The organism is Methylobacterium phyllostachyos (assembly GCF_900103445.1).
Classification (GTDB): Bacteria; Pseudomonadota; Alphaproteobacteria; order Rhizobiales; family Beijerinckiaceae; genus Methylobacterium; species Methylobacterium phyllostachyos.
Window position 1 is genome coordinate 22,393 of sequence record NZ_FNHS01000012.1, and the last position, 54,766, is coordinate 77,158.

Annotated in this window: 55 protein-coding genes (1 of these 55 cut by a window edge); 23 read left to right on the plus strand and 32 right to left on the minus strand. The window is 69.9% G+C overall.

What is annotated here, in order from left to right:
• Window positions 1–779, plus strand: a 779-nt coding sequence (locus BLQ49_RS30410; RefSeq protein WP_280140989.1) for a DNA translocase FtsK, incomplete at its 5' end; no start/stop codon positions are given.
• Between the two features lie 267 nt (window positions 780–1,046).
• Window positions 1,047–1,937 (plus strand): LolA family protein, encoded by an 891-nt coding sequence (locus BLQ49_RS19115; RefSeq protein ID WP_091718549.1) that lies wholly within the window; start codon window positions 1,047–1,049, stop codon window positions 1,935–1,937.
• Between the two features lie 185 nt (window positions 1,938–2,122).
• On the opposite strand, the gene BLQ49_RS19120 is transcribed toward BLQ49_RS19115, so the two are convergent.
• Window positions 2,123–2,599: a MarR family winged helix-turn-helix transcriptional regulator gene (locus BLQ49_RS19120; RefSeq protein ID WP_091718551.1), complete on the minus strand. Its 477-nt coding sequence runs from the start codon at window positions 2,597–2,599 to the stop codon at window positions 2,123–2,125.
• Window positions 2,600–2,648: 49 nt separating this feature from the next.
• On the opposite strand from BLQ49_RS19120, the gene BLQ49_RS19125 reads away from it, so the two are divergent.
• Entirely contained in the window at window positions 2,649–4,193 is a 1,545-nt protein-coding gene (locus BLQ49_RS19125) for an FAD-dependent oxidoreductase (RefSeq protein ID WP_091718553.1), read from the plus strand.
• Between the two features lie 91 nt (window positions 4,194–4,284).
• On the opposite strand, the gene BLQ49_RS19130 is transcribed toward BLQ49_RS19125, so the two are convergent.
• A complete protein-coding gene (locus BLQ49_RS19130) occupies window positions 4,285–5,019 on the minus strand; it encodes a lysophospholipid acyltransferase family protein (protein ID WP_091718556.1) in 735 nt (244 codons plus the stop codon).
• A gap of 162 nt (window positions 5,020–5,181) precedes the next feature.
• On the opposite strand from BLQ49_RS19130, the gene xth reads away from it, so the two are divergent.
• Entirely contained in the window at window positions 5,182–5,991 is an 810-nt protein-coding gene (xth, locus tag BLQ49_RS19135; RefSeq protein WP_091718558.1) for an exodeoxyribonuclease III, read from the plus strand.
• A gap of 274 nt (window positions 5,992–6,265) precedes the next feature.
• Complete coding sequence (locus tag BLQ49_RS19140; RefSeq protein WP_091718560.1) at window positions 6,266–7,144, plus strand: SDR family oxidoreductase; 879 nt, start codon at window positions 6,266–6,268, stop codon at window positions 7,142–7,144.
• Between the two features lie 11 nt (window positions 7,145–7,155).
• Here the strand turns inward: BLQ49_RS19140 and BLQ49_RS19145 are convergent, their stop codons facing one another.
• Window positions 7,156–9,483 carry an FdhF/YdeP family oxidoreductase gene (locus BLQ49_RS19145; protein WP_091718562.1) on the minus strand — a complete coding sequence of 776 codons (2,328 nt, stop codon included), beginning with the start codon at window positions 9,481–9,483 and terminating at the stop codon, window positions 7,156–7,158.
• A gap of 140 nt (window positions 9,484–9,623) precedes the next feature.
• On the opposite strand from BLQ49_RS19145, the gene BLQ49_RS19150 reads away from it, so the two are divergent.
• A complete protein-coding gene (locus BLQ49_RS19150) occupies window positions 9,624–9,857 on the plus strand; it encodes a hypothetical protein (protein WP_244507680.1) in 234 nt (77 codons plus the stop codon).
• Between the two features lie 86 nt (window positions 9,858–9,943).
• On the opposite strand, the gene ssb is transcribed toward BLQ49_RS19150, so the two are convergent.
• Both ssb and BLQ49_RS19160 read right to left on the minus strand, forming a co-directional pair.
• The gene (gene ssb, locus BLQ49_RS19155; RefSeq protein ID WP_091718566.1) at window positions 9,944–10,507 is read right to left on the minus strand and encodes a single-stranded DNA-binding protein; all 564 of its coding nucleotides are present in this window, start codon (window positions 10,505–10,507) and stop codon (window positions 9,944–9,946) included.
• A 168-nt stretch (window positions 10,508–10,675) separates the two neighbouring features.
• On the minus strand, window positions 10,676–11,692 hold the full coding sequence (locus BLQ49_RS19160; RefSeq protein ID WP_091718568.1) for an NADP-dependent oxidoreductase: 1,017 nt from the start codon (window positions 11,690–11,692) through the stop codon (window positions 10,676–10,678).
• Between the two features lie 135 nt (window positions 11,693–11,827).
• Between BLQ49_RS19160 and BLQ49_RS19165 the strand changes: the two genes are divergently transcribed.
• Window positions 11,828–12,223, plus strand: coding sequence for a DUF4174 domain-containing protein (locus BLQ49_RS19165; protein WP_091718571.1), 396 nt, complete (start codon window positions 11,828–11,830; stop codon window positions 12,221–12,223).
• Here BLQ49_RS19165 and BLQ49_RS30895 read toward each other — a convergent pair whose 3' ends face one another.
• Window positions 12,224–12,373 (minus strand): hypothetical protein, encoded by a 150-nt coding sequence (locus BLQ49_RS30895; protein WP_091718896.1) that lies wholly within the window; start codon window positions 12,371–12,373, stop codon window positions 12,224–12,226.
• Window positions 12,374–12,701: 328 nt separating this feature from the next.
• On the opposite strand from BLQ49_RS30895, the gene BLQ49_RS29785 reads away from it, so the two are divergent.
• Complete coding sequence (locus BLQ49_RS29785; protein ID WP_167627738.1) at window positions 12,702–12,878, plus strand: hypothetical protein; 177 nt, start codon at window positions 12,702–12,704, stop codon at window positions 12,876–12,878.
• A gap of 15 nt (window positions 12,879–12,893) precedes the next feature.
• Here BLQ49_RS29785 and BLQ49_RS19175 read toward each other — a convergent pair whose 3' ends face one another.
• The 3 genes from BLQ49_RS19175 to BLQ49_RS19185 form a co-directional block, all read right to left on the minus strand.
• The gene (locus BLQ49_RS19175) at window positions 12,894–13,286 is read right to left on the minus strand and encodes a hypothetical protein (protein ID WP_143012287.1); all 393 of its coding nucleotides are present in this window, start codon (window positions 13,284–13,286) and stop codon (window positions 12,894–12,896) included.
• A gap of 203 nt (window positions 13,287–13,489) precedes the next feature.
• Window positions 13,490–13,891, minus strand: coding sequence for a hypothetical protein (locus BLQ49_RS19180; protein ID WP_091718576.1), 402 nt, complete (start codon window positions 13,889–13,891; stop codon window positions 13,490–13,492).
• A 67-nt stretch (window positions 13,892–13,958) separates the two neighbouring features.
• A complete protein-coding gene (locus BLQ49_RS19185; RefSeq protein WP_091718578.1) occupies window positions 13,959–14,894 on the minus strand; it encodes a protein-methionine-sulfoxide reductase heme-binding subunit MsrQ in 936 nt (311 codons plus the stop codon).
• 193 nt (window positions 14,895–15,087) lie between these two features.
• Between BLQ49_RS19185 and BLQ49_RS19190 the strand changes: the two genes are divergently transcribed.
• The 10 genes from BLQ49_RS19190 to BLQ49_RS19235 all read left to right on the plus strand — a co-directional run bounded on the left by BLQ49_RS19190 (window position 15,088) and on the right by BLQ49_RS19235 (window position 29,119).
• Window positions 15,088–16,098, plus strand: coding sequence for an aldo/keto reductase (locus BLQ49_RS19190; RefSeq protein ID WP_091718898.1), 1,011 nt, complete (start codon window positions 15,088–15,090; stop codon window positions 16,096–16,098).
• A gap of 353 nt (window positions 16,099–16,451) precedes the next feature.
• Window positions 16,452–17,213: a ribosome maturation factor RimP gene (gene rimP / locus BLQ49_RS19195; protein WP_091718580.1), complete on the plus strand. Its 762-nt coding sequence runs from the start codon at window positions 16,452–16,454 to the stop codon at window positions 17,211–17,213.
• A gap of 66 nt (window positions 17,214–17,279) precedes the next feature.
• On the plus strand, window positions 17,280–18,908 hold the full coding sequence (gene nusA / locus BLQ49_RS19200; RefSeq protein ID WP_091718582.1) for a transcription termination factor NusA: 1,629 nt from the start codon (window positions 17,280–17,282) through the stop codon (window positions 18,906–18,908).
• 24 nt (window positions 18,909–18,932) lie between these two features.
• Window positions 18,933–19,655, plus strand: a complete 723-nt coding sequence (locus BLQ49_RS19205; RefSeq protein ID WP_091718584.1) for an RNA-binding protein — start codon at window positions 18,933–18,935, stop codon at window positions 19,653–19,655.
• A 76-nt stretch (window positions 19,656–19,731) separates the two neighbouring features.
• The gene (gene infB, locus BLQ49_RS19210; RefSeq protein ID WP_091718586.1) at window positions 19,732–22,695 is read left to right on the plus strand and encodes a translation initiation factor IF-2; all 2,964 of its coding nucleotides are present in this window, start codon (window positions 19,732–19,734) and stop codon (window positions 22,693–22,695) included.
• Between the two features lie 105 nt (window positions 22,696–22,800).
• Window positions 22,801–23,229 (plus strand): 30S ribosome-binding factor RbfA, encoded by a 429-nt coding sequence (gene rbfA, locus BLQ49_RS19215; protein WP_091718588.1) that lies wholly within the window; start codon window positions 22,801–22,803, stop codon window positions 23,227–23,229.
• Between the two features lie 65 nt (window positions 23,230–23,294).
• Window positions 23,295–24,311, plus strand: a complete 1,017-nt coding sequence (gene truB, locus BLQ49_RS19220) for a tRNA pseudouridine(55) synthase TruB (RefSeq protein ID WP_244507681.1) — start codon at window positions 23,295–23,297, stop codon at window positions 24,309–24,311.
• Window positions 24,312–24,428: 117 nt separating this feature from the next.
• Window positions 24,429–25,823, plus strand: a complete 1,395-nt coding sequence (locus BLQ49_RS19225) for a dihydrolipoyl dehydrogenase (protein ID WP_091718590.1) — start codon at window positions 24,429–24,431, stop codon at window positions 25,821–25,823.
• Between the two features lie 75 nt (window positions 25,824–25,898).
• The gene (locus BLQ49_RS19230; protein ID WP_091718902.1) at window positions 25,899–28,514 is read left to right on the plus strand and encodes a histidine kinase dimerization/phosphoacceptor domain -containing protein; all 2,616 of its coding nucleotides are present in this window, start codon (window positions 25,899–25,901) and stop codon (window positions 28,512–28,514) included.
• Complete coding sequence (locus BLQ49_RS19235) at window positions 28,511–29,119, plus strand: biliverdin-producing heme oxygenase (RefSeq protein ID WP_425284016.1); 609 nt, start codon at window positions 28,511–28,513, stop codon at window positions 29,117–29,119. Before BLQ49_RS19230 ends, BLQ49_RS19235 begins: the two co-directional genes overlap by 4 nt.
• 10 nt (window positions 29,120–29,129) lie before the next feature.
• Here BLQ49_RS19235 and BLQ49_RS19240 read toward each other — a convergent pair whose 3' ends face one another.
• Window positions 29,130–30,023, minus strand: coding sequence for a LysR family transcriptional regulator (locus BLQ49_RS19240; RefSeq protein ID WP_091718591.1), 894 nt, complete (start codon window positions 30,021–30,023; stop codon window positions 29,130–29,132).
• 97 nt (window positions 30,024–30,120) lie between these two features.
• Here BLQ49_RS19240 and BLQ49_RS19245 point away from each other — a divergent pair, with 97 nt between their 5' ends.
• Window positions 30,121–30,567, plus strand: coding sequence for a DMT family transporter (locus tag BLQ49_RS19245; protein WP_091718593.1), 447 nt, complete (start codon window positions 30,121–30,123; stop codon window positions 30,565–30,567).
• Window positions 30,568–30,770: 203 nt separating this feature from the next.
• Here the strand turns inward: BLQ49_RS19245 and gmk are convergent, their stop codons facing one another.
• From gmk to BLQ49_RS19285, 9 genes are all read right to left on the minus strand, one after another.
• Window positions 30,771–31,433: a guanylate kinase gene (gene gmk, locus BLQ49_RS19250; protein WP_091718595.1), complete on the minus strand. Its 663-nt coding sequence runs from the start codon at window positions 31,431–31,433 to the stop codon at window positions 30,771–30,773.
• A 49-nt stretch (window positions 31,434–31,482) separates the two neighbouring features.
• Entirely contained in the window at window positions 31,483–32,358 is an 876-nt protein-coding gene (locus tag BLQ49_RS19255; protein ID WP_091718906.1) for a YicC/YloC family endoribonuclease, read from the minus strand.
• A 150-nt stretch (window positions 32,359–32,508) separates the two neighbouring features.
• Complete coding sequence (gene mltG, locus BLQ49_RS19260) at window positions 32,509–33,924, minus strand: endolytic transglycosylase MltG (protein ID WP_091718597.1); 1,416 nt, start codon at window positions 33,922–33,924, stop codon at window positions 32,509–32,511.
• 161 nt (window positions 33,925–34,085) lie between these two features.
• Window positions 34,086–34,976, minus strand: a complete 891-nt coding sequence (mutM, locus tag BLQ49_RS19265) for a bifunctional DNA-formamidopyrimidine glycosylase/DNA-(apurinic or apyrimidinic site) lyase (RefSeq protein ID WP_091718908.1) — start codon at window positions 34,974–34,976, stop codon at window positions 34,086–34,088.
• Window positions 34,977–35,222: 246 nt separating this feature from the next.
• Complete coding sequence (locus BLQ49_RS19270; RefSeq protein ID WP_091718599.1) at window positions 35,223–35,900, minus strand: hypothetical protein; 678 nt, start codon at window positions 35,898–35,900, stop codon at window positions 35,223–35,225.
• 156 nt (window positions 35,901–36,056) lie between these two features.
• Window positions 36,057–36,233, minus strand: coding sequence for a hypothetical protein (locus BLQ49_RS29790; protein ID WP_167627739.1), 177 nt, complete (start codon window positions 36,231–36,233; stop codon window positions 36,057–36,059).
• Window positions 36,234–36,327: 94 nt separating this feature from the next.
• A complete protein-coding gene (locus BLQ49_RS19275) occupies window positions 36,328–36,966 on the minus strand; it encodes a Smr/MutS family protein (RefSeq protein WP_091718601.1) in 639 nt (212 codons plus the stop codon).
• Window positions 36,963–38,150, minus strand: coding sequence for a murein transglycosylase A (gene mltA / locus BLQ49_RS19280; RefSeq protein WP_091718910.1), 1,188 nt, complete (start codon window positions 38,148–38,150; stop codon window positions 36,963–36,965). The genes BLQ49_RS19275 and mltA overlap by 4 nt, the downstream gene beginning before the upstream one ends.
• A 24-nt stretch (window positions 38,151–38,174) precedes the next feature.
• Window positions 38,175–38,888 (minus strand): Tim44/TimA family putative adaptor protein, encoded by a 714-nt coding sequence (locus tag BLQ49_RS19285; RefSeq protein ID WP_091718603.1) that lies wholly within the window; start codon window positions 38,886–38,888, stop codon window positions 38,175–38,177.
• Window positions 38,889–39,234: 346 nt separating this feature from the next.
• On the opposite strand from BLQ49_RS19285, the gene secB reads away from it, so the two are divergent.
• A complete protein-coding gene (gene secB, locus BLQ49_RS19290) occupies window positions 39,235–39,735 on the plus strand; it encodes a protein-export chaperone SecB (protein WP_091718911.1) in 501 nt (166 codons plus the stop codon).
• Window positions 39,736–39,757: 22 nt separating this feature from the next.
• Here the strand turns inward: secB and BLQ49_RS19295 are convergent, their stop codons facing one another.
• Window positions 39,758–39,991, minus strand: a complete 234-nt coding sequence (locus BLQ49_RS19295) for a hypothetical protein (RefSeq protein WP_244507683.1) — start codon at window positions 39,989–39,991, stop codon at window positions 39,758–39,760.
• Between the two features lie 207 nt (window positions 39,992–40,198).
• On the opposite strand from BLQ49_RS19295, the gene BLQ49_RS19300 reads away from it, so the two are divergent.
• Window positions 40,199–41,431 (plus strand): MFS transporter, encoded by a 1,233-nt coding sequence (locus BLQ49_RS19300; protein ID WP_091718605.1) that lies wholly within the window; start codon window positions 40,199–40,201, stop codon window positions 41,429–41,431.
• Between the two features lie 215 nt (window positions 41,432–41,646).
• Here the strand turns inward: BLQ49_RS19300 and BLQ49_RS19305 are convergent, their stop codons facing one another.
• The 7 genes from BLQ49_RS19305 to BLQ49_RS19335 all read right to left on the minus strand — a co-directional run bounded on the left by BLQ49_RS19305 (window position 41,647) and on the right by BLQ49_RS19335 (window position 49,129).
• On the minus strand, window positions 41,647–42,522 hold the full coding sequence (locus BLQ49_RS19305) for an RNA polymerase factor sigma-32 (RefSeq protein WP_091718607.1): 876 nt from the start codon (window positions 42,520–42,522) through the stop codon (window positions 41,647–41,649).
• 321 nt (window positions 42,523–42,843) lie between these two features.
• Complete coding sequence (locus tag BLQ49_RS19310; RefSeq protein WP_091718609.1) at window positions 42,844–43,443, minus strand: CarD family transcriptional regulator; 600 nt, start codon at window positions 43,441–43,443, stop codon at window positions 42,844–42,846.
• A 504-nt stretch (window positions 43,444–43,947) separates the two neighbouring features.
• Window positions 43,948–44,286, minus strand: a complete 339-nt coding sequence (gene fdxA / locus BLQ49_RS19315; protein WP_091718611.1) for a ferredoxin FdxA — start codon at window positions 44,284–44,286, stop codon at window positions 43,948–43,950.
• A 217-nt stretch (window positions 44,287–44,503) separates the two neighbouring features.
• Window positions 44,504–44,797, minus strand: a complete 294-nt coding sequence (locus tag BLQ49_RS19320; RefSeq protein ID WP_091718613.1) for an RNA-binding S4 domain-containing protein — start codon at window positions 44,795–44,797, stop codon at window positions 44,504–44,506.
• A 10-nt stretch (window positions 44,798–44,807) separates the two neighbouring features.
• Window positions 44,808–48,131: a helicase-related protein gene (locus tag BLQ49_RS19325; RefSeq protein ID WP_425284018.1), complete on the minus strand. Its 3,324-nt coding sequence runs from the start codon at window positions 48,129–48,131 to the stop codon at window positions 44,808–44,810.
• A gap of 90 nt (window positions 48,132–48,221) precedes the next feature.
• Window positions 48,222–48,539 carry a hypothetical protein gene (locus BLQ49_RS19330; RefSeq protein WP_091718617.1) on the minus strand — a complete coding sequence of 106 codons (318 nt, stop codon included), beginning with the start codon at window positions 48,537–48,539 and terminating at the stop codon, window positions 48,222–48,224.
• A 29-nt stretch (window positions 48,540–48,568) separates the two neighbouring features.
• Entirely contained in the window at window positions 48,569–49,129 is a 561-nt protein-coding gene (locus BLQ49_RS19335) for a TetR/AcrR family transcriptional regulator (protein ID WP_244507684.1), read from the minus strand.
• A 150-nt stretch (window positions 49,130–49,279) separates the two neighbouring features.
• Between BLQ49_RS19335 and BLQ49_RS19340 the strand changes: the two genes are divergently transcribed.
• Window positions 49,280–49,636, plus strand: coding sequence for a darcynin family protein (locus tag BLQ49_RS19340; RefSeq protein WP_091718620.1), 357 nt, complete (start codon window positions 49,280–49,282; stop codon window positions 49,634–49,636).
• 102 nt (window positions 49,637–49,738) lie between these two features.
• Here BLQ49_RS19340 and BLQ49_RS19345 read toward each other — a convergent pair whose 3' ends face one another.
• The gene (locus BLQ49_RS19345; RefSeq protein WP_091718622.1) at window positions 49,739–50,029 is read right to left on the minus strand and encodes a DUF1330 domain-containing protein; all 291 of its coding nucleotides are present in this window, start codon (window positions 50,027–50,029) and stop codon (window positions 49,739–49,741) included.
• A 75-nt stretch (window positions 50,030–50,104) separates the two neighbouring features.
• A complete protein-coding gene (locus BLQ49_RS19350) occupies window positions 50,105–51,055 on the minus strand; it encodes a DUF3108 domain-containing protein (RefSeq protein WP_091718624.1) in 951 nt (316 codons plus the stop codon).
• A gap of 340 nt (window positions 51,056–51,395) precedes the next feature.
• Between BLQ49_RS19350 and rpmB the strand changes: the two genes are divergently transcribed.
• A complete protein-coding gene (gene rpmB, locus BLQ49_RS19355) occupies window positions 51,396–51,698 on the plus strand; it encodes a 50S ribosomal protein L28 (protein WP_091718626.1) in 303 nt (100 codons plus the stop codon).
• Window positions 51,699–52,055: 357 nt separating this feature from the next.
• On the opposite strand, the gene cobT is transcribed toward rpmB, so the two are convergent.
• The 3 genes in view from cobT to cobS are tightly spaced (at most 6 nt apart) and all read right to left on the minus strand, a layout consistent with a single transcriptional unit that may run on beyond the window.
• Window positions 52,056–53,963, minus strand: a complete 1,908-nt coding sequence (gene cobT, locus BLQ49_RS19360; RefSeq protein WP_091718629.1) for a cobaltochelatase subunit CobT — start codon at window positions 53,961–53,963, stop codon at window positions 52,056–52,058.
• Between the two features lie 6 nt (window positions 53,964–53,969).
• A complete protein-coding gene (locus BLQ49_RS19365) occupies window positions 53,970–54,479 on the minus strand; it encodes a DUF29 domain-containing protein (protein WP_091718631.1) in 510 nt (169 codons plus the stop codon).
• A 5-nt stretch (window positions 54,480–54,484) separates the two neighbouring features.
• Window positions 54,485–54,766 carry the end of a cobaltochelatase subunit CobS gene (gene cobS / locus BLQ49_RS19370; RefSeq protein ID WP_091718633.1) on the minus strand. Its footprint extends 702 nt past the window's final position, so 282 of the gene's 984 nt are visible here — the last part of the coding sequence; the start codon falls outside the window, past its right edge; the stop codon is at window positions 54,485–54,487.

Below are 54,766 nucleotides of genomic sequence, written 5' to 3' on the forward strand. Positions count from 1 at the left end.
CGCCGCTGCCCTACATCGTGATCGTGGTCGACGAGATGGCCGACCTGATGATGGTGGCCGGCAAGGACATCGAGGGCGCGATCCAGCGTCTGGCCCAGATGGCGCGGGCAGCGGGCATCCACCTGATCATGGCGACGCAGCGGCCTTCGGTCGACGTGATCACCGGCACGATCAAGGCGAACTTCCCGACCCGGATCAGCTTCCAGGTGACCAGCAAGATCGATAGCCGCACGATCCTGGGCGAGATGGGCGCGGAGCAGCTGCTGGGACAAGGCGACATGCTGTTCATGGCCGGCGGCGGGCGCACGACGCGCGTGCACGGGCCGTTCTGCTCGGACAGCGAGGTCGAGACCGTCGTGGCGCATCTCAAGCGCCAGGGCCGCCCCAGCTACCTCGACGCCGTCACGGCGGACGATTCGCCCGAGGAGCCGGTGAAGGAGAGCGGTCGTGGCCGGGGCAAGGCCGCCGCCGACAAGGCCGAGCGGTCCGACGAGCCAGCCGAGGAGGCTCCGGTGTTCGATATCGGCGCCTTCGCGGCGGCGACGGGGGGCGAGTCCGACGACCTCTACAAGCAGGCCATCGAGGTGGTGCTGCGCGACGAGAAGGCCTCGACCAGCTACATCCAGCGCCGCCTGCAGATCGGCTACAACCGCGCCGCCTCGATCATGGAGCGGATGGAGATCGAGGGCATCGTCGGCCCGGCCAACCATGCCGGCAAGCGCGAGATCCTGGTCGCCGGCGTGCCGCACAGCTCGGCCGGGATGTACGACGACGAGTGAGACGCTGCCCGGGCCGCCGTCCTGCGCGGCGGCCCGGACGTCGCATCTTCGCCACAGGGCGGGGTTCTAACTGGGGGCTGCAAAACCCGCCCCGTCTTTGCGAGCGGAACGAAGCAACCCAGGGCAGCGCGCGGTTCGATATCGTGGCGCACCTGGATCGCTTCGCTCCGCTCGCAAAGACGAGGAGACGGCAAGGCGACCGCAGCCGCCCGCCCACCTCTACCACGCCGCCGGAGCTTGCCCGCGGTGCCCCAGGAGATTCTGCCGATGATCGGCCGCCGCATCCGCACAGCCGGCTCCGTGTTCGCCGCCGGGCTGTGGCTCGCGACCGCCAACCCGGCCGAGGCGCAGGTCGGCGCCTTCATCGACAGCCTGTTCGGCCACAAGGAGGAGCCGGCCCCGCAGCCGGAGGCCGCCCCGGCCGCACCAGCACCCAAGAAGGCCGCGCCCAAGAAGGACGCCGCCAAGGACGCGAAGGTGGGCACCAAATCCGCGAAGGCCGCCGAGAAGGCCGAGCACAAGGCGCCCGAGCCGAAGGTCGCGGCCATGGGCGCGCCGGCGGCGGTCGCCCCCGCCGAGCCGGCGGATGCCGCCACCGTGCTGGCCCAGGCCAACGCCTATTTCAACGGGATCACTACGCTGACCGGCAGCTTCATGCAGATCGGCGCCGACGGGCGCCGGATCGGCGGCAAGCTGACGCTCGCCAAGCCCGGCCGCCTGCGCTTCGATTACGACCAGCCCTCGCCGCTGGAGGTGGTGGCGGACGGCACCTCGGTGGCGGTGCGCGACCGCAAGCTCAACACCCAGGATCTCTACTTCATCGCCCAGACGCCGCTGAAATTCCTGCTGCGCGAGAAGATCGACCTCGCCCGCGACCTCACCGTGACCGATGTGGCCAACGACCCGACCGGCGTGCGCATCAGCCTGGAGGATCGCGCGACCCTGGGCGGCACCTCGAAGATCCAGCTGTTCTTCGATCCCGAGGTGAAGACGCTGTCGCAGTGGCGGATCACCGATCCGCAGGGCTACATCACCACGGTGACGCTCTCGAACCTGCAGAAGGGCAAGAGCGTCGACGGCAGCCTGTTCTTCATCAATTACGGGCGTGCCGAGGACAAGGCGATGCAGCAGCAGATCCAGCAGTCGCAGCAGCAATAGGCAGGATGTTCTAAGGGCCTGAACTCAATCGGTTTGGTCATGGGAATGTCCGCGATGGGTGGTTTTCTGCCAGTCAGCTTCCGGGCGTTTAAACCGCTAGAGCAGACGTTGCTCCGCCTCCGTGCGCGACCTCAGTCCTTATAGAACGACGGTTGATCGCGCTGATCACAGCATCGTTCTTTTCGTCATTCTGGAATGGCGGTCAGGCTGTCAGAGAACTTACTCATCAGCCGCACCAACTCCGCCAGATCGTGCGGCTCCCAGTCCGAGAAGATTGCCGCGCCCATCCGCTCCCGGGCGGCGTCGATCGCATCCGTCATAGCCTTACCTTCTGGCGTTATCACCGCCTCGCGCACCCGCCCGTCCGCTGCGCCTGCTTGTCGGCGCACCAGTCCAATTTCATCGAGTTTGGCGACCTGCCGGCTGACCGTCGTGTAGTCCCGGCCGATCCGGTCTGCGAGGTCCACGACGCCAATGGGACCGCGTCGCTCGATGACGACGAGCAAAGGGAACAGCGCTCGGTCGAGGGGAATGCCCGCCGCGCGCACCATCGCTTCGTCGCGCTGCGGACGGTTCATCACCGCCACGATCTCCAGAAGCGCCGCATGCAACTGGCAGATCTGCGGACCAATATGTGCATTTTGCACCTTTTTTGTTGACATCGCTGCGGCCTCGCTCCTTTATGTGCATCATACACATAAAGGAGCGGTCGTGACAAACGCATCCAGCACCGACGTTCTGATCTGCGGGGCCGGAGCAGCGGGCCTGACGCTTGCCATCGATCTGGCCCGGCGCGGCATCAGCTTCCACCTCGTGGAGAAGGCGCAAACCCCGTTCGGCGGCTCGCGCGGCAAGGGCATCCAACCTCGCACGCTCGAAGTCTTCGAGGATCTCGGCTTCGTCGATCGCATCGCGGCTGTTGGCGGCCATTATCCCAACCAGCGGACCTACAGCCCGGATGGCAGCTACGCGGACGAGGCGATGTTTAGCGAGGCGAAGCCCACGCCTGACGAGCCATACTGTGTTCCGCTGATGGTGATGCAGGGGCGCACCGAGCAGGTGATGCGTGAGCGTTTGGCCGAACTCGGACGCCAGCCGCACTACGGCTGCGCCCTGACTGGCTTCGACCAAGATGGTAAGGGCGTTACAGCCAACGTGATCGATCAGAGTGCCGAGCACACGATCCGAGCGCGCTACCTCGTGGGCGCTGACGGAGGCCGCAGCTTCGTGCGCCATGCTCTGGGCACCGAGTTTCCCGGCAAGACGCTCGGCGTGCGCGCCGTGGTCGCTGACCTCCTCCTATCCGGGCTCGACCGCACGATCTGGCATCGTTTCAACGAGGGCGATATGGCCCGCCAGTTGGCGCTGTGCCCGCTGGCTGGAACGGAGCTGTTCCAGTTGCAGGCCCCGATCTCCGCCGAGGGCGAGCCGGACCTTTCCGTCGCGGGCTTGCAGGCGTTCATCACAGCCCGCATCGCAACCGGGTTCGACGTCGTGGTGCACGACGTGCCGTGGGCCTCTGCCTACGCTATGAATGCGCGGCTAGCCGATAGTTACCGCACGGGTCGCGTCTTTCTGATTGGAGACGCTGCGCACATCCATCCACCGACGGGCGGACAGGGGCTGAACACGAGCGTGCAGGACGCCCACAACCTCGGCTGGAAGCTGGCGGCGGTGCTGGCGGGCGCGCCTGATGCCTTGCTGAACACCTATGAAGAGGAGCGTCGGCCAATCGCGGCAGAGATGCTGGGGCTGTCCACGGGGCTGCTTGAAGCGGCCAAGCGCGGCGACATGCGCCGGGGTCGCGAGGTCCAGCAACTCGACCTTGCTTATTCGACCTCCTCTCTGGCCTTCGAGGCTCCCGCGCGCCACCGCGGCATCCTCGCGGGTGATCGCGCACCGGACGCGCCGTTGACGGGTGCTGCTGGGCAGGGTGTGCGCGTATTCGACCTTTTGAACGGTCCGCACTGGACCCTGATCGGGTTCATGACGGACCGCGCCACCCCGGCCCCGCGACACGGGCTGCACATCCACCGCGTCAGTTCCCACGGGGACCTGATCGATACGCATGGGCACTTTCGCAAAGCCTACGGGATCGGAGAAGGAGCCTGGGTGCTGGTGCGTCCTGATGGATACATCGGCGCGATCGTTGCGGCTGCCCATCTCGGTGAGCTGCAGGGCTATCTCGACCAAGTCGGCCTCACCGAAGGCTCAAGCCGTGGAGAGCGGCTTGCCGTCCGCAGCGATCTGATCTGAGTGACCGCTTTATGGCGCATCAGAAGTCGCATCGAATGGCTGGGTTGGGTCGAAAGCAGCGGCCTCATGCGCAATCTGATCGGGTTTGACCCTAAGGTGTGCCGAGCCCCGCCGCGCCGCCGGACCGCCACCGGTTCAGCTCCCGATCGATCGCGCCCTCGGTGCCGCGCAGGAACTCGGCGGCCGGCAGCCCCGGAGCGAGGGCGGCGAGGTAGCTCACCACCACCGTGCCGGGCCGGGTCGCCGTACCGCCCGGCCAGAACAGCCCGGAATTGAGCGCCACCGGAACCACCGGTAGGCCGAGCCGGCCGTAGAGCAGCTCAACCCCGCGCTTGAAGCGCAGCGGTGCGGCGATGCCGCCGCGGGTCCCCTCGGGGAAGATCAGCACCGACCGCCCGGCCGCCACGGCGGCGCGGCCCTCGTCGATCATGGTGCGCAGGGCCTGGGTGCCGTTGCCGCGGTCGATGACGATCATCGGCGAGCGCCGCAGGAACCAGCCGACCACCGGGATCGCCAGAAGCTCCCGCTTGGCGACGATCGCCACGTCCGGCACCAGCACGAGGAAGGCCAGCGTCTCCCAGGTGGATTGGTGGTTGGCGACGATCAGGCAGGGCTCGTCCGGCAGGTGCTGGCGGCCCTCCTCGACGTAGCGTAGCCCGACGATGCGCCGCAGCCCGGCCAGGATCCCGTGCGCCCACAGCCGCGTCGCCCGGCGGATCGGCCGCTGGGGGGATCCGGACAGGAGAAAGATCACCAGGGGCAGGAGGAACAGGGTCGTCCAGGCGGCCCAGTAGGCGGCGAACAGAAGCGAGCGGGCTTGCGCCATGGCAGGGCCTCGACGGAGGGGCCCGGGTCAGGGCAGGGGCCGGGCATAGCGCCTGTCGGCCGCGCACGCACGGCCTTTTGCCTCACGGGCGGTTGAGCGGACTGTCGCGGGCGGCGAAATCGGCTATCGGAGCGCACCGCCCGCCGAACCCCCGCGCCGCCCGTGCAGCTCACCGTCACCACCTGGAACATCAACTCGGTGCGCCTGCGCATCGACCTCGTGCTGCGCTTCCTCGCCGAGCAGAAGCCGGACGTGCTCTGCCTCCAGGAGACCAAGTGTCCGGACGACGCCTTCCCGCTGAAGGCCCTGCGCGGCTCCGGCTACGAGCACGTGATGTTCGCCGGCCAGAAGGGCTATAACGGCGTCGCGATCCTCTCGCGCTTTCCCCTGCACACGCGCACCGTCATGGGCTTCTGCGAGCGGCCGGACGCCCGCCACATCTCGGCGGTGCTCGGGCCGGAGGCGGGCGCCGCCGCGGGGATCGTGCTGCACGATTTCTACGTGCCGGCCGGCGGCGACGTGCCGGACCGCGACCTCAATCCGAAATTCGGCCACAAGCTCGATTTCCTGGCCGAGCTGCGCGCCTGGGGCGGCAAGCGCGTCTCGGGCCCGGCGATCCTGATGGGCGATCTCAACGTCGCGCCGCTGGAGCACGACGTCTGGTCGCACAAGCAGCTCCTCGACGTGGTGAGCCACACGCCGGTGGAGACCGAGGCGCTGGAGATCCTGCGCGGCGAGGCCGGCTGGATCGATACGGCACGCCACCTCACCCCGGAGCCGGAAAAGATCTACACGTGGTGGAGCTACCGCTCCCCCGATTGGGCGGCCGCCGACAAGGGCCGACGCCTCGACCATCTCTGGGTCTCACCCGATCTTGCCGGCACGGTCCGCAAGGTCGAGGTGCTGCGCGACGCCCGCGGCTGGGAGCGTCCCTCCGACCACGCGCCGGTCACATTGACGCTGGCGCTCTGATCCTGCGGCGCGGGCGGAACCGCAGCCAGGACCGGGCATTGCCCGCTCACGATGCCGTGACGCGAGGTGACCCGATGCGCAAGATCCTGATCGCCTTCCTCCTCCCCCGAGTCGTTTCGTTCCTTCGCAATCGCTACGGCAAGCCGCACGCGACCCGCGGCCGGGCTTTCTAAGCGGGCAAACGACCTGCGCGCGGCTGTGACGGCCGGGCGCAGGCGGTTCGCTCCGGGCGGCCCTAGATCCAAGTGATCTTATCCGCCGAGGAGCCGCACAGATGACTCAGGATCCGCGCGAGGCTGGCCCACGTCCGCCCTTCCCGGGTGACCAGCAGCAGCCCCGTCCGGGCCTGACCACGAAGATGACCCCGCGCCCGGACCACGGCGAGGCGAGCTATGTCGGCAAGGGCCTGCTCACCGGCCAGGCCGCGCTGATCACCGGCGGCGATTCCGGCATCGGTCGGGCGGTGGCGATCGCCTATGCCCGCGAAGGCGCCGACGTGGCGATCTCCTATCTCGAAGCCGAGCAGGAGGATGCCGAGGACACGAAGGCCTGGATCGAGAGGGCCGGACGCCGCTGCCTGCTGCTGCCGGGCGATCTCCGCGATGAGGCCCATTGCCGGGACCTCGTGACGCGCACCGTCGAGACCTTCGGCCGCCTCGACATCCTGGTGAACAACGCCGCCGCGCAGGTGGTCAATGACGGTCTCGACGACCTGAAGGCCACCGACATCGAAGGCTCGTTCCGCGCCAACGTCTTCGCGATGTATTACCTCGCCCAGGCAGCAGTGCCGCACATGAAGCCGGGCGGCGCGATCGTGAACAGCACGAGCGCGCAGGCCAAGGTCGCCGATTCGAGCATGCTGATCTACGCGGCCACCAAGGGCGCCATTGCGAGCCTGACCATCGGCCTGTCGAACCTGCTCGCCCCCAAGGGGATCCGCGTGAACTGCGTCGCGCCCGGGCCGGTCTGGACGCCGATCCAGCCGATCGTGAAGAGCCCCGAGCAACTGGAAGAGCTCGGCGCCCAGACGCCCCTCGGCCGCGCCGGCCAGCCGGCCGAGCTGGCTCCGGCCTATGTCCTGCTGGCCTCCCGCGAGGGCAGCTACATGTCGGGCGCCCTGGTGCCGGTGACCGGTGGCATACCGATGTTCTGAGCGCCCCCGGCTCAGCCCGTGGCGTATTCCAGCTCCGGCGCCAGCACCTGGTCGCTGTCGGCGTGGACCGTGACCGGGACCGTCTTGGCAGCGGGTGTCTTGCTGCCGATCGCGTAGTGCCAGATCGGCATCAGGACGTTGCATTCCGGGTAGTAGCCGCCGAGGCAGCCGATCGGGATGTCGTAGGCCACGACCAGCAAGCCGGAGAGCTTCCGGTCGACGCCGTCATGGGCCACCGTCCGCAGGGTCACGGGCTGCCCGATCTTGAGTCCGAGTCGGTCGATGTCGGAACGGTTCATCAGGACCACCTTCCGGGTGTTCTTGATGCCCCGGAACCGGTCGTAATAGCCGTAGACCGTGGTGTTGAACTGGTCGTTGCTGCGTAGCGTCATCAGGCGCAGGACGTCGTGCCCCACGTCGGGCATGTCGGCATCCTCATCGAGGCCGGTCGGCGTGACGTAGGTGGCCCGGCCCGATTCCGTCCGCCATTCCCGCCGGTTCGCCGGCAGGTCGCGCTGGAAGCCGCCCGGTTCCCACATCCGCCGCTCGTAATCCCAGAACGACTCCGGCAGCGTCTCGCCGATCTCCTTCCGGATCTCGGCATAATCCTCGCTGTAGAGATCCCAGCGCACCCGCGGGTTGGGCTCGAGCACCCGCTGCGCCAGCTCGCAGATCAGCCGGACCTCGCCGATCAGGTGCGGCGAGGCCGGGCGTCGTATCCCGCGGTTGCCGTGCACGCAGGCCGAGGTGTCTTCCATCGAGAGCGCCTGCTGGCCCTTGGAGGTCTCGACGATCTCCAGGCGGCTGATCACCGGCAGGATATAGCTGATCGTCCCGGGCAGCAGGGCGGTGCGGTTGAGCTTGGTGATGACGTTCACGGTGAGCCGCTGGCGGCGCCATGCCGGCTCCATCTGGCCGTGATCGGGGATGGCGCGCGCGAAGTTGCCGCCCAGCATGAAGAAGGCCTGGACCTCGTCCCGCAGGATCGCCTCGCAGGCTTCCACCGTGTTGTAGCCGGCCTCGCGCGGGGGCTCGAACTGGAATTGCGCCCCCAGCCGGTCGAGATCGAACAGTTCGGGCTTCTCGGTGATCCCCATCGTGCGCTGCCCCTGCACGTTGGAGTGGCCCCGGATCGGGCAGATCCCGGCCCCGTCGCGGCCGATATTGCCGCGCATCAGCAAGAGGTTGACCAGCATCTGTACGGTCTCGACACCGGCCCGGTGCTGGGTCAACCCCATGCCGTAGACGCCGATCACCGCCCGGGACTTGCTGTAGACGTGGGCGGTGGATTCCATGTCGGCCCGGTGCAGGCCCGAGCGGCGCTCGAGCTCGTCCCAGTCCTGGGCGCGCAGCCAATCGGCGAAGGTCTCGAAGCCGCTGGTGTTGTCGCGGATGAAAGCCTCATCGAGGACGGATCCGCCCTCGGCCTTGGCGGCATCGTGGGCGGTCAGCACCGCCTTGCAGATGCCGGCGATGGCCGCGAGGTCACCCCCGGCCTTGACCTGATGGTACTGCGAGCTGATCCGGGTCGCCTTGCCGCTGAGCATCTCAGCGGGCGATTGCGGGTTCAGGAACCGCTCCAGCCCGCGCTCGCGCAGGGGGTTGTAGGTGATGATCGGGACGCCGCGCCGGCTTGCCTCCTGCAGCGGATGCAGCATCCGCGGCGCGTTGCTGCCGGGGTTCTGGCCGAAGAACATGATGCAGTCGGACTTGGCGAAATCGTCGAGCGTCACGGATCCGACCGCCTGGCCGATGCTGACCGGCAGGGCCACCGAGGTCGTCTCGTGGCACATGTTGGACGAGTCCGGCAGGTTGTTGTTGCCGTAGAGCCGGGCGAAGAGCTGGTAGAGGTAGCTCGCCTCGTTCGACAGGCGGCCCGAGCTGTAGAAGACCGCGCCCTTTTTCCGGTCCTCCACGGCCCGCAGCTCGCGCGCGATCTCATCGACCGCGTGGCCCCAGGAGACCGGGACGTATCGGTCGGTCGCCACATCGTAGCGGAGCGGGTGCGTGAGGCGGCCGGTCTGCTCCAGCTGGTAATCGTCCCAGTCGAGCAACTCCTTGACCGTGTGGGTCGCGAAGAAGTCCGGCGTGCAACGGTGGGCGGTGAGTTCCCAGGCCACGGCCTTCGCGCCGTTCTCGCAGAACTCGAAGGGCAGCGGGCTGGCCGGCTTCACCCAGGCGCAGCTGTTGCACTGGTAGCCATCGACCTTGTTGTGCCGGCTTAGCACGATCGGCCCGCTCGCCAGCACGCCCTCGCGCTTCAGGATGGTCCCGACCGAGCGGGCGGAGCCCCATCCGCCGGAGGGCAGGCGGTACGGCTTGAATTCGGGCTTGTCCAAGGGATTGTCTCCGGGCCGGTGCAGTCAGGGATACACCTGCTGCATTGCAGCGTTCACTGTCGAAACCGCGGGCTTGGAGCTTTGTTCGCGAGAATAAGTGAAACTTAACGGAGGTTAGTTTGAGCGTTGGCCGGGATTACTTGCTGAAGAAGCCCTCCGGCCCTTCGGCACCGAAAGTGTTCCTCGACACCCAGGTCGTGCCGCTGGCTGCCAATATCGCGGGGGCCGTGGAGGTGGCGCTCGACCGCGCTGCGGTGCGCACGGGCGTCCGCCCAGCCGTCATACTGGCTGGGGCGACGGGCCTCATCGGTTTCGGCCTGCTCCGGCTGTTTCGACATCGCGCGGCGGCGACTGCCGGATCCTTGCGCGCCTGAAGGGCAACCCGGCTTGCGTTCGACAACGAAAAACCCGCCGCGCGGCGGCGGCGGGTTTCAAGGTCGTGGAGCCGGGACAGGCGATCCTAGAACGGGATGTCGTCGTCGAGGTCGTAGCCGCGGCTGCCACCGCCACCGCCCGAGGCGGCCGGGGCCGGACGGCGCTCGCCACCCTGGGCGCGGCCGCCACCGAAATCACCGCCGCGGTCGCCACCCCGGCCACCGCCGAAGTCGCCGCCGCGGCTGATCTGCCCGCCGCCCTCGTCCTCGCCGGCGAAGTCGCCGCCGCCACCGCCGCCACGCCCGTCGAGGATCGTCATCTCACCGCGGAAGCGCTGGAGCACCACCTCGGTCGTGTACTTCTCGACGCCGGAATTGTCGGTCCACTTTCGGGTCTGGAGCTGGCCCTCGATGTAGACCTTCGAGCCCTTGCGCAGGTACTGCTCGGCGACGCGGGCGAGATTGTCGTTGTAGATCACGACCGAGTGCCACTCGGTCTTTTCCTTGCGCTCGCCGCTCGCCTTGTCCTTCCACGACTCCGAGGTGGCGATCCGCAGGTTGCACACCGGATCGCCCGAGCCGAGGCGGCGCATCTCGGGATCGCGCCCGAGATTGCCCACCAAAATCACCTTGTTGACGCTGCCCGCCATCGCTCTCTCCTTATCGTACGGATCTCACAGGGCATGGGCCCGGCGGCGCGCGAACCATGCGCCCGGGCCTCCGGGGCGGCAACCTGCGGTGCGGGCTTGTGCCCGCTTTCCGCAGCGCCGACGGATCTGTATGTTCTATATCTGTTCCGAACCGGCAGCAAGCCGCCGTCAGGAGACGCGCACGACCAGCTTGCCGAAATTGCGACCTTTCAACAGGCCGATGAACGCCTCCGGCGCCTTCTCCAGGCCCTCGACGACGTCCTCGCGGTAGCGAACGCGGCCGTCCCGGATCCAGGCGCCGACCTCATGGCGAAACGTCTCGGCCTGGTCGGCGAAATCCCAGACGATGAAACCCTGGATGTGCAGGCGGTTCGTCAGCACCGAGCGCATCAGGCCCGGCAGGCGGTCGGGGCCGGACGGGACCTCGGTGGCATTGTAGGCCGAGACGAGGCCGCAGACCGGGATCCGCGCGAAGGGGTTGAGCAGCGGCATCACGGCGGCGAAGACCGCGCCGCCGACATTCTCGAAATAGACGTCGATGCCCTTCGGGCAGGCGGCAGCCAGGGCCCCCGGCAGGTCGTCGCCGCGATGGTCGACGGCAGCGTCGAAGCCGAGTTCCTCCGTGAGATAGCGGCACTTGTCCGGCCCGCCCGCGATCCCGACCGCGCGGGCGCCCTTCAGCTTGGCGATCTGCCCGACGAGGGAGCCCACCGGCCCCGCGGCGGCCGCGACCACCACGGTCTCGCCGGCCTTAGGCCGGCCGATGTTGAGCAGGCCGGTATAGGCAGTCATGCCCGGCATCCCGAGGACGCCCAAGGCCGTCGAGGGCGGCGCGGCGGTCGGATCGACCCGGCGCGAACCCTTGCCGTCGGTCACGAAATACGCCTGCCAGCCCGCGAAGGCGGTGAGCAGGTCGCCGACGGCGTAGTCCGGATGGTTCGAGGCCACGACCTCGCCCACCGTCTCGGCGGTGATCGGCGCGCCGATCTCGACGGGCGCCGCATAGGACTTCGCGTCGCTCATCCGGCCGCGCATGTAGGGATCGAGCGACAGCCAGCGGGTGCGCAGCAGGACCTGGCTGGGGCCTGGCTGCGGCACCGGAACCTCCTCCAGGCGAAAGTTCTCGGGGCGCGGCTCGCCGTGCGGGCGCGAGGCCAGGACGATGCGGCGGTTCATGGCGGTCATGGACAAACTCCCGGAGACTGGCTGCCTGCCCCGATCTGGGGCGCTGGCCGGCACCCGCAACGGCGTCAGGCGTTCTCAGGAGCGATCTCTCGGGCGGATCGCGCGTTGTCCGGTCTTCTCAGTCGGAGGCACGATATGCGCGGGACGGCCCTCGGCCTTGGATTGGCGGCCCTGACCGCGACCGCCTCTGCCGCACCCCTCGATACCTATCGGGATCGCGCCCGCGTGCTGGTCCTGTCGGCGCCGGACGCCGCGGACGCGCAGCTCAAGGCCCAGCGCGCCGCCCTTGGGCCGGTCCGCGGCGGCGTCGCCGAGCGCGATCTGGTGGTGCTGGAGGCGGTGGGCTCCGGCGCCGAGGCGCGTGCACTGCGCACCGCGCTCGGGCTGCCCGACGACAGCTTCCGGGCCGTCCTCGTCGGCAAGGACGGGGGCGCCAAGCTCACTGCTGCGACCCCGATCCCGCCCCAGCGGCTGTTTGCCACCATCGACGCGATGCCGATGCGGCGCAGCGAGATGCGGGAGCGCCGGTGATTAACTTTCGCAAGAGTGGTCGCCGGTTTGCGACCAAAATCTGCGCCTGGCCAAGGGTTTAGGCAACGATGCATGGACCCCCTCACGGTACCCGCCAGTAAAGTGATCGCCGCCGAATGCGGCGCGGGTCCCCTCTCCCGCGCGGGACAGGGTGAGGGACGAGAACTTTCAGAACGTGGCGCAATCGGTACGCGCATCCACGGCGCGATCAATCCTGGGAGTTCTCATCCCTCACCCCAACCCTCTCCCGCATGGGAGAGGGGGCCGGTCGCGCTTGCCAACCCGGTCGGTGTCCGAATGCCGTCGACCCTGCTCATGCAACTCTGATTAGGTTCAAGATCCTAGGTTCAGATGTGCGTAGCGGTGGGCCCGGACACCAACGGTTAAGCCTACCGACCTATCACCGACTCGTGTTGACGGCCGCGCCCCGGCCGTCCGTTGAGGCCCGCCAGGACGCTTGCACGAGACGCTCGAAACGATGAACCGACAGCATGTTGCCGACGCCATCCGCCGCCTCGTCGCCTCGCAGGTCGAGGATATCGAGCGCGCGGTCCGCGACGGTCACAAGACCATCGCGCTGAACGAGCTGGCGGATCTGAACCGCCAGCTCAAGGCCTTCGCGGCCGCCCTCAAGAAGGCGCCCGCCCGCATCTGAGCGGGTCGGCGCGCCCTACCAGCGCGGGCCGTCCCAGCGCGGCCCGCCCCAGCGGCGGGGCGGACCATCCTCTGGGGGCGGAGGCGGCGGAGGCGGGCCGCGATCGAAGCCCGGCTCGTCGCAGACCCGCACCCGGCGCACGACCGGCGCGCCGTCCGGATCGAACCGACGCCGGACGAATTCCCGGCACGCCTCGGGGGGCGCCGCGGTGAAGCGCGGCCGATGGAACTCAGGTTCGGCGCGCGGGGGCGGGGGAGGCGGGGGCCGGTGCTCCAGCTCCTCCGGCGGCGGGCCACCGTAGCCATGGGGCGGCGGATAGGGGCCATCGAAATCGGCGGCCAGCGCCGGGCCGGCGGCGAGAAGCAGGGCGAGCAATCCGGTGCGGATGGGGAAACGACGGGCGGGCACGGTGGGCCTCGGCGTGATCCGGCGCGCGGGGATCGCGGCCATCATCACCGGAGATTGCGCCCAGGCATCTGAACCGACCCCTGGGTGCCGTGTTGGCCGCCGTTCAGCCGGGAGCGTCGTCCCGGAACCGGCACGACGCTCCCGGTCTACGATCTTGCATCATCGTGTTCCGAAAGCCGGCGGCCACCTTTCGGGATGATGCTCTACTTCTGCATCGCGTTCACTTCGCACTGTGCGTACTCGCCGCTCGCCTTCACGTAGGCGTTGAGCTTCTGCAGGTACGCCTCCGCGATCGGCCGGAAGGCCTGTGCCTGCAGGTTATAGGCCTTGATCGCGTCGTTGTAGCTGTAGGCCTCCCAGCCCGGGCAGCCCTCCTTAGTGTCGAGGCACGCGGGCTTGTCCGGAAGCGCGGGCTTGGTCGGCCGCGCGGAGGCCGGCGGTGGCTCGGGCGGGGTGCAGGTTACGGCCGCCGGCGCGGCTGCCGCAGGAGGGGCGGCCGGTGCTGCCTTGGCGGGCTTCGCGGCGGCTGGTGGGGTCCCATTCGGGGCCGCCTGAGCGGCGCCGGGTACGAGCAGGCTCGCGATGAGGAGAAGGGTGCCGCGCATGGCGTCCTGACAAGTTCCGCTGCGGCCCGGACCGTCGATGGCGGGGGCCGGCCGCGGGTTTGCGGCATCAGGCCTGCGGCGACAAGGGTTCCGGCAAGGCTTCCTTGGGTGCGGGCCGGCGGGCCGGGGACGCCACCCGTCCGCCTGCCGGTTGGCGCGTCGCCCGCGCGCCCCGCACGAGGGCCATTGCCGGCAGCACAAGGCCGATCGCCAGCACCCACCAAGCCGGACGGATTGGGCCAGAAAAATCCAGGTTGGCGGCGAGCACGAGGTTCGCCGGGACGCCACTGGCGAGCCCGTACCACGCCGCCTCCAGCCCCGCGGTGGCCAGCCCGGCGAGGATCGCCAAGAGAAGCAGCGACCACGGCCGCTCCGGCCACTTGAACCGCTGCATCACCCGCCAGCCCATCAGCAGCAGGAACAATCCGGCCGAGAAGACCGGATCGGTGACGTCGATCTTCGACTGCAGGAAGTAGTGGACGAGCGCCAGCACCGCGATCGTGTAGACGAGCCGGTGCAGCCGGTGCCAGTTCGGCCCCAGGTTGCGCACGGCCGCGTCGGTCGAGGTCAGCCCTAAGGCGATCAGGCCGATCAGCGCCACGAAGCCGATCGTCAGATAGAGCCGCAGCGCGATCTCCGAGATCACCTTGGTCAGGATCAGGTTCTGATCGACCGCGTAGAGGGTGAGGTGGGCCACCGCGTAGGCCATCACGGTGATGCCGAGCATGCGCCGGACGCCGATGACCTTCGGCCAGTCGGCGATGCGGCGCAGCGGCGAGATCGCCAGGGAGAACAGCAGGAAGCGCACCGCCCACTCGCCGGTGGCGTGGATCAGCGCGGTGATCGGCTTCGCGCCCAGCGCGTCGAGCCGGTAGGCGGCGGCGAGGTAGAGTGCCGGCGCGACGCAGCCCGCGAACACCGCGAGCTTCAGCCAGGAGAGGCGCCCGACGCGGTCGAGCCAAGGGAGGGGGATGCCGAGGGAGCCGGCCAAGCGGTCGATCATGCGTCGCGAACGGGGCTTGAGGCGGGGGAGGGAGCGCGAACAGGCACCCGGAAACGGCTGTCTTCGGGTGTCGGTGCCGTTACGGGTCGGTTCGCCGCGGGGACCTGGCGGTTACAGGGACGGGTTAAGCTGTGTGGTTGACCTCGGCCGCCCTGCGGCAAGATAGCGGGGCGACGGACACCGGATGGATCCCATGCAGTATCGCACGCTCGGCCGCTCCGGCCTCAAGGTCTCGCCGATCTGCCTCGGCACGATGATGTTCGGCGGCCCCACCGATGAGGCCACCGCGGGCCGCATCGTCGCCAGCGCCCGGGAGGCGGGGGTCAACTTCATCGACACGGCCAACGTCTACACGGATGGGCGCTCGGAGGAGATCACCGGCCGGGCCATCAAGGCGGAGCGCAACGCCTGGATCCTGGCCACCAAGGTCGCCAACCCGACAGGCCCCGGTGTCAACGACCGCGGCCTGTCGCGCGTCCACGTGATGAAGGCCGCCGAGGACAGCCTGCGCCGGCTCGGCACCGACTTCATCGACATCTACTACCTACACAGGGAAGACCACGATACGCCGCTGGCTGAGACGGTGCGCGCGATGGCCGACCTCGTGCGGGCGGGCAAGATCCGCCATTTCGGCGTCTCGAACCATCGCTCCTGGCGGGTCGCCGAGATCTGCCGGCTCTGCGACGAACTCGGCATCGACCGGCCGGTGGTGAGCCAGCCCTACTACAATGCCTTCAATCGCATGCCCGAGACCGAGCACCTGCCGGCCTGCGCGCATTTCGGCCTCGGCGTCGTGCCGTACTCGCCGCTCGCCCGCGGCGTGCTCACCGGCAAGTACGATCCCGACGCCCCGCCGCCTGCCGAATCCCGCGCCGGGCGGCAGGACACGCGGATGATGCAGACCGAGTGGCGGCCGGAATCGCTTCGTATTGCCCGCACGCTCAAGGAGCACGCCGAGGCCCGTGGCATCACGGCCGGCCAGTTCGCCACCGCCTGGGTGCTGAACAACCGCCTCATCACCGGCGTCATCGCCGGCCCGCGGACGGAGGCGCAGTGGCAGGAGTACCTCGGCGCCCTCGACTACGCCTTCACCCCGGAGGACGAGGCATTGGTGGACGGGTTCGTGGCCGCCGGGCACCCGACGACGCCGGGCTACAACGATCCGGCCTATCCGCTGGAGGGGCGGGTGCCGCGTAACGGCTGAGGCGCCTGAAAGCAGCACACTTCCAAACCATTCCCCTCATCCTGAGGTGCGAGCGCAGCGAGCCTCGAAGGAGGGCTCCAGGGATCGCTGCGGCCTGCTGGAGGGCTCCTTCGAGGCCTCCGCTTTCGCTCCGGCACCTCAGGATGAGGCCCAGATTGGGAAGAACCAGGCTGCGGGGTGCGCCGGATCCGTCTTGCGCTTCCGACGAAGGGTCGCTATCTAGCCGTCAACAGTTCTGATGGCAGTCGAGAGGCTGCGGTTCGGGAGTGGGCCCCACCGGGTCCGCTCTTTTTTTTCGCCGCATGCCGCGGACGGGCCACGCAGAACGCCGCGAAGGGTGTTCACCACCACACATGTCGTCCGAGATCGAAGCGGATCTGTCCGAGAAGCGCCTCGTCCGAGAGACGGGCGTCGCTGCGCGCGTCGCGCAGGTGATTGAGGGGCCGCTCCAGGGCCTCGGCTTCCGGCTGGTCCGGGTGAAGATGTCCAACATCAACGGCTGCACCGTGCAGATCATGGTCGAGCGGCCGGACGGCACCTTCACCATCGCGGATTGCGAGACGGTGAGCCGCACGATCTCCCCGCTCCTCGACGTCGACGATCCGGTCGGCGGGGCCTACAACCTCGAAGTGTCCTCGCCGGGGATCGACCGACCGCTGGTGCGGGTCTCGGACTTCGCCCGCTGGGAAGGTTACGAGGCCAAGGTTGAGCTGAGCCCGCCGCTGGACGGGCGCAAGCGCTTCCGCGGCATCCTCGGCGCGCCGGATCTCGACCGGCAGATCGTCCCGATCGACCTGCCCGACGTGAAGGAAGGGCTGCCGAGCCGCATCGAGCTGCCGCTCAAGACCCTCGCCGAGGCTCATCTCGTCCTGACCGACGAGCTGATCCGCGAGTCGCTCCGCCGCGGCGGCCCGCCCGCCGAAGACGCTGCCGATGAGTCCGAGGACGACGCGCCGGCCGAGGAGCAGGCGGCGCCCGCGCGCCACGCCTTCCGCCCGCAGGGGCCGAAGAAGGCCAGTCCCGCGGCCAAGCCCCAGAAACCGGCGCGGACCGGTCCCAGGAAGCCGGTGGTGTCCAAGGCGTCCCGGCTCAAGGACCGCGACTCGCTGCACTGAGACACGGGCATCGACCGCCCCGCGGCCGGCCCAAAAAAGTTTGACGGAAGAGAAGGACCGAAACCGATGGCCGTCGTCAGCGCCAACAGGCTCGAACTCCTCCAGATCGCCGACGCGGTCGCCCGCGAGAAGGTGATCGACCGTTCCATCGTGATCGACGCGATGGAGGAGGCGATCGCCAAGGCCGCCCGCTCCCGCTACGGCGCCGAGACGGACGTTCACGCCGAGATCGACCCCAAGACCGGGGCGCTCCGCCTTTCGCGCCACCTCCTGGTGGTCGACGAGGTGGAGAACGACGCCCGCGAGATCACCCTGGATCAGGCCCGCCGCTACAACCCCGGCGCGTTGGTCGGCGACGTGATCTCCGATACCCTGCCGCCCTTCGATTTCGGGCGCGTCGCTGCCCAGTCGGCCAAGCAGGTCATCGTCCAGAAGGTGCGCGACGCCGAGCGCGCCCGCCAGTTCGACGAGTACAAGGACCGCATCGGCGAGATTCTCAACGGCATCGTGAAGCGCGTCGAGTACGGTAACGTGATCGTCGATCTCGGCCGCGGCGAGGGCATCGTGCGCCGGGACGAGATGATCCCGCGCGAGACCTTCCGCCCGGGCGACCGCATCCGCTCCTACTTGTTCGACGTGCGCTCCGAAGTCCGCGGCCCGCAGATCTTCCTGTCGCGCTCGCATCCCCAGTTCATGGCCAAGCTGTTCGGCCAGGAAGTGCCCGAGATCTACGACGGCATCGTCGAGGTGAAGGCGGTCGCCCGCGATCCGGGCTCCCGCGCCAAGATCGCGGTAATCTCCCGCGACGGCAGCATCGATCCGGTCGGCGCCTGCGTCGGCATGCGCGGCTCGCGCGTGCAGGCCGTCGTCGGCGAACTCCAGGGCGAGAAGATCGACATCATCCCGTGGTCGGAGGACGAGGCGACCTTCATCGTCAACGCCCTCCAGCCCGCCGAGGTGGTGAAGGTGGTGCTCGACGAGGAGGCCGACCGCATCGAGGTGGTGGTGCCGGACGACCAGCTGTCGCTGGCGATCGGCCGCCGCGGCCAGAACGTGCGTCTGGCCTCGCAGCTCACCGGCTGGGACATCGACATCCTGACCGAGGCCGAGGAGTCGGAGCGCCGCCAGAAGGAGTTCGCCGAGCGGACCCAGGTGTTCATGGAGGCGCTCGACGTCGACGAGACCGTCGGCCAGCTGCTCGCAGCGGAGGGCTTCCGCAACGTCGAGGAGATCGCCTACGTCGATACCCAGGAGCTGTCCGGCATCCAGGGGCTCGACGAGGAGACCGGCGCCGAGATCCAGGCCCGCGCCCAGGATCACCTCGCCCGGATCGAGCAGGCGCACGACGCCCGTCGCACTGAACTCGGTGTCTCCGACGATCTGCGCGAGATCGAGGGTATCACCACGGCCATGATGGTGGCGCTCGGCGAGAACGATGTGAAGAGTGTCGAGGATCTGGCGGGCTGCGCCACCGACGACCTCGTGGGTTATACGGAGGGCCGCGGCCCCGAGGCCGTGCGTCACGCCGGCTACCTCGATGGGTTCGATCTCTCCCGCACCGAGGCGGAGGGCCTGATCATGGCCGCCCGCCTGAAGGCCGGCTGGATCGAGGCCCTGCCGGAGCCGGAGGCTGAAGAGGGCGCCGAAGAGGGTGCCGAAAGCGATGAGGCCACCCCCGCCCAGGCCGAGGCCTGAGCGGACGGCGGCGGCGGAGGCGCGGTGAGCGAAGTCGAGACGATCCTGCCCGAGGGCGGACCGGAAGCCGGGGGGCTCGATGCCGGCCCCGGCGGCCGCGCGCCCGAACGGACCTGCATCGTCACGCGCGTCGCTCAGGCGCCGGACGCGATGATCCGGTTCGTGCGCGGGCCGGACGGACACGTCGTGCCCGACCTGCGGGCCCGGCTTCCCGGTCGCGGCGCCTGGGTCAGCGCGCGGCGGGACGCAGTCGCCACCGCCGTTCGCAAGAACCTGTTCTCCCGGGCCTTCAAGGGGCCGGCTCCGGCCGATCCCGATCTTCCGGATCGAATCGCCGCCGGGCTCCGCGCGGATCTGCGGCAGGCGATCGCGCTCGCCAACAAGGCGGGCTGCATCGTGGCGGGCTTCTCGAAGGTCGAGGCGGCGATCGGTGGCCAGCCCGGCGCGGTGGCGGTGATCCACGCCGCCGAGGGCAGCGCGGATGGGCGGCGCAAGATCGCTTCGGCCTTGTACCGGCGTCACGGTGAGGCCATGTCAAGGATACCGATCATCGACGACCTGTCCGAAGATGAATTGGACATGGCCTTAGGTCGGGATCATGTGATACACGCTGCGCTCGTCGCAGGAGCCGGAGCCGCCGGCTGCCTGTCGCGTTGGCGTCGGCTACGCTCCTTCGAGGGCGCCGCCGCGGCGACCGGGGAGCCCGATCCAGCCCGAATCGGCGGGGTCGACGAAGCCTCACGTTGACGACGCAGGACTATTTCGACTGGCGCCACCGGGCGTCGGTTCACGGGACGATGGAAACCCTCAGGGTTCAGGCTGAATGAGCGATACGAACAACCCGGGCGACAAGACTCTGAACCGGACTGCCCCGAAGCCGCTCGGCCTCAAGCGGCCGATCGAGGCGGGCACCGTGCGTCAGAGCTTCTCCCATGGCCGCTCCAAGCAGGTCGTGGTCGAGACGGTGAAGCGCCGTGTCATCGGCGCGGCGCCGGCCGCACCTGCCCGTGAACCCGCCCCCGCCCCTGCGACCCGCCCGGCGGCCCCCACGCCGACGGCGCCGGCCCCCCGCCCGGCTCAGCGCGCCGCCTCGGGCGTCGTCCTGCGCACGCTGAGCGAGCAGGAGAGCGCGGCCCGCGCGGCGGCACTCGCCGACGCGCAGCGCCGCGAGGCCGAGGCCCGCCGCAAGGCCGAGGCTGAAGCTGAGGCGCGCCGCAAGGAGGCCGAGGAGCAGGCCCGCCGCGAGCGCGAGGCCGCCGAGGCCCGCCGCCGCGAGGAGGAAGAGCGCAAGGCCGCCGCCGCGGAAGCCGCGCGTGCTGCCGAGGAGGCTGCCAAGCAGGCGGCCGCGGAAGCCGCGAAGGCTGCCGCTGCACCCGCCGCCGAGGCTCCGGCGCCTGCCGAGCCGGCGACGCCGGCCCCCGCTCGCCCGGCCCAGGCCCCCGCCCAGCCCGCAGCGGCTCCGGCCGCCGCCCGCCCGGCGGCTGCCGCTGCACCGGCCCGTCCGGCCGCCCCGTCAGCGCGTCAGCCGGATGCCGCCCGTCCGGCGCCCGCTCGCCCGGCGCAGGCCGCTGCACCGGCGGCTGCCCCGCGCCCGCCGCTGACGCCGCGCCCCTCAACGGGTGAGCCGCGCAAGACCATCACGGCTGATTCGCGCAAGCCCCGCGACCTCAACTTCATGGCGCGCCCCGCCCCGGCCCCCGAGCCGGAGAAGAGCGCGACGCCGGCCACGGCCGCGCGTCCCGCCGGTGCCGGCGCCGCAGCGCGTCCGGCCGGTCGTGCCGCCCAGACCAACGAGGACGAGTCCGAGACCAAGCGGGTGATCCGCCGTCCCGGAATGCCGCTCAAGATCATCACCCCGCCCAAGACCCCGAAGTCGCCGGGCGGTGACCGCAACCGTGGTCGCCTGACCATCGCGACGGCGACCTCGGGTGAGGAGGAGCGCACGCGCTCGGTCGCCTCGTTCCGTCGGCGCCAGCAGCGCATGAGCGGCCGCGGCCATGTCGAGCAGAAAGAGAAGCTGTCCCGCGAGGTGACGATCCCCGAGACGATCACCATCCAGGAACTCGCCAACCGCATGTCGGAGCGGGCCGTGGACGTGATCCGGATGCTGATGAAGCAGGGCCAGATCCATAAGATCACCGACGTGATCGATTCGGACACCGCCCAGCTCATCGCCGAGGAACTCGGCCACACGGTGCGCCGCGTCGCCGAGTCCGACGTCGAAGAGGGCCTGTCGTCCGACGAGCCGGATCTGGAGGAGGATCTCGATCCCCGTCCGCCGGTGGTCACCATCATGGGCCACGTCGACCACGGCAAGACCTCGCTGCTCGACGCGATCCGCAAGGCCAACGTGGTCGAGGGCGAGGCCGGCGGCATCACCCAGCATATCGGCGCCTATCAGGTCGCCTCGCCGTCCGGCGACATGATCACCTTCATCGACACCCCGGGCCACGCGGCGTTCACGTCGATGCGTGCCCGCGGCGCCAAGGTCACCGACATCGTGGTGATCGTGGTCGCGGCCGATGACGGCGTGATGCCCCAGACCATCGAGGCCATCCAGCACGCCAAGGCGGCGGGTGTCCCGATGATCATCGCGGTCAACAAGATCGACAAGCCGGATGCCAAGCCGGAGCGGGTTCGCACGGAGCTGCTGCAGCACGACATCCAGGTCGAGTCGATGGGCGGTGAGACTCTCGAGTTCGAGGTCTCCGCCAAGACCGGCGCCGGTCTCTCGGAACTGCTGGAGGGCATCCAGATCCAGGCCGAGATCATGAACCTGCGCGCGAACGAGAAGCGTGACGGCGAGGGCACGGTGATCGAGGCGCAGCTCGACCGCGGTCGCGGCCCGGTGGCCACGGTTCTGGTCCAGCGCGGCACCCTGTTCACCGGCGACATCGTCGTGGCCGGCGCCGAGTGGGGCCGCGTCCGCGCCCTGATCGACGACCTCGGCGAGAACGTGCAGTACGCGGGTCCTTCGGTCCCCGTGGAGGTGCTGGGCTTCAACGGGACGCCGGATGCCGGAGACCGCGTGATCGTGGTGCCGAGCGAGGCCCGCGCCCGCGAGGTTACCGAGTACCGGGCCCGCCAGAAGCGCGAGCGCCTGGCTGCGCGGACCGGCGGTGCCAACCGCTCGCTCGTCGACATGATGCGCGATCTTAAGGAAGGCGCAGGCCGCAAGGAGCTGCCGGTCGTCATCAAGGGCGACGTGCAGGGCTCGGTCGAGGCGATCTCGGGGGCGCTGGAGAAGCTCGGCAACGACGAAGTCGCGGCCCGCATCCTCCTGTCCGGTGTCGGCGGCATCACCGAGTCGGACATCACCCTGGCGCAGGCTTCGAAGGCCGTGGTCATCGGCTTCAACGTGCGCGCCCATAAGGAGGCCCGCGAGGCCGCCGAGCGGGCCGGCATCGAGATCCGGTACTACAACATCATCTACGACCTCGTGGACGACATCAAAGCCACGCTGTCGGGGATGCTGCCGCCGACGCTGCGCGAGGAGCGCCTGGGCGAGGCGACGATCCAGGAGGTGTTCGAGGTCTCGAAGGTCGGCAAGGTCGCGGGCTGCCGGGTCCAGGACGGCATCGTCGAGCGCGGCGCCCATGTCCGCCTGATCCGCGACAGCGTGGTGATCCACGAGGGCAAGCTGAAGACGCTCAAGCGGTTCAAGGACGACGCGAAGGAAGTCACCTCCGGCCAGGAGTGCGGCATGGCCTTCGAGAACTTCGAGAACATGCGCGCGGGCGATACGATCGAGTGTTACCGGGTCGAGGAGATCCGCCGCACGCTCTGACGCTCCGGACCCGTCCGGACAGGGCGGTCGCGGCACCTGCCGCGGCCGTCTTTTCTTTTTTCAGGACGTGAGCCGGCCACCTGCGGGGCGCCGGCCCGAGACAGAATGGCCCAGAAACCGACCACCACCGGCCCCTCGCAGCGCCAGCAGCGCGTGGCCGAACTCATCCGTCACGCGCTCGCCGAGGTGCTCCAGCGCGGCGACATCCAGGATCCGGTGCTCGGCACGCATGTCGTGACCGTACCGGAGGTGCGGATGTCGCCCGACCTGAAGCTCGCGACAGCCTACGTGATGCCGCTCGGCGGCCTCGACGAGGCCCCGGTGATCGCCGCCCTGGAGCGCCACCGGAAGGTGCTGCGCCAGGAGGTCGCGCGCCGGGTGAACCTGAAATTTGCGCCCGAGCTGCGCTTCCGCCGCGACGAGACCTTCGACGAGGCGGCGCGGATCGACCGGCTGCTGCGCGACGAGCGCGTGCAGCGCGACCTCGATCCCGGCGAGCACGACGACGAACCGGAGACCGGAGCGGGGCATTGATGCCGGTCACGAACGAGAAAGGGACGGGGCATGCCCCCGGGGGACGCGAGGACATGACGGTTTCCATGGAAGATCATCCGCCGGCCGAGCGCCCGGCGCCTGCCCCGAGCGCCGAGCGCCGGGGCCCCGAGGGCCGTCGCCCACAGCGCGGCCCGCGTCCCGACCGCCCCAAGCGTCGGGACGTCTCCGGCTGGGTGATCCTCGACAAGCATGTCGGCATGACCTCGACCCATGCGGTCGCGGTGGTGAAGCGCGCCTTCAACGCCAAGAAGGCCGGCCATGCCGGTACCCTCGACCCGCTGGCGTCGGGCATCCTACCGATCGCGCTGGGCGAGGCGACCAAGACGGTCCCCTTCGTGATGGACGGCCGCAAGGCCTACCGGTTCACGGTCCAGTGGGGCGTCGAGACCGATACCGACGACGCCGAGGGTCGCGCCGTCGCCAGCAGCGATGCACGGCCGGATCGCGCCGCTGTCGAGGCGGCGCTCCCGGCCTTCGTGGGTGCCATCGAGCAAGTGCCGCCGCGCTACTCGGCCATCAAGATTCAGGGCGAGCGCGCCTACGATCTCGCCCGGGAAGGCGAGATCGTGGAACTCGTGGCCCGTCCGGTGCAGATCGACCGCCTCGCCGTCGTGGAGCATGACGGCGAGCGCACGGTGATCGAGGCCGAGTGCGGCAAGGGCACCTATGTGCGCGCGCTCGCCCGGGATCTCGGCCGGATGCTCGGCTGCTACGGCCATGTCGCGGCGCTGCGGCGGACCCGCGTCGGGCCGTTTTCGGAAGCCGAGTCCTGCCCGGTCTCGGTCCTGTCGGAGGGCACCCCCGAGGCGGCGGTCGCCTACCTGCGCCCGGTGGAGACGGCCCTCGACGCGATCCCGGAGATCGCGGTGTCCCGGGATCTCGGCCTGCGCCTGATGCGTGGCCAGCCGGTGATCCTGCGCGGCCGGGACGCCCCGGTTGAAGGCAAAGCCTTCGCGACCTGCGCCGGCATCCTGGTGGCCGTCGGCGACGTGGAGCGCGGGGAACTGGTGCCCCACAGGGTGTTCCATCTCGGCGGAACCGCGCCGGGCCGCGGCGCCTGACGGACACGATCCCGGTCGGAGCGGTCCGATCCCGCGCCGCGCCTGAGGCGCGTGCGCGCAGGCGGAACGAACCTGAGCCGTAAAACTTTGGCCCCGGCAGAGGCACTGGGGTTAACGATGCGCGAACTGGCGTGCGATGTGGCGGTGATCGGCGCCGGGACGGCCGGGATCGCCGCGCGCCGCGCCGCCGACAAGGCCGGAGCGCGGGCTGTCCTGATCGAGCGCGGCCCCGGCGGCACCACCTGCGCCCGGGTCGGCTGCATGCCCTCCAAGCTTCTGATTGCGGCCGGAGCCGCCGCCCATTCCGCGCGCAACACCGACCTGTTCGGAATCCGGGTTTCGGGCGTGTCGGTGGACGGGCCGGCCGTGCTCGCGCGCCTCCGGGCCGAGCGCGACCGGTTTGTCGGCGGCGTCTTCGAAGGGCTCGACGACCTTCCCGCGGAGACCCGCATTGCGGGCGCCGCCCGGTTCGTGGATCGCGACACGCTCGTGGTCGGGGAGCATACGCGGATCCGGTTCCGGGCCGCCGTCATCGCCACCGGATCGAGCCCGACCGTGCCAGGACCCCTGCGTGGCCTGGGCGCGGGCCTTCTCACCACCGATACCGTGTTTGAGACTGCCGATCTGCCGGAATCTCTGGCTGTCCTTGGAGCCGGTGCCGTCGGCATCGAGATCGCCCAGGCGATGGCCCGGCTTGGCGTGGCGGTGACGGTGATCGACGCGGGTGACACCATCGCGGGGCTGTCGGAGCCGGACCTCGCCGACCAGGCCGCCGCGATCTTTGGGGTTGAGCTGGCACTGCACCGCAACGCCACCCTGGAAGCCGCCGAGCTGGAGGACGGCGGCGTGCGGCTCGACTGGACCGATCGCCAGGGGCGCGCCCAGGTGACGCGGGCCGCACGGGTGCTCGCTGCCGCAGGTCGCGCCCCGAATCTGGACGCGCTCAATCTCGCCGCCGCGGGCCTGCATCTCGGCGAGGACGGCGTCCCGGATTTCGATCGACGCAGCCTGGTCTGCGCGGGGGCGCCAATCCTGATCGCGGGCGACGCGGATGCTTGGCGGCCGGTACTCCATGAGGCGAGCCGACAGGGCGAGATCGCCGGCACCAACGCCGCCGCCCTGGCCGCCGGCCGTGCGGTCGCGGCCGTTGAGCCCTGGACGAGCCTCGCCATGGTGTTCACCCATCCGCAGGCCGCCGCGATCGGTGCGCCCTACACGGCGGATCGCGCCGATCGCCTCGTCGGCGCGATGGATTTCTCCGACCAGGGCCGCGCCCGGGTCGATGGCCACAACCGGGGCGGCCTACGCATCTGGGCTGATCGCGAAGGTCGATTGCTGGGCGGCGAGATGCTCGGCCCCGCCGTGGAGCACCTCGCCCATCTCCTCACCTACGCGGTGGCCGACGGGCTCACAGCCCAGGAGGCGATTGACCGGCCGATTTACCATCCTACGGTTGAAGAAGCCTTGAAGACGGCCCTGCGTGGTATGATTCAGCAGAAAGACAAGTGCTGATGTTGCCGCGATTGCGCGCATTGCGCTTGGCCGATCTCACCGCCATACCCGTTGCATGAACTGCTCTGGTTCCTGATGCCGCCGAGTCCGGTCGACGACACCACTATCGACCTTGACGGACTCGCGTCCGATGCGATCGACCGCCTGGATCAGGGGGTGATCGGTCTCGACGCGGCCGGCACGGTCGTGGCTTTCAGCGAGGGGGCGAGCGTGCTCTCGGGCCTCGCGCGCGAGGCCGTGATCGGGCGCGATTACTTCCGCGACGTGATGCCGGGAGCCAACGTCCCGAGCTTCCGGGGACGCTTCCTCGCCGGCGCCCGCCGCGGCACCCTGAACGAGAGCTTTGACTACGTGTTCGGCCGCGTGCCGCAGCCGCTGAGGGCCCGGGTCCATATGCGCCATGGGACGATGGCGGGCGGCCCTCCGGTGACTTGGCTGACGATCGATCCCCTCGAAAGTCTCGGCGCGAACCTGTCCCGGGAGGCCGTGCTGGCGGCGATCGGACGGCGGGTCAGGGCCGAGCCGGTGGATGCCAGCCTGTGCGAGCGCGAGCCGATCCACATTCCGGGCTCGATCCAGCCCAACGCCGTGATGCTCGCGGCCGATGCCGGCACCCTGATGGTACTCGCCTACTCGGCGAACGTCGATGAGATCCTCGATCCGCTCGATCCGCCGCTGGCAGGACGTCCGCTGGCCGAGATCCTGCCCTCTGCCTTCGTCCAGACGATCCGGAGCCGGCTGGCGAGCGGGACGCTGGAGGACGGCCGCTCGGTGCGGACACGGCTCACCTTTCCGGGCCGCGACGCGACCTACTACGCCGTCGCCCACGCCCATGCGGGACGGCTGATCGTCGAATGCGAGCAGGAGCCGGACTCGACCGAGGATTTTGCCACCGCCAGCCAAGTGGACACGGAACTCGCCGTCGGGCATCTCCGGGAGGCCGCGACCCTGGCGGAGGCCGCCCGGATCGCGGCCCTTGAGACCCGGGCTCTGACCGGGTTCGAGGCGGTGCTGGTCTATCGGTTCGATCCCGACTGGAACGGTGAGGCGGTGGCTGAGGACAAGGCGCGCGACTGGTCGCGCAGCCTGCTCGGCCTGCGCTTCCCCGCCTCCGACATCCCCGCCCAGGCGCGTGCACTCTACACGAAGGCCAAGAGCCGGTTCGTGATCGACCGCGACAGCGTGCCGGTGGGACTGGTGGCGGCCTCGGGCGCCGGCAACGGCCCGATCGACCTGACCTTCGCCCAGCACCGGACGCTGTCGCCGATCCACCTGGAATATCAGCGCAACCTCGGCGTGAACGGCTCGATGTCGATCTCCATCATGGTGGAGGGCCAGCTCTGGGGACTGATGATCGGGCACCACCGCCGCCCGCATTACGTCACGCCGGAGACCCGCTCGGCCGCGACCGTGCTCACCGACGCCTTCGCCATGCGGGTGGAAGAGATCGAAGCTCGCCGGCTCTGGGCCGAGCGGCAGGCGCATCTCGATGTCGAAGGGCACCTCGTGCGCCGCCTGACCCGCTCCGACGATTTCGTCGCGGCGCTGACCACCGGCGGGACCACCCTGCTCGACCTGTTCAGTGCGACAGGCGCCGGCATCGTCTCGGGCGAGCGGGTCACCCTGATCGGCCGGGCTCCCCCGGCCGGGCTGGTCACAGCGATCGCGGACTGGCTGCGGACACAGGTGCCGGTGGCCGAGTACGCCTATAGCAGCAGCAGCTTCGCCAGCGAGTACCCCGACGCAGCACCGCACCGCGAGATCGCCAGCGGCCTGCTCGCTGCCTTCGTCGATCAGTCGCGCGAGAATTTGCTGCTCTGGTTCCGGCCCGAGGTCCCCAGCACGGTCACGTGGGGCGGCGATCCGCGCAAGCCCGTGCTTGCCGGCAGCGGCCCGGTGGCGGTGCTGCCGCGGCGCTCCTTCGAGCGCTGGGTCGAGGAGCGCACAGGTTTCGCCGCGCCCTGGGCCGAGTGGCAGATCCAGCTCGCCGGTTCGCTCGCGGAGGCGGTGGAGGGCGTGGTCCTGCGCCAGCGCCGCAAGATCGACGAGCTGACCAGCCTGCTCGCCGAGAAGGAGCGTCTGCTAGAGCAGAAGGACCTGCTCACCCGCGAGATCGACCACCGGGTCAAGAATTCCCTGCAGATCGTCTCGGCCTTCCTGCAGATGCAGCGCCGCCAGATCTCCGACGGCGAAGCCCGGCAGGCCTTTGCCGACACTTCGGCCCGGGTGATGAGCGTCGCCCGGGTCCACGACAGCCTGTACCAGGCCGAGCGGGTGGACGAGGTCGATCTCGGCCACACCATTGAGAACCTGTGCAACGACCTCGCCGGGCTGGCCGGCGAGGGCCATGCGGTCGATCTCACCGCCGAGCCCGGCCTGATGGTGCCCTACCGCAAGGCGGTGGCGCTCTCGCTCATCGCCACGGAACTCGTGACCAACGCCTTCAAATACGCCGCCAATGCAACTGGCGGCGGTCGCGTCGAGGTCAGCGTCTCGTCGGCGGGGCCTGGTGAAGTGCAGCTCCGGGTCTGCGACGACGGCGCCGGGCTGCCCGCCGACTGGGCCGACGCCAAAGCCCGGGGCAAGGGCTCGGGCCTCGGCATGAAGCTGATCCGGGCGATGCTCGACCAGATCAACGCCCGGCTCGACGTCGCCAACAATCCCGGCGCCTGCTTCACGATCACCGCGTGAGCCCCGCCAACCCGATCCGACGCGACAGCCTGCACGCGCGGCTGCGCGCGGCCACCGATCCGGCCCATCAGGCGCTGGAGGCGGGCCTCGACTGGCAGGCACGGGTGGCGACGCGCGCGGGCTATCGCGACCTGCTCGCCCGGCTTCACGGCTTCCATGCCACCTGGGAAGGCGCGATCGGGGTGCAGCTGGCCGACGAAGCGTTCCTCGGGCCGCGGCGGCGCCTCGCGCTTCTGGCCGCCGACCTTGACCATCTCGGACTCGGGCCGGCGGCGGTCGCGGCTTTGCCGCACTCCGAGGCCGTCATGCTCGACGGTCCCGCGGCGGCGACCGGCGCGCTCTACGTGCTAGAGGGCTCGACCCTGGGCGGCCAGCTGATCGGCCGGCATATCGCCGGCCTCCACGGTTTCGGAGAGACGGGGCTGGCCTACTACCGCGCCCACGGTCCCCGGACCGGAGCGATGTGGGCCGCCTTCCGCGCTCGGTTGGAGGATTTCGCCGACGATCCGGAGGCGGAGGCCGTCCTGACCGCTGCGGCGGTCGCGACCTTCGCGGCCATGCGGGACTGGCTCTGCGCGCCGCACGAGGGTGCGGCCTTCGGCTGAGCTCGCGGCATCATGCGCCCACCAGGGCGTCCCGCTCTGCCTTCAGGTGAACGATCAACCGCTCGGCGAGGCGGCTCGGCGGGCATCCAGCCGGGCGTAGCAGGAGTGTCTCGATCGGCGCTTCCGGTTTGAACGGCCGCAGGACAATCGGCAGGCCCGTGAGTTCGCGCGCCGGAACCGGATCGACCACGGCGATGCCGAGGCCCTGCGCGACGAGACCGCAGCGGGCGACCGTGTACTCGGCCATGAATGTGAAGCGCGGCGTGATGCCGGCCGCCGCGAAGGCCGCATCCACGGCTGGCTGCACGGATCCGGGGCCCGCTGCAATCAAAGGCAGGTCGGCGAGGTCACGGGCAGTGACGACCCGCTTGCGGGCGAGCGGATGCCGACGCGGCAATACGCAGACGGCCGCGAGAGTCAGGAACGGCTCGGCCTGCACCCCCGCATAGCCGGATCGCGGCCGCGCGAGGCCCAGGTCGCACTGGCCGGACGAGGCCCAGGCCCAGATCGTATCAGGGCTCGGCACATGGACGGAGATCCGCAGGCCTGGGCATTCCGCATCCAGGCGTCGGATGGCCCGGGGCAGGAGCCGGGAGGCCAGGGAGGGCTGGCAGGCGACTCGGAGCACGCCCGTGCCTCGGTCGCGGATCCGCCGGGCGGCATGCCCCAAATGATCCAGCCCCGCGAAGGTCTGTGCGACCTCGTGGGCGAAGGCCTCGCCTTCCTGGGTCGGGACCGCGCTGCCGTGGCCGCGGACGAAGAGCGGGAAGCCTACTGCGGTCTCAAGCTGCGCGATCGCCCGGCTGATCTGGGGTTGCCCGATCCCCAACGCGGCCGCGGCCCGCGTCATGCCGCCATGCTGCATCACGGCGCGGAACAGGTCGAGATGCGCCGGATTGATCATGTCGATCCTGCATGGACCTGAGAAAATCCAGCATTTGACGACATGGTGCGGCGCGGCTGTCAATGCGGGCCCGATTCCGATCTGGACAGGTCCTTCGATGCTTGCCTTCGCGCTTTCCATCCTGCTCGCCGTCCTGGCGGGCGCCGGCCTCGTCGTGCAGCAGATCCTGAACGCGAACCTGCGCGCTGGGCTCGCCTCGGCGTCCTGGGCGGGGGTGGCGAGCTATACGGTCGGCCTTGCCTGCATGGCGTTCCTGACCGCCGCGCTGCGCGATCCCATGCCGGCCGCCGGCGTGGCGGGCCGCATCCCCTGGTGGACTTGGAGCGGCGGGCTGTTCGGCGCGATCTTCATCGGGCTCGCGATCGTGCTCGTCCCGAAGCTCGGAGCGGCGACCTTTTTCGCGCTCCTCGTGACGGGCCAGATGCTCGCCTCGGTGCTGTTCGACCAGATCGGCCTGCTTGGCCTCGCGCAGCGGCCGATCGACCTGCCGCGCCTCGTCGGGGTGGGGCTCTTGATCGGCGGCGTCGTGCTGATCCGGCGGTAGGGCAGGGCCCGACCCCATCGGGCAGACCCCTCTCGGACGCCTGGAACGCAGGGACAGGTGATCCGGGAACCAAGATACCAAGCACCGCGGAGCGGCACCGGGTTATAGACGCTTCGCGGCTTCTCGCGCTGGATCCCGGGTCGCGTTCCCCGCTCGCTGGATACGCCCGGGAAGGGGGCGTACGATCTGGCGTGGGTAGCGCCCTACGGCGTCTCGGCCAGCAGCCCGTCCACGAAGGCCGCCAGGCCCGTGCGGCGGGCGCGCTTCAGCCGCTCGGCCGCCAGGATCCCCTGGAGCGCCTGGAAGGCGTTCTGCAGATCCTCGTTGACGATGACGTAGTCGTACTCGACCCAGCGTTGGATTTCGGTCCGGGCGTTGGCCAGGCGCTTCTCGATCGTCTCCGCCGAATCCTCGGCCCGGCGCTCCAGGCGCTGGCGCAGCTCTGCCATGCTGGGCGGCAGGATGAAGACCGTCACCACGTCCTGGGCGAGCTTGGAGCGGACCTGCCGCGTGCCCTGGTAGTCGATGTCGAAGATCATGTCCCGGCCGGCGCCCAGCACCTTCTCCACAGGGCGGCGGGGGGTCCCGTAGAAGTTGCCGTGGACCTCGGCCCATTCGAGCAGGTCGTCCCGGGCGCGCAGGTCCTCGAAGGCCTCGCGGTCGATGAAGTGGTAATGCCGCCCGTCGATCTCGGAGGGGCGCCGGGCCCGGGTGGTGACCGAGATCGAGAGATCGAGCGCCCAGGCGGGATCCTGCGCCACCGCCCGTGTGAGCGTGGTCTTGCCCGCCCCCGAGGGCGAGGACAGGATCAGGATCAGCCCGCGCCGGGCGATGGTGTCCGAGACGTTGCCGGCCGGTTCGGTCATCGGCGTGGCTCCGCGGCGTGTCGCATCCGTATCGTTCCGTCTCGGATCGTCATTCGATGTTCTGCACCTGCTCGCGGAATTGCTCGACCACGGCCTTCAGGTCGAGCCCGATCCGCGACAGGCTGATGTCGTTCGCCTTGGCACCCAGGGTGTTGGCCTCGCGGCCGAATTCCTGGGCCAGGAAATCGAGGCGCCGGCCGATGGCACCGCCGGCCGCGAGGAGCTCGCGGGCGCTGGCGACATGGGCCCGGAGCCGGTCGAGTTCCTCGCGCACATCGGCCTTGCCGGCAAGCAGCATCGCTTCCTGATGGAGCCGATCCGGGTCGAGGCCGCTCCCGCCGAGCGCCGCCACCGCCGCCTCCAGCCTGGCGCGCACCGCCGCGGGCTGCCGGGCGGGGTTGTCCTCGGCGGCCTGGGTCAAGGCCGCGATCCGGTCGATCTGGGCGGTGACGACCTGCTCCAGCTGGCGGCCCTCGGCCCGGCGCGCCGCGACGAGATCCGCCACCAGCCGGGCTGCCCCCTCGGTCAGGTCCCGGGACAGGGCCTCGCTGTCGATGGTCTCGTCCTCGACCTCGATCACGCCGCGCAGGCCGAGCAGCCCGTCCATCGTGGCGGGGGCCACGCCCTCGGGGACCGGCACCCGGGCCACCGCCTGGGCGAGGCTCGCCAGCAGCGCCTCGTTGATCCGCACCCGCGCGGCCGCCTCGGGTTTGGTCAAGGTGAGGGTCAATTGGCATTGGCCGCGGGTGAGGGCCTTCTGGAGGGCGGCACGCGCCGCCTCGCCGGGCCCGTCCTGGCCGGCCGGCACCCGGACGCGCACCTCGAGGCCGCGCCCGTTGACGCTGCGGACCTCCCAGACCCAGTGGATCGATCCGGTCGTGCCCGCCGCCCGGGCGAAGCCAGTCATGCTCGCGATCTGGGCCATGGCGAACCCCGTAGCGGTGAAGATCGGCGCCTGTAGCACGGATCGTCCCGCCGGGAAGAGGCGCCGACCGGGTTCTATCGGCTCAGAGGCAGGCCAATCCAGCCTTGAGCGGCGGGCAACGCATGCCGTACCGCCGCGGCGCCGGCCCGATCAGCGTCGCGCCTTCGGTGCCGGCGTCGGCGCCGCAAGCGCCGGAACGGTCTTGGGCGAGCCCAGATCGTAGCTGCGGTTCTTCAGCGGATCGAGCCGCGTGCCCTCGGAGGCGTCGAAGGCTCGGGTGCCCGGCGTGCTGGCGTCGAGGAAGGCCGCGTTCGTGCTGGTCCCGCCGTCACCACCGGGGATGCCACCCGGCGCGTAGGCGGAGGCGCGGCCCGGCGTCGCCGGATCGGGGCCCGGCTCGACCTTGTCGACCGCATCCGGCGGGGCTTGCCGGCTCTTCTCCACCGCACGCCAGCGGGCGACGTTGCGCTGATGCGCCTCCAGCGAATCCGCGAAGGCGTGGCCGCCGGTGCCGTCCGCCACGAAGTAGAGGTCCTTGGTCCGGGACGGGTTGGCCACCGCCTCAAGGGCCGCTCTGCCGGGATTGGCGATCGGGCCAGGCGGCAGCCCCTCGATCACGTAGGTGTTGTAGGGCGTCGGCCGATCGATCTCGGAGCGCATGATCCCGCGGCCCAGCGTGCCGCGCCCGCCCACGAGGCCGTAGACGATCGTCGGGTCGGATTGCAGCTTCATCCGCTTGTTGAGGCGGTTGATGAAGACGCCGGCCACCCGCGGCCGCTCGTCGGCCCGGCCGGTCTCCTTTTCGACGATCGAGGCCAGGGTGACCATCTCGGCCGGGGTCCGCACCGGCACGTCGGCGCTGCGCCGCAGCCAGATCTGGTTCAGCACCTCGCGCTGCTTGGCCTTCATCAGGTTGACGATCTGCTGGCGCGTGGCGCCGCGCTCGAACTTGTAGGTGTCGGGCAGGAGCGAGCCTTCCGCGGGGATCTCGCCGATCTCACCGGTGAGCACGTCGTTGTCGTTGAGGCGGTTCACGATCTGCTCGGAAGTCAGGCCCTCCGGGAAGGTGATGGCGTGCTGCACCTGCCGACCCGTCGCGATCGTGTCGAGGGTGTCGGCGATGCTGGCATGAGCCTTGAAGACGTACTCGCCGGCCCGGAGCGTGGGCCGTCCGCCGAAGCGGGCGGCGAACTCGAACAGGCCGGTATGGTCGATCACGCCCTCGCGCTTCAGGGCTTCGGAGATTTCGGTCGTTCCGCTATGGGGCGGAATCACCACGACCTTGTCGGCCGCGAGCGGCCCCGGCTCGCGCACCTCCCGCTGGAACAGGGTGATGCCGATCATCGCCGCGATGGCGATCACCACCGCGAAGGTCAGCGCGCCGCTGATGATGCCGATGAAGCCGCTGCGCTCGCGCTCGGGACGCTCGGGGGGCGGGGGGGCGGCGGTGGGCTTGATCGCTTCGCCGGGGGAGCGCGGCGAGAGCCGCTGCGGCAGGGGGGGCTCGTCCGTCGGATCCTGAGCGATGACCTCGGGCGCGGGCGTCTTTGAGCGGCGGAAGAACATCGGGATCCTGTCTGGGACCGCGCGACCCGTTACGCGCTGCGGGCCGGGATCGGCTGCCCGCAACCGGGTGCGCACGTCGAGGCGTCCGACCCTAGCCGGGTTTGTGGCGAAAATGCCGTTCCGCGTCGCAAAGCATGGCGACGCGGCGCGAATCGTCGCGGTCAGGTCGGGGGCTGGCAGGTCGCGCAGAAGAACGTCGAACGGTTGGCCTGGACGATGCGGGTGATCGCGCCGCCGCAGCCCGGCCGGCTGCAGGCGAGGCCGACCCGGTCGTAGACCCGGAAGGCGTGCTGGAAGGCGCCCGCACTGCCATCGGTGTGGGCGTAATCGCGCAGCGTCGAGCCGCCGGCCTTCACGGCCGCCTCCAGCACCTGCACGATCGCCTTGGCCAGCGCGTTGGCCTTGGGGGTCGGCCGCCCGTCGGGTCGGGCGAGGGCGCCGGCGGGGGTCTCGGGATGCAGCCGCGCCCGGTGCAGGGCCTCACAGACATAAATGTTGCCGAGCCCCGCGATCAGCCGCTGATCGAGCAGTGCAGCCTTCAGCGGCGTGATCTTGTGCCGGAAAAGCCCCGCGATCACAGCGCCGGTGAGCCCGTCCAGGGGCTCGACGCCCATCTTCGCGAAGTGGCGGCAGGTCGCGAGGTCCCGGCTCGGGACGAGGTCCATGAAGCCGAAGCGGCGGGCATCGTTGTAGGTGACGGTGGCGCCTGTGCTCATCGCCATCACCACGTGGTCGTGCTTGGGTGTGCCCTGCGCCCCCTCGAGGTAGAAATCCCCCGGCGAGCGGTTGCTACCATCGGGCAAGGCCACGTCGAACCGGCCGCTCATGCCGAGATGCATGACCAGCGTCTCGCCGGAATCGAGGTCTGCGGTAAGGTACTTCGCCCGGCGCGCCAGCCCGGTCACGGTGCGGCCCTCCAGCCGGGCGGCGAAGCGCTCGGGGAAGGGGAAGCGCAGGTTGGGCCGGCGCAGGGTGACGCGGCTGAAGCGTGCACCGACCATGGCGGGCGCAAGCCCTTGCCGTACGGTCTCGACCTCGGGAAGCTCCGGCATCTCACTCGCGGCTCGCGGCGCCTCATGCACCGACATTCGGATATCGGCGTGATCGGCCGAGGCCGCAACGGCTTGGACCCGCGCGGTTTGCCGCGCTGAACGCGCTGGACGGAACCACCATTGCAGCGCTTCTTTGCTGTCTCACAGACCGCATCCCACTGAAGCTGCTCGCAAACTCGGCAGCCGAGGGGGAAACGTTTGCTTGGCGCCGTCCCTGACCGTTGCCATCGGGACGGCTCCAAGCCCTCAGCGTGACGCGCTCTTTCGCGGAATTGGTACCCACGCCCATGACCACGCATAGAACTCTGGAGGATGCTCCCACTCGGCGCGCCAAGCGTCGTTGTAGGCGCCCAGAATACCGGCGATCTCGAACTCACGCTTGAAGTACGCCCCAAACAATTTGCTCGCATTCGGATCGTTGTAGTGCCACTCCCAATTCCATTCATTATCGTCGTGCGGATTCCTGGGAGAGATGCCGTCGGTCTGGCCTTTCGTTGAGCCAAAGACCGCGGTCTGGCCGTGACTGTTCGTGCCGCGCGTTGACGTGCTACCCGCGCTGTCGGTGGGCGGGACGGCTTGGCCAGAGGCGGCCGAACCTTTACCGTCCTCCGCGCCGGATCCGCTGCTCCAGGCATGGGCCTCGGCCGAAGCGCTGCCCCCGCCCGAAGCCTGTGCCCCGGCCTCCCCGTGGACGCTGCTCTGGCTGAGCGTCAGCTGGGCGCGGCTCTGCGCCTGGGCATGTACGAGGCTCAGGATCGCATCCGCCGCCCCGGTGGCGAAGCTGCGGCCGGTGCGCGGGTCGGGCGAGCGGAATGCGGCGGTCGACGCGGTCGCCGCCTTTCCCGTCCGGTCGTCCGCTGCGGTCTGCACGACCTGCAGGGCGACCTCGGCCCGGGATGCGGCCGCTGTTATCGCGTAAGTCATCGCCGGTCCCCCTTCACTCCAGATCCGTGATCGACCGTTCAAGCCGCCGCTGAACCAAAACGTTTCTGCATTTGAGCCCGTTAAAGCAGAGCCTTGTGCATCAGATTTGGCAGAAAGCATCCATCAGCAATTGATAAAACATCCGACTCGGCATCTTCAGGTTTGCTGAACAACGATGATAGACGCTCCGTAAAGGGGTGCAAGATCGCTGAAGGTGTCTTTGGGCTGCGGATGGGCCGTCGCCTCGGCGTCGAGCAATCTGGCGGCCAACGACGGCGGCACCGGCAACGACATCTTCGCGTGCACCATCCGCTCGACGGACGCGATCGACATCTACCCCGCCGCGTCCGGCAGGACGGGCTGGAACAAGTATGGGTCGGTGTGGAAGTACGGCAGCCTGTTGCTGGCCGATCCCGACCGGGACGCTTCAGCGCCGCCGCAACCGGACGTAGAGCGCGCCGCCGCCGCCGTGGTGGCGGGCCGCCTCCTCGAAGCCCAGCACGATCCCGCGCAGTTCTCCACCCCGCAGCCAGTGCGGCACGCTGCGGCGGAGCACGCCGCGCTCGGCGAAGGCCTCCGAGTAGCCCGGTCCGCCCTTGCCGGTGACCACCAACACGTAGGCGTGCCCGGCGGCCCGGGCCCGGAGCAGGAAGCCGGTGAGCGCGGCATGCGCCTCGGCCTGCACCATCCCGTGAAGATCGATCCGCGCCTCGATGGCGAGCCGCCCCCGGCGCAGGCCGACCTTCGCGGTCCGCTCAAGCCCGGCAGCCGGAGCGTTGCGCTGGGGCGGCGCCTGATAGGGCGCGGCGGTGGCCGGACGCGGCGGCTCCGGGGCCGGCTTCGGCGGATGTTTCCTGGTGCGCGGCTTCTTCGCGACCGGCGGTGCGGTCGGCTTCAAAATCGGGGCCGTCAGCGCCGGCATGGTGGCGGTCGGCGCAGGGACTTCGGGGGCGGCCTCGGACACCGGCCCGGCCCGGCCCGGTAGCGGCGTCACGAGCTTGGCGATCGCGTCCCAGAGCCGGGTCTCCCCGGCGGTGAGGCGGCGCCCGCGGCGGGGCGGCCTCATCGGGGGCTCCCGCCCGGCGTGGCCTTCGGCAGCAGCACCACGAAGCCGATCGCGTCGCGCAGGTTTCCGGCCGCGATGCCGGCCTGCGCACCGGTTCCGACGAACAGATCGCCCCGGGCGGGGCCGACGATCGCCGAGCCCGTATCGGCCGCTATCACGAGGCGCCCGGCCTCGCCGGGGCCTGCGCCCGGCAGCGGACCGGCGAGCCAGAACGGCAGCCCGTAGCGCCAGAGATTCGCGTCGACCGCCAGGCTGCGCCCAGGGCTGAGCGGCGCGTTTGCGGCCCCCGGCGGCCCGAGGCTTGGGTCCTCGACCGGGGCAAGGCGGAAGAAGATGTAGGAGGCGTTCGCCCGGATCAGGCGCTTGGCGATGTCGGGGTGCTCGCGCAGCCAGCCGGTCCAGCGGGCGAGCGTCAGGCCTTCGAGGGGCAGGTGCCCTTCCTGCACGATCAGCTTGGCCACCGCCGTGTAGGGGCGCCCGTTGCGCCCGTCGTACAGCACCCGCACCGCACGCCCGTCGGGCAGGCGCACGCGTCCGGAGCCCTGGACCTGCAGGACCAGCAGATCGACCGCGTCGCGCAGCCACAGGATCGGACGCGCCCGTGGGCCGAGGGCACCGTCCTCGATGGCGGCGCGGTCGGGGTAGGGGGCGAACCCCTCCGCGGTGGCGCGGGCGGCGCGGAGCGTCGGATCGAGCCCGGGACGGACCTCGCCGGGGCCGAGGGAGATGAGGTCGTCAGGCCGGGCGAGGACGGGGGTTGGATAATCCGGCCCCGGATCGAGGGAGCCCGTCAGTTCGGGCTCGAAATAGCCGGTGAGGAAGCCCGCCTGCCCGGCATCGGGCCGCTCGATGCGGAAGGCGTCGAAATGGTCGCGGAAGAAGGCGTTGGCTTCCGGCACATCCCCGCCCGCGGCCGCGCAGGCGGCGGAGAGCGCAGTCGGGTCGCCCATGACCCCCGCGGGCTGCGGCAAAGCCGGCGCGGGGGCGGCGCAGACCCGGCGGAAAGCTTCGAGGGACGCGGCGGCGTCCAGGCCTGGAAAGCCCGGCAGCGTCTCGAAGGGGACCGGCGTCAGGGTCGCGCCGCCGACCACGGCCGGTGCGGCGGCCGATGCCCCGGGGAGGGCCAAAGCCAGACAGGCAGCCGTGACGGCTCCGGGCCAGGTGCGCGGGACCCTGCGCGGGATCGTCACGGTGCAGCCGTCAGTCGGTCAGGCGCCGGCCTCGGTGGCCACGAGCTGCCAGTTCGGATCGCGCGAGCCCAGGGTGCGCGCGAAGGTCCAGACATCGGGCACCTCGACAACCGTCTCGGCGCTGCCGTCCACCACCTTGCCCTCGGCGTTGCGGGTGGCGGTGATGAGGTTCGACAGGAAGCGCACGGTGATCTGCGCGACACGATTGCGCACCTCGACCGCGACGATCTCGGCCTTGTCGATGGAGACGAAGGTGGTCTCCAGGGTCTGGCGGTTGCGCTCGCGCTCGGCGATCGCCCGCTCGAACGCCTCGCCGACCTCCTTCGACAGAAGGCCGCGCAGGGTCTTCCGGTCGCCCTTGGCGAAGGCGATCATGATCGCCTCGTAGGCCGATTTCGCGCCCTCCAGGAAGGCGCGCGGATCGAAGCTCGGCTCGGCCTGGACACAGGCCTCCAGCCCACGGGCGACCTCGGAGCCGGGCTCGGCGATCCCGCGCCAGTCGCGCGGGGCCGGGGCGGGTGCCGGGGTCGGGGGCGCCCGGTCGGCGCCGGGAAGGCGCACGACGTTGTCGCCCTCGCTGCGGGCCTGCGGCTCGGTGCGGCTGCGGTCGACCGGCTTGAACGGCGAGCGTTCCGCGCCCGTCTTCTGGCCCAGCACCGAGCGCAGGCGCCAGATCACGAAGACAGCGAGCGCCAGGAAGATGATCGTCGTAACGTCGAAACTGTCCTGCATTACCGATCCGATGGTGGCCGCGGCGAGACCCTGTGCCCCTTGCAAAGGTCACGCGCGGTGCAGCGCCGGCAAAGCGCGCATGGTCCTGGCGACTCATATCCGACCAACGCGTCGGGGGCGAGCCGGTTATACCCGCGCAGGAACCCGAAGCCGGGTCTGACCCGATATGGGTCGCGGCCGCCGCCGCCGCCAGCACCGCGCCGGCTCGGGATGTCGGCTCGCTTGTCCAGACTCGGCGCGCGTGGTAGCGGCGCTCCCGTTCGGGACAGGTCCGCGGCGCGTTCCGGCGGCTCCCGCTGAGACAACCCGCGCCGGCTCCGCCGGCCGATCGAGAAGGATGATCCGCATGGCCGACTCTCCGGCAGCGAACGGCAATGGCGGCGGCATGCCGCAGGGCGATGTGCCGATGATCAACGCTCTGGCGCAGTACACGAAGGATCTCTCCTTCGAGAACCCGAACGCGCCGCGCTCCCTGCAGCCCAAGGAGGGCCAGGGGCCGCAGATCAACATCCAGGTCAACGTCAACGCGGCGCAGCTCTCGGAGACCGACTTCGAGGTCGAGCTCAAGCTGGAAGGGGACGCCAAGATCCAGAGCGATGTGCTGTTCGCCTTCGAGGTGACCTATGCGGGCGTGTTCCGCCTGCAGAACATCCCGGCTGACCAGATCCATCCGGCCGTGATGATTGAGTGCCCGCGCCTGCTCTTCCCCTTCGCCCGCCAGATCGTGGCCGAGGCGGTGCGCAACGGCGGTTTCCCACCCCTGTATATCGATCCGATCGACTTCGTCGGCCTCTACCGGCAGAAGCTCATGGAGCAGCAGGGCGCGCAGGGGCCGCTCGCCTCCTGATATGGGTACGCCCGGCGGCCGATCAGCGACCGCCGGGACCGCGATAGGCTGCGGCCAGCGTCCGCAGCGCCTCCGCGGCCGGCCCCCGCAGGAGACGGGCCTGCAGCACGATCCGGCTGAGCGGGAGTTCGGGCAGGCCGAGGCGGTCGCCAGCCTCCGTCACGCCGGCCGGTGCCGTGCTCGGCGCGAGCGCCGCCACCGCGAGCCCCGCCGCCACGGCGGCGCCGACCGCTGCGACCCCGCCGCCGACGAACACCTCCCGCCAGGGCAGGCCGGCCGCATCGAGGGCCGCTTCGGCCGCCCGAGAACAGATCGTTCGAAGGCGGGCTGATGCAGTACGATCCGCCGGCCCCGGGAGGGTCCGGCGATCCGCGGGCTGCGCACGGCAGCGCCACCCGTGATCCGGGCTTGACCGTTGCCAAGCCAGAGGCCACGTCCGGCGCCGACACGGCTCCGAGATCGCATGGCTCCCACCGCACACCTCGCCCTGATCAACGTCTTCACCGGTGACATCCAGGGCGGCCTCGGACCGTTTCTCGGGACATGGCTGGCGGAGGCAGCGTCGTGGAGCCCGGCGCGGGTCGGTTTCGTCATCACCCTCGTCGGGTTCGGCACGCTGTTCCTGAGCGGCCCGTTCGGGGCCCTGGTCGACCGCTTTCCCCGGCCCCGTCTGCTGATCGCGTTGGCCTGCAGCGGCATCCTGGCCGGCACGCTGCTGCTGCTACCGGCGCGCAGTTTCTTCGCGGTGCTGCTCGCCCAGCTGCTCGCCGCGGCGGGCGGGACGCTGCTGCTGCCGGCGGTGGCGGCCCTGACCCTCGGGATCGTCGGGAAGGATCGGTTCCCCAAGCAGCAGGGCCGCAATCAAGCCTTCAACCATCTCGGCATCCTGATCGCGGCCGGCGGGATCAGCCTCGGGACCGCCCATTTCGGACCTGCGATCGCCTTCTGGGTGCTTGGCGGCATGGCGGTGGCGGCGATCGTCGCCAGTCTCACGACGCCGGCCCGCGCGTGGAACCGGCGCCGGGCGGTGGGCTGGCAGGAGGACTCGGAGGATGAGCCGGAGCGCAGCGGCATCCGGCATGTGCTCGGCAACCGCAGGCTCCTCGTGCTCACGGTGGCCTTGACGCTGTTCAACCTCGGCAACGGCGGCATGCTCTCGCTGCTCGGGCAGAAGCTCGTGGCGACCGCGGCCGACGCCACCACCTGGACGGCGCGCTACGTGATGGTGGCGCAGCTGGTGATGGTGCCGGTGGCTTTGTTCGCCGGGTCGCTCGCTGACAAGCGCGGCAGGCGCCAGCTTCTGATGGTGGCCTTCGCGGTGCTGCCGGTGCGGGCGGTCCTGTCCGGTCTGATCGACGATCCGGTCTGGCTCATCGCCGCCGAGGTTTTGGACGGCGTGGCCTCCGGGATCGTCGGGGTTGCGGTGCCGGTGGTGGTCGCGGACCTGACCTGGGGCTCCGGGCGGACCCAGACGGCGCTCGGCAGCGTCAACGCGGTGCAGGGGGTCGGTGGCGCCCTGTCGGGCTGGTACGGGGGGCTGTCCTACAGCCTGTTCGGCTGGACGGGCTCTTTCCTCGCCCTCGGTGTGCCGGCGCTCCTCGCACTGGCCCTGGTGATCTGGCTCGACGCCACGCCTGAGCCCGGTCGCCGCCGGCGGAGGCGGGAGCGGCGCAGCGCGGCCATGCAAGGCGCCTAAGACAATCCAAAACTGATCATGCGAACGCGGTGAGTCGCGTGCAGAGTCGCTGTCTGGAAGCGCGGCCACGCGCCTCGGTGTCGCACCCAGCGCACCGCTGACGCGTTGCCCCCGAGCGCTTCGCGGCATGCGCGATGATGCATGACTCGGATGCGGGAGTCGAAACAGAAAAGCCCGGCCATTGGCCGGGCTTGCTCTCGGGCTGACGGAACCGGTCAGCCGATATACGGACTGCCGGTCGCGGCGGGGAAGCGGTCCGCCAGGGCACGGCGTAGCTTCTCGAGGGCACGGTTCTCGATCTGCCGAACACGCTCCTTCGAGATGCCGAGGCGCTGTCCCAGAGCCTCCAGGGTCGCCTGATCCTCGGCGAGGCGGCGCTCCCGCAGGATGCGCAATTCGCGCTCGGACAGCACCGTCAGGGCCTGCTGAAGCCAGCTCAGGCGCCGCTCGCCATCGACGGTGGCGCTCACCGTCTCGTCCGGCAGGTCGGCGCCGTCGACGAGGAAATCCATCCGCTCTGAGGACGCCTCGCTGTCCTCGCCCACGGGAGCGTTGAGCGACATGTCCGGCCCGGACAGGCGCGCATCCATTAGGGCGACGTCGTCGCGTGAGACACCGATGGCGGTCGCGATCCGGCGATGGATTTCGTCGCCGACATGCTCCTCGGTGGATTGCATCAACCGGGCGCGCAGCCGGCGCAAGTTGAAGAACAGGGCCTTCTGGGCAGAGGAGGTTCCACCGCGCACGATCGACCAGTTGCGCAGGATGTAGTCCTGGATCGAGGCGCGGATCCACCACGTCGCATAGGTCGAGAAGCGGACATCCCGCTCAGGCTCGAAGCGGGCAGCAGCCTCCATCAGGCCGACATGTCCTTCCTGGACGAGGTCGGCCATCGGCAGGCCATAGTGACGAAAACGCCCCGCCAGGGCGATGACGAGGCGCATGTGAGCGGAGATCAGACGGTGGAGGGCGCGCTCGTCGCGATCGTCCTTCCAGCGGACGGCGAGGCCACGTTCCTCCTCGCGGGCTAGGAACGGTGCCTCCATCGCAGTCCGTATGAACTGCCTGCGTATCCCTGCGATCTCAGCCATTCCGCCTGCCTCTTATTGTCGAGTGCTGTTGCGGCGCCGGACCTGCGATCCGGCGCACAGGCGCCACCGCAAAGCGACGCCAGGCTAGCGACAACGGGAGGCTAGAAGAGAAAGTTCCGCTCGGCTGCCCCAGAATGCGACAGGCGGCCGGGCACGATTTCGTGTTCCGTTAGGAACAGATGGGCGGTGCGGACATCCAGTCCAGCCCCGCGGGCGCAAAAACGTCGCGCCTCTCGCGGACAACCCACGGTCTGACGAACGGTCCAAGAAAAACCCGGCCGCCGGGGCCGGGTTTGTCGTCGTCTCAGCGTTGGGCTTCGCTCAGGCGGCTTCTTCCTGGATGTCGTCGCCGTCGCTCTCACCCTCGGCCTCGGGCTCCGCCTCGCTCTTCGCCCGGCGGGGCGACTTCGCAAGGCTCTGCTCGATGAGCTTCAGGGCCTCGGTCTCGGTGATGCGGTTCACCGAGGAGATCTCGCGCACGATCCGGTCGAGGGCCGCCTCATAGAGCTGGCGCTCGGAATAGGACTGCTCGGGCTGCGCCTCGGAGCGGTAGAGGTCGCGCACCACCTCGGTGACCGCCAGCAGGTCGCCCGAATTGATCTTCGCCTCGTATTCCTGAGCGCGGCGCGACCACATGGTGCGCTTGATCCGGGCGCGACCGGTCAGCAGGTCGAGCGCCTTCTTCACCAGCTCCGGCTCGGCCAGCTTGCGCATGCCGACGCTGTTGGCCTTCGCGGTCGGGACACGCAGGACCATCTTGTCCTTCTCGAACGAGACGACGAACAGCTCAAGCTTGTAGCCCGCGATCTCCTGCTCCTCGATCGCGGTGATGCGACCGACGCCGTGGGCCGGATACACGACAGCCTCGCCGGTCTTGAAACCTTGCCGGCCTGCGGTCGTCGTCTTCTTGGCTGTGGTCATGCGAGAAGGGCCTCCACTGGCGCGCAGCGTTCAATGCCGCACGAAACCGTGTTCTTCCCGGGCGGGACACCCGGTTTGCCTCGCCGCTCCCGGAGCCCACGCCAGATGCGAGGGCCCGGACATTCCCCGGCGCGGCCGTGCAAAAGCCTGGAGCGTCCGCCGGGGTAAGCCCCAGCGGTCGATCGCGTACCACTCCTAACCCACGAACATCGAAGACGTTTCGGCTGGAGGAAGCACGTCAGGCGCGAGCGACGGCAGGCGGATTGTCTACCACAATCCGGCGCGCAGAGCAAAACATCCCTGAAGACGCGCGTGGGCCACGACGCTGCGTCCTGACGTTTTACACTCCTGCGGCGAGACAGAAATGAGCCCACCGCGGATCTGGGTTTCGCTCGTTGCGGACCAATCCGATGTGGAGGGCCAGGGCAAACCTATCCACACATTGCCTCGGATTCCACAGGTGCGGGACGAAGAGCGCTGATGTTCCGCCGGTGACGGCTGCGCTCAGTCGCCCGAGCCAGGGTTGGGCGAGAAGTAGGCTTCAAGCTTTCCGGACTTGCCGTCCCACTCCTTGGCGTCGGCCGGGGCTTCCTTCTTCTGCGTGATGTTGGGCCAGGTCTTGGCGTAGTCGGCGTTCAGCTTCAGCCACGTGTCGAGGTTCGACTCGGTGTCGGGCTTGATCGCCTCGGCTGGGCATTCCGGCTCGCAGACGCCGCAATCGATGCACTCGTCCGGATGAATGACGAGCATGTTCTCGCCCTCATAGAAGCAATCGACCGGACAGACTTCAACACAGTCCGTATACTTGCACTTGATGCAATTGTCGGTGACGACATAGGTCATCGGATATCTGCGTCCTCAAACACGACTTGCCCCGGGCGGAGCCTCGGGTTGGCCCGCACGCCCGGGTTGGCACTGCGAGGGAATGCCGGTGCGGCCCGGCACGAGGCCGGACTTCGGAGGCAACGGCTCTAGACGTTGGCTCCCGGGCTGACAAGCGCGCGGGCGCCGCATCCTGCCCGGGCTCGAGCGCTGTTCCCGCGCCTGTGGCCGTGCCTCATCACTCCGGATGCTCCGACGCGGCGGCATTGCCCGAGAGGTCGGCGTAGAGCAACCGGGCCTCGGGGGCCGGACCCCGCCGCAGGCCGAGGCCGATCACCCGCACCGCCAACGTGGCGTGGGGGGCAGCCACCGTCACCACGTCGCCGATGCCGATGCCCTTGGCGGGATTCTCGGCCCGCAGCCCGTTCACCCGCACGAAGCCGTCGGATGCCAGCCGCGCCGCGAGGGAGCGGGTCCGCGCGAAGCGGGCGAACCACAGCCACTTGTCGAGGCGCTGCCGGTCCTCCCGCATCCCCGGCGGATCAGCGCTTCCCGCCGTCGCCAGCTTCGAGCTGCGCCTTCAGCGCGGCCAGCTTGGCGAAAGGCGAATCCGGGTCCGGCGCCCGCTCGCGCCGCGGCGGCCGCTGGTCGGGCCGCGGCCCGGCATGGCGCTGCTCCGCGTGGCGCTGGTCGTCCCGCCGTTGGTCGTCCCGGCGTTCCGGCCGGCCACCCTCGAAGCGGTCACGGCGGGGGCCGCGATCCCGTCCAGGGCGGGGGCCGCCTTCGCCCTCGGCACGACGCTGCTCCGGCCGCCCGCCCTCCGGACGGCCTTGCCCCGGGTTCTGGCCCGGCTGACCACCGTCTCGGCCCCGGCCCCCCGCACCGCGCGGACGGTTCTGCGGACGCTGATGCGCCGGGCGCTGATGACGCTGGAGGCGCCAGACCTCGATCGTGGGAACCTCGGCCTCGGTCTCACCCTCGGTCACGGGGGCGTCCGGTGCGGGCTCCTCGGTCCCGGCGACCGCCTCGCCAGGATCCGCCGTGGCGGGTTCCGGCGCCGTCGCTTCCGCGGCGGTATCAGGTGCCTCGGCCGCGGGCTCACCGACAGCCGGATGTTCCTCGGCCGGTCCCGCGGTCGCGACCGCGTCTTCCGGGCGTTCAGCCTCCGCGGGAGCCGCCTCGACCGCGGCCTCGCCAGTCGGAGCGTCTTCACCGGCGGCTTCGGGCGTCCCCTCCGCCCCTGCCTCTGCCTCTGCGGACGGGGCCTCGTCGCCGGTGGGCTCTGCGGCATCCGCCTGCGCGGTCACGGCCTCGTCGGAGGACGCGTCGGCGGCGACCGTCGCGGCGGGCGTCGTGGCGGCGGCGGGCACCAGAGGCACCGTGATAGCTGGACCCGGCCGGGTTTCCGCATTGTAGCCGAGCGACTTCAGGATCGAGGCGAAATCCTCGCCCGAGCAGCCGACCAGCGAGGTCATGCCCACGGTCGCCACGAACCCGTCGCCGTCGGCGGTGCCGTCCGGCGGGGCGCCCGGGGTGGTGCCGGGCCGGTAGGCGATCGCCGGGCGGATCAGGTCAGCGAGCCGCTCCAGGATGTCGACGCGCACCGCCCGCTCGCCGCTGACGCGGAAGCCGGCTGCCCGGTAGAGGCCCTTGGCGATCTCGCGATCGACCTTGATCGAGGTGCGGCCGGAGCCCGCCAGATGCGCGATCTCGTCGAGGCCGCGCTGATCGAGGCCGCCGTTGCGTAGGGCCCAGAGTTGGGCCGCGAGCGTCCGCGGCGCCGGCTTCAGCAGGGCCGGCAGGAAGATGTGGTAGGCGCCGAAGCGGATGCCGTGGCGGCGCAGGGCCCCGCGGCCGTCCTGATCGAGGCTGCGCATCTCGTGCGCCACCTTGGAGCGCTCCAGGACGCCCAGTGCCTCGACCACCTGATAGCCGATCCCTTTGGCGAGGCCGGTCAGATCGGCGGCCGTCTCGATCTCCATCAACGGCCCGAGCAGGCGCACGATGTGGGCCTTCAGCCACGCATCGAGCCGCGCCTCGACCTTCTCGCGGTGCGCGCCGGTCAGGCTGTCATCGGCCAGCAGACGAATCTGCGGGGCGAACAGCTTTTCGCCGGGGGTGAGCTTGGCGACGGGGGCCCCGGTCCAGCGGATCGTGCCGTCATGCGCGAGCACGAGGGTCGAATCGGCTGTCGCCGAGAACCGCTCGGCCCGGGCCTCGATCTCCCCGGCGAGCGCCTTCTCGGCGGCGCTCCTCAGGGTCTTGGCCTCGTGCCCCTCGGCGCTGGCATCGGGAACGAACAGGAATCCGTGAAGGTGGCCGACATGCTGACCCTCGACGGTGACGTCACCGTCGGCGGTAATCTGGGCTTCGAGCATCGTGTTCTCTCTCAGGCGCCGCATCAGGACGCTTGTGCGCCGGTCGACGAAGCGGCTCGCGAGGCGTTCGTGCAGGGCGTCGGACAGTCTGTCCTCTACCCGACGCGTCTCGCCCTGCCAATGTTCTGGGTCGCGCAGCCAGTCAGGACGGTTTGCAACGAACGTCCAAGTGCGTCCCTGGGCGATCCGGCGGGACAGGGTATCGATGTCGCCGTCGGTCCGGTCGATCATCGCGACCTGCTCGGCGAACCACGTGTCAGGGATGCGCCCGGCCATCCCCTTCATGAGGAAGCGATAGAGCTGGGCGACCAGATCGGCGTGCACCTGCGGGTGGACCTTGCGGTAATCCGGCACGCCGCAGGTGTCCCAGAGGCGCCGGACCGTGGCGGTGCTGCGCGCCATGTCGCGGATATCCTCTTCCTTCATGAGGATCTCGAGGGCCTGCTGATCCTCGCCCATGGGGGCGCGGGTCAGGCCTGATTCGCGTGGGTGCTCGTCCAGGCTCGCCTGCAACCCCTCCAGGCTGCCGAAGCTCAGATCCGGGTTGCGCCATTGCAGGATGCGCAGGGGATCGAAATCGTGGCTCTCCAGCCGCTCGACCAGCTCGGCCTCGAAGGGCGGGCAGCGCCCGGTGGAGCCGAAGGTGCCATCCGAGAGGTGGCGCCCGGCCCGACCGGCGATCTGGCCCATCTCGGCGGGGGTGAGCTTGCGGAAGCGGGTGCCGTCGTACTTCCAGTTGGCGGCGAACGCGACGTGATCCACGTCGAGGTTGAGGCCCATGCCCACGGCGTCAGTGGCGACGAGATAGTCGACGTCGCCTGCCTGGTACATCTCGACCTGGGCGTTGCGGGTCCGCGGCGACAGGGCGCCCAGCACCACGGCGGCGCCGCCGCGCTGGCGGCGGATCAGCTCGGCGATCGCGTAGACCTCCTCGGCCGAGAACGCGACGATGGCGGTCCGCCGGGGCAGGCGCGACAGGCGCTTCTCCCCCGCGAAACTGAGCTGCGACAGCCGCGGCCGGGTCGTGGTGTGAACGTTGGGGATCAGGCTCTGGACCAGCGGCAGCATGGTCGAGGAGCCGATCAGCAGGGTCTCTTCCCGGCCGCGGACGTAGAGCAGGCGGTCGGTGAAGACGTGGCCGCGGTCCATGTCGGCGGCGAGCTGGATCTCGTCGATGGCGACGTAGGCCACGTCGAGGTCGCGGGGCATCGCCTCGATCGTGCAGATCCAGTAGCGCGGCCGGTCCGGTTTTATTTTCTCTTCCCCGGTCACCAGCGCGACCTTTTCCGGGCCGACCTTGGCGACGACGCGCAGATAGACCTCCCGGGCGAGCAGCCGCAGGGGAAGCCCGATCATCCCGGTCGGGTGCGCGAGCATCCGCTCGATGGCGAGATGCGTCTTGCCGGTGTTGGTCGGCCCGAGGACCGCGGTGACGCCGCGGGCGCGGGCGTCACGGGACAGCGAGCGGCTGGACGGGGGGCGGAGCAGCGCGTCGATGGTCGGCGGTTCCTTCGAAGGGGAAGGCCGTCGCGGCGCCGTCGCGGCGCGGGCGGGGAGGGGTGGTATCGGCCGGTCGCGTCAGGGACGATAGGGCCGCATGGATCTGCCCCCATATGGGATGCCGCCGCCCCCAGGTCCAACGGGTCCACCCTGCGGCGTGACGAGCGGGTAGACGTCGATCTGCGTCGTCGGCGTCCCCGGCTGGGGCGCGAGGTCGGCGCAGAGCGTATCGGGCATCGCCACCAGGGGGCCGCGGCGATGCTCGACGATTTGTGCGGAGGAGAAGGCGTCGCCGCCGCAGCTTGATTCCGCGGTGCCGGCGGTCAGCGGCTGGGCGAGGACCGGGCCGGTGAGCGCGGTGACGGCGAGGGCGATTCGGAGGATCGGCAGGCGCATCCGGGCATTATCGCGCGGATCGTGAAGATTTAGGCCACGGCCTGCGGCAGGCCGAGATAGCCGTGCACGGCGCGCAGGACGCGGCGTTCCAGGGCCTCCCCGTCGCGCTCGCCGCGCTCGCCCGCGGCGTCGACCATGCCCCGCACGAGGGCGAAGAGGTCGCCCGCGGCGGTCTCGGGCTCGGCCGGCAGCCCGGCGCCGAGGAGCGCCAGCAGGGCCAGCAGGGCCAGCAGGGCGGTCGTCAGGTCCCCGGCGACGGAGCCCAACGTGTCGGCGAGCTGGAGCCGGCTCTCCTCGCGGTCGAGCAGCAGCGCGAGGCGCGGCCGCGCCATCTGGTGGGCGACACAGGCTTGGACGATCCGCCGAAATCCGTCTTCCGGCGTCGCGGCGCTCGGCGCAGCGCGCACCGCCTCGATCAGCAGGGCGGTCTCCCGCGCCACCAGGGCCGCGGTCAGGGCGTCCTTGCCGGGAAAATACTGATAGACCGAGCCGATCGACACGCCGGCCCGCTCGGCGACGGCGTTGGTCGTGTAGCCGTCGAGGCCCCGCTCCTCCAGAACGCGAGCCGCGCCCTCCAAGATCGTCCGCACCGTCTCGGCCGAGCGGGATTGTCCCGGACTTTTCCGGGGCTTGAGCGCAGGTCGTCGCGGTGAAGCGGCACTCATGAACGCGAGTTCGTCACCGCGCCGGCCGGGGGCATCATCACGGCGTTCCCACAGACTTCTGGAGCGCAGAACCCCATGTCCGACAAGACCTTCGATCCCAAGCTCACCGTCTTCATGCTGGTGAAGACCTCTCCTGAATGGCTCGCCCTGTCGATTGACGATCGGTTCGCGCGGATGCGCGCGTCGTTCGAGCCGATCCTGCGCCAGCACGCCGACGCCGTGCGGCTCCGTTTCTACGACGCCGAGTTCTACACCGCCCGCCTCACCGACCTCTGGGTCTGGGAGGCCGCCGATCACCACGCCTACGAGCTCGTCGTCGAGGCCCTGCGCGAGACGGCGTTCTGGGACCGGTGGTTCTCGATCGTCGAGATCATCCCGGCGGTGGAGAACGCCTACGCGACGAATTACGGCCGGGCCCCGCTGGCGGCCTGACCGGTGAACGAGGGGGCGGCCCAGAGCTCCTGGCAGAACGCCCGGGCCCCGGGCGTTCTCGCTCCGGCCGCGACAGCGCAGCGGGCGTTTCGTGAGAGGCTCTCAGTCCACCCCCTCGACCAGCACCACCTCGCCGATTCCCGCCGGCCGGCGCTTTTCGATGGCGGCCTGATACTCGGGCGAGAAGTAGTAGGTGCGCGCCGCCTCGTAGGATTCGAATTCCAGCACGACGTTGCGCGGCCGGGCCTCGCCCTCCAGCGCCTCGCTGCGGCCGCCGCGCACCAGCGGGGTGCAGCCGTACTTGCGCATGGCCTCGGAGGCCATGGCGGCGTATTCCTTGTAGGCGTCCGGATCGGTGACCGTCATCCGGACGATGATGTAGCCCTTGGGCATGGTTCGGCTTTCCTGGCGCGGCTGTCGCGCCGGGCGGGAGTGCCGAGAAATAAGCCGCTGGTCAAAGTCCGCTCGCTACTGCGCGGGCAGGCTCGCCTGCGCGACGCTGGTCGCGTTCGGTTCGGCCCCGGCCGTCCCGGTCGTGCCCGCGGTGCCGCTCTGGGTCCAGCGCGTCGCCTCGATGATGTTGGTGCCGATCGTCGTCAGCACCGAGATGCGCAGCGGAAGCAGCACCCGCGTCCCCTCGACGGGGGCGAGCCAGACCGACATCTCGCGGTTGTCCTCCATGAACTTCACCCCGGGCCGGTCCGGCCGGTGTCCGGCCACCGCCTGGTAGCGCGCGTTGCACACGAGAACCTGGCCGGCATAGCCGGGCTTCTGCACGGGCCGCGTCTCGGCATAGCTGAGCACCACGTTGAAGCGGGTCGCGCCGTCGAAGACCGGCAGGGTCCGGTTGCAGTTCGCCGGGTCGAGCGGCTCGCCGCGCCCCTGGATCGGCATCAGCAGCGCGCTCACCGGATCGAGGATGCCGCGCGTGCTGGCGGGGGTGACCGGCACGCGGTCCTGCATGTCGATGAGCGGCGGCGTGATCTCGGCCTGCACGACGTTCCCGTGGGCCAGCGCCATGCGCACGGCGATGCCGGAACTCGCCGTATGGGTGGCGATCGAGAAGGCGCCGGGTTGGGGCACTGCCGCGAAGGTGCCGGAGGCCCGGGCCGAGCCCTTGCCGCCGGTGATCGCGCCGACGAGGCCGGTGAGAACCGCCGACACGTCCATGAGGTAGTGGTCGCGCTCGAAGGAGCCGGCGAGCCGCGCGGTGCCGATCGGCAGGCCGGCGAGGTTGATGCCGTAATCGACCGCCACGGTGGCGGCAGCCGGTGCCGTCGTCCGCTTCGATCGGCCGGCGCGCGCGGCGACTTCGGCGGGCGCGACGAGCGCCGCGACCGCGAGGGCGCTGGCGACCAGCCGTCCGGCGGCGTGCCGCGTCAGCGGCTTGATCGTCCGATGGTCAGGCGTGGCGCTCATGATCCGGATCGCATCCCAGGACGAGCGGCCGAGGATGTAGGTCCCGCGTCCGCCCTCTCGAACACACCCGCCGGCGGCATCCTCGCGATGCCCGAAGCCGGGTGAGGCGCCTTCCTGCGGGTGGAAGAAGGCTATATCCCGGCATCGTGGTTAACAGACCGTTGGACCGTTTGCGCCGACCGGCACCTTGACGCGGCGCCCCTGCGTCGCCTATAGGCTCGCGCCTTCAACAGGACTCCGCCGGACCTGGAACCGCATTGGGCACCGCCCGCTGCGACGACGATCGCGCCGCTGCGATCGGGTCTTCATCGAGCGGAACGAGACGGGATCTTAAGTCATCATGGCGCGCCGCTGCGAACTCACCGGCAAGGCCGTTCAGGTCGGCCACCTCGTGAGCCACTCGAACCGCAAGACCAAGTGCCGGTTCCTGCCGAACCTGTGCAACGTCACTCTCCAGTCCGACGCGCTCGGCAAGCGCGTGCGCCTGCGGGTCACCGCGCATGCCCTGCGCTCGGTGGAGCACCGCGGCGGGCTCGACGCCTTCCTGATCAAGGCCGGCGAGGGCGACCTGTCGCAGACCGCCCGCCTCCTGAAGCGCGAGATCCACAAGAAGCTCGCCGAGGCTCCGGCCGAAGCGGCCTGAACCTTCGGGCTTCACCGTTCCTGAGCGGATGGTTTCAACCGCCGTGGCCATGAAGGCTGCGGCGGTTTCTGCGCTTGTCTGCGGCAAGCCAGTCAGTCCGGGCAATCCCAAGCTCGGCCGCAGGCTGCCGTCAATTTAAGGCTGATGCCACTGCGCCGTCTCTGCGAGCGGAGCGAAGCCATCCAGGCGGCGCCACGTTGACAAGCCCCGCGCTACCCTGGGTCACTTCGCTGCGCTCGTGATGGCGAAGGGGCTTCGACATCCAAGTTGCGAACACGAACCGTATGGAGGTTCGGTCCGGATCAGCCGGCTTCCACGACACGAATCGCCTGTTGCGCGCGGCAAGGCGGGACCTGATTACCGCCGGCCGCCCGCCGCGCGCAGCATACGGCCCGTCGGCACGGCCTCGCCGTTCTCCTCGAACAGCTCGGCGAGCTTCTCGGTCATTGCGCCGCCGAGCTCTTCCGCATCGATGATCGTCACGGCGCGGCGGTAGTAGCGCGTCACGTCGTGGCCGATGCCGATGGCCAAGAGCTCCACCGGCGAGCGCGTCTCGATCTCCTCGATCATCCAGCGCAGGTGCCGCTCCAGATAGTTGCCGGCATTCACCGAGAGGGTCGAATCGTCCACCGGCGCGCCGTCGGAGATCACCATCAGGATCTTGCGCTGCTCCGGCCGGCCGAGCAGGCGCTTGTGCGCCCAATCCAGGGCCTCGCCGTCGATGTTCTCCTTGAGCAGCCCCTCGCGCATCATCAGCCCGAGGTTTTTCCGCGCGCGCCGCCACGGGGCGTCGGCCGATTTGTAAACGATGTGGCGCAGGTCGTTCAGCCGGCCGGGATTCGGCGGCTTACCGGCGGCGAGCCACGCCTCGCGGCTCTGGCCACCCTTCCAGGCCCGGGTGGTGAAGCCTAGGATCTCCACTTTCACGCCGCAGCGCTCCAGCGTCCGCGCCAGGATGTCGGCGCAGGTCGCCGCTACGGTGATCGGCCGGCCGCGCATCGAGCCCGAATTGTCGAGGAGCAGCGTGACGACCGTGTCGCGGAAATTCGTGTCCTTCTCCTGCTTGAAGGAGAGGGGCTGGTAGGGGTCGATGACCACGCGGACCAGCCGAGCCGGGTCGAGCTGACCCTCCTCTAGGTCGAAATCCCAGGCGCGGTTCTGCTGGGCGAGCAGCCGCCGCTGCAGCCGGTTGGCGAGGCGCCCGACCACGCCCTGAAGATGCGAGAGCTGCTTGTCGAGGTAGGAGCGCAGGCGCGACAGCTCGTCGGCGTCGCACAGCTCCTCGGCGTGGATGACCTCGTCGAACTTGGGGTTGAACACCCGGTACTCGGGCCCGCGCGCCTCGTTGCCCTGCCGCTGGGGCGGGCGCGAGGCCTCGGAGGCCTCCTCCGATTCGGCGTCCTCGGATTCCTCCGGCAATTCGCCCGACGGGGCGTCGGCGGATTCCTGGGCGCCCTCCTCGATCTCGTCGGAGGCTTCTTCCGAAGTCTCGATCTCGGCGCGCTCGCCCTGGCTCTTCTCCTCGGAATCGCCCTCGCTCGGGTTCTGCTCGTCGTCCTGGGCGTCGTTCTCGTCGTCGTTCTCGTCGTCTTCCGCGTCGAACGGCGTCTCGTCCGACATGTCGAGCGAGGTCAGGAGCTCACGCACCGAGCGGGCGAACTTGCGCTGGTCCTCGATCGACCCGAGCAACCCATCGAGGTTCGGGCCGGCCTTGGCCTCGATATGCTCGCGCCACAGCTCCACGATCTTGACCGCGGCCTCGGGGGGCTGCTGGCCGGTCAGGCGCTCGCGCACCATCAGGGCGACGGCGTCCTCCATCGGGGCGTCGGCGCGGTCGGTGATGTTCTCGTACTTGCCGCCGCGGTGGTAGCGGTCCTCCAGCATCGCCGAGATGTTGCTGGCCACGCCCACCATCCGCCGCGAGCCGATCGCCTCCACGCGCGCCTGCTCGACCGCGTCGTAGACTGCCCGGGCGGCGCTGTTCTCGGGGGCGAGGCGGCGGTGGACGGCGACGTCGTGGCAGCCGAGGCGCAGCGCCATGGCGTCGGCATTGCCGCGCAGCACCGCGACGTCCTGGGCCGACAGCTTGCGCGGCGGCTCGGGCAGGCGGGCCTTGTCGCCGGTGAGCGCCGGCCGGTCGGTGGCGTAGGTGACCTCGACCTCGGAGCGCCGGGCGATGGCGCGCAGGCACCCGGCCACCGAGCGCTTCAGGGGCTCGGCCACGGGTTCGCGGCGCTCGCCGGGCTTGCGGTTGGAGATGGACATGCGGGGCTACGTCTTCACCGAGTCGAAGTCGAAGGGGCGCTCGAGCAGATCATCCCACGTATAGGGACATTCCGGTGGGAACTCGCTGGGCAGGAGGTGACACTCGTCCGCCGCCCAGTTGCGGGAGATCGGATAGATGTCGTCCCGCATCGTATCGAGATGCGGCTTCAGGCCCGGATTCTTCCGAAGAATCTTCGCGTACCGCAGGCGCTGCTCGCGGATCGAGTAGATCCAGCTCGGCGTACGCTTCTCAGGCTGCTGATCCCACTTGAGCATATGCATGATGAGAACGCGCAGCGCGCTTTCCAGCTGACTATACTGCGCGCTGCCCACGTCGCTCAGCTCCTCGGCGATATTGTCGAGGTCGAGCGCGTCCACCCGGCCGGCGCGGAGCAGCGCCACCTGCTCCTGCACCCAGGTATAAAGGTCATCCCCGTAGCGCGTGCGAGCGGACGAGGACGCGGTCGGCACGTCCATCACATCGGTCTCGGCCGGGCGCGCCACGGGCTCCTCCATGCGGGTCAGCTCAGCGCGACGTTCACCGCGCTCTCGGGCAGCTCCTTGCCGAAGGCGCGCTGGTAGAACTCGGCCACCAGCGTCCGCTCCAGCTCGTCGCACTTGTTGAGGAAGGTCACCCGGAAGGCGAAGCCGATATCCTGGAAGATGTCAGCGTTCTCGGCCCAGGTGATCACCGTGCGCGGGCTCATGACGGTCGAGAGATCGCCGTTCATGAAGGCGTTGCGGGTGAGATCCGCCACGCGCACCATCCGGTTGACGATGTCGCGGCCCTGATCGCCCTTGTA

Excerpts from the sequence above, each read along its gene's own strand:
- BLQ49_RS19115 (WP_091718549.1), top strand. The coding sequence starts at position 1,047 with ATGATCGGCCGCCGCATCCGCACAGCCGGCTCCGTGTTCGCCGCCGGG.
- BLQ49_RS19120 (WP_091718551.1), bottom strand. The coding sequence starts at position 2,599 with ATGTCAACAAAAAAGGTGCAAAATGCACATATTGGTCCGCAGATCTGC.
- BLQ49_RS19130 (WP_091718556.1), bottom strand. The coding sequence starts at position 5,019 with ATGGCGCAAGCCCGCTCGCTTCTGTTCGCCGCCTACTGGGCCGCCTGG.
- BLQ49_RS19140 (WP_091718560.1), top strand. The coding sequence starts at position 6,266 with ATGACTCAGGATCCGCGCGAGGCTGGCCCACGTCCGCCCTTCCCGGGT.
- ssb (WP_091718566.1), bottom strand. The coding sequence starts at position 10,507 with ATGGCGGGCAGCGTCAACAAGGTGATTTTGGTGGGCAATCTCGGGCGC.
- BLQ49_RS19160 (WP_091718568.1), bottom strand. The coding sequence starts at position 11,692 with ATGACCGCCATGAACCGCCGCATCGTCCTGGCCTCGCGCCCGCACGGC.
- BLQ49_RS19165 (WP_091718571.1), top strand. The coding sequence starts at position 11,828 with ATGCGCGGGACGGCCCTCGGCCTTGGATTGGCGGCCCTGACCGCGACC.
- BLQ49_RS29785 (WP_167627738.1), top strand. The coding sequence starts at position 12,702 with ATGAACCGACAGCATGTTGCCGACGCCATCCGCCGCCTCGTCGCCTCG.
- BLQ49_RS19180 (WP_091718576.1), bottom strand. The coding sequence starts at position 13,891 with ATGCGCGGCACCCTTCTCCTCATCGCGAGCCTGCTCGTACCCGGCGCC.
- BLQ49_RS19185 (WP_091718578.1), bottom strand. The coding sequence starts at position 14,894 with ATGATCGACCGCTTGGCCGGCTCCCTCGGCATCCCCCTCCCTTGGCTC.
- BLQ49_RS19190 (WP_091718898.1), top strand. The coding sequence starts at position 15,088 with ATGCAGTATCGCACGCTCGGCCGCTCCGGCCTCAAGGTCTCGCCGATC.
- rimP (WP_091718580.1), top strand. The coding sequence starts at position 16,452 with ATGTCGTCCGAGATCGAAGCGGATCTGTCCGAGAAGCGCCTCGTCCGA.
- nusA (WP_091718582.1), top strand. The coding sequence starts at position 17,280 with ATGGCCGTCGTCAGCGCCAACAGGCTCGAACTCCTCCAGATCGCCGAC.
- infB (WP_091718586.1), top strand. The coding sequence starts at position 19,732 with ATGAGCGATACGAACAACCCGGGCGACAAGACTCTGAACCGGACTGCC.
- rbfA (WP_091718588.1), top strand. The coding sequence starts at position 22,801 with ATGGCCCAGAAACCGACCACCACCGGCCCCTCGCAGCGCCAGCAGCGC.
- truB (WP_244507681.1), top strand. The coding sequence starts at position 23,295 with ATGGAAGATCATCCGCCGGCCGAGCGCCCGGCGCCTGCCCCGAGCGCC.
- BLQ49_RS19225 (WP_091718590.1), top strand. The coding sequence starts at position 24,429 with ATGCGCGAACTGGCGTGCGATGTGGCGGTGATCGGCGCCGGGACGGCC.
- BLQ49_RS19230 (WP_091718902.1), top strand. The coding sequence starts at position 25,899 with ATGCCGCCGAGTCCGGTCGACGACACCACTATCGACCTTGACGGACTC.
- BLQ49_RS19240 (WP_091718591.1), bottom strand. The coding sequence starts at position 30,023 with ATGATCAATCCGGCGCATCTCGACCTGTTCCGCGCCGTGATGCAGCAT.
- BLQ49_RS19245 (WP_091718593.1), top strand. The coding sequence starts at position 30,121 with ATGCTTGCCTTCGCGCTTTCCATCCTGCTCGCCGTCCTGGCGGGCGCC.
- gmk (WP_091718595.1), bottom strand. The coding sequence starts at position 31,433 with ATGACCGAACCGGCCGGCAACGTCTCGGACACCATCGCCCGGCGCGGG.
- BLQ49_RS19255 (WP_091718906.1), bottom strand. The coding sequence starts at position 32,358 with ATGGCCCAGATCGCGAGCATGACTGGCTTCGCCCGGGCGGCGGGCACG.
- mltG (WP_091718597.1), bottom strand. The coding sequence starts at position 33,924 with ATGTTCTTCCGCCGCTCAAAGACGCCCGCGCCCGAGGTCATCGCTCAG.
- mutM (WP_091718908.1), bottom strand. The coding sequence starts at position 34,976 with ATGCCGGAGCTTCCCGAGGTCGAGACCGTACGGCAAGGGCTTGCGCCC.
- BLQ49_RS19270 (WP_091718599.1), bottom strand. The coding sequence starts at position 35,900 with ATGACTTACGCGATAACAGCGGCCGCATCCCGGGCCGAGGTCGCCCTG.
- BLQ49_RS29790 (WP_167627739.1), bottom strand. The coding sequence starts at position 36,233 with ATGTCGATCGCGTCCGTCGAGCGGATGGTGCACGCGAAGATGTCGTTG.
- BLQ49_RS19275 (WP_091718601.1), bottom strand. The coding sequence starts at position 36,966 with ATGAGGCCGCCCCGCCGCGGGCGCCGCCTCACCGCCGGGGAGACCCGG.
- BLQ49_RS19285 (WP_091718603.1), bottom strand. The coding sequence starts at position 38,888 with ATGCAGGACAGTTTCGACGTTACGACGATCATCTTCCTGGCGCTCGCT.
- secB (WP_091718911.1), top strand. The coding sequence starts at position 39,235 with ATGGCCGACTCTCCGGCAGCGAACGGCAATGGCGGCGGCATGCCGCAG.
- BLQ49_RS19300 (WP_091718605.1), top strand. The coding sequence starts at position 40,199 with ATGGCTCCCACCGCACACCTCGCCCTGATCAACGTCTTCACCGGTGAC.
- BLQ49_RS19305 (WP_091718607.1), bottom strand. The coding sequence starts at position 42,522 with ATGGCTGAGATCGCAGGGATACGCAGGCAGTTCATACGGACTGCGATG.
- BLQ49_RS19310 (WP_091718609.1), bottom strand. The coding sequence starts at position 43,443 with ATGACCACAGCCAAGAAGACGACGACCGCAGGCCGGCAAGGTTTCAAG.
- fdxA (WP_091718611.1), bottom strand. The coding sequence starts at position 44,286 with ATGACCTATGTCGTCACCGACAATTGCATCAAGTGCAAGTATACGGAC.
- BLQ49_RS19320 (WP_091718613.1), bottom strand. The coding sequence starts at position 44,797 with ATGCGGGAGGACCGGCAGCGCCTCGACAAGTGGCTGTGGTTCGCCCGC.
- BLQ49_RS19330 (WP_091718617.1), bottom strand. The coding sequence starts at position 48,539 with ATGCGCCTGCCGATCCTCCGAATCGCCCTCGCCGTCACCGCGCTCACC.
- BLQ49_RS19340 (WP_091718620.1), top strand. The coding sequence starts at position 49,280 with ATGTCCGACAAGACCTTCGATCCCAAGCTCACCGTCTTCATGCTGGTG.
- BLQ49_RS19345 (WP_091718622.1), bottom strand. The coding sequence starts at position 50,029 with ATGCCCAAGGGCTACATCATCGTCCGGATGACGGTCACCGATCCGGAC.
- BLQ49_RS19350 (WP_091718624.1), bottom strand. The coding sequence starts at position 51,055 with ATGAGCGCCACGCCTGACCATCGGACGATCAAGCCGCTGACGCGGCAC.
- rpmB (WP_091718626.1), top strand. The coding sequence starts at position 51,396 with ATGGCGCGCCGCTGCGAACTCACCGGCAAGGCCGTTCAGGTCGGCCAC.
- cobT (WP_091718629.1), bottom strand. The coding sequence starts at position 53,963 with ATGTCCATCTCCAACCGCAAGCCCGGCGAGCGCCGCGAACCCGTGGCC.
- BLQ49_RS19365 (WP_091718631.1), bottom strand. The coding sequence starts at position 54,479 with ATGGAGGAGCCCGTGGCGCGCCCGGCCGAGACCGATGTGATGGACGTG.